The 57671-nt window shown below is 35.5% G+C and carries 46 protein-coding genes (1 of these 46 running past the window's edge); 23 read left to right on the top strand and 23 right to left on the bottom strand.

What is annotated here, in order from left to right:
- Positions 1-483, bottom strand: partial view of a nucleoid-associated protein gene (locus ACODR7_RS09510; RefSeq protein ID WP_488838805.1) — the start only. Its footprint begins 531 nt before the window's first position; the window shows 483 of its 1014 coding nt (coding positions 1-483); its start codon is at positions 481-483; its stop codon lies beyond the left edge, outside the window.
- A gap of 412 nt (positions 484-895) precedes the next feature.
- Between ACODR7_RS09510 and ACODR7_RS09505 the strand changes: the two genes are divergently transcribed.
- The 5 genes from ACODR7_RS09505 (at position 896) to ACODR7_RS09485 (ending at position 2822) form a co-directional block, all read left to right on the top strand.
- Positions 896-1060 carry a hypothetical protein gene (locus ACODR7_RS09505; RefSeq protein ID WP_488838804.1) on the top strand — a complete coding sequence of 55 codons (165 nt, stop codon included), beginning with the start codon at positions 896-898 and terminating at the stop codon, positions 1058-1060.
- A gap of 11 nt (positions 1061-1071) precedes the next feature.
- Positions 1072-1428, top strand: a complete 357-nt coding sequence (locus tag ACODR7_RS09500) for a DUF7674 family protein (RefSeq protein WP_488838803.1) — start codon at positions 1072-1074, stop codon at positions 1426-1428.
- Between the two features lie 82 nt (positions 1429-1510).
- On the top strand, positions 1511-1642 hold the full coding sequence (locus ACODR7_RS09495; RefSeq protein ID WP_262484568.1) for a hypothetical protein: 132 nt from the start codon (positions 1511-1513) through the stop codon (positions 1640-1642).
- A gap of 51 nt (positions 1643-1693) precedes the next feature.
- The gene (locus ACODR7_RS09490; RefSeq protein WP_076596531.1) at positions 1694-2089 is read left to right on the top strand and encodes a DUF7674 family protein; all 396 of its coding nucleotides are present in this window, start codon (positions 1694-1696) and stop codon (positions 2087-2089) included.
- A gap of 133 nt (positions 2090-2222) precedes the next feature.
- Positions 2223-2822 (top strand): hypothetical protein, encoded by a 600-nt coding sequence (locus ACODR7_RS09485; protein ID WP_488838802.1) that lies wholly within the window; start codon positions 2223-2225, stop codon positions 2820-2822.
- A gap of 81 nt (positions 2823-2903) precedes the next feature.
- On the opposite strand, the gene ACODR7_RS09480 is transcribed toward ACODR7_RS09485, so the two are convergent.
- Positions 2904-3416, bottom strand: coding sequence for a thioredoxin family protein (locus ACODR7_RS09480; protein ID WP_488838801.1), 513 nt, complete (start codon positions 3414-3416; stop codon positions 2904-2906).
- 297 nt (positions 3417-3713) lie between these two features.
- Here ACODR7_RS09480 and ACODR7_RS09475 point away from each other — a divergent pair, with 297 nt between their 5' ends.
- From ACODR7_RS09475 to ACODR7_RS09465, 3 genes are all read left to right on the top strand, one after another.
- Positions 3714-4505, top strand: a complete 792-nt coding sequence (locus ACODR7_RS09475) for a helix-turn-helix domain-containing protein (RefSeq protein WP_488838800.1) — start codon at positions 3714-3716, stop codon at positions 4503-4505.
- Between the two features lie 512 nt (positions 4506-5017).
- A complete protein-coding gene (locus ACODR7_RS09470) occupies positions 5018-5437 on the top strand; it encodes a DoxX family membrane protein (RefSeq protein WP_488838799.1) in 420 nt (139 codons plus the stop codon).
- Positions 5438-5456: 19 nt separating this feature from the next.
- A complete protein-coding gene (locus ACODR7_RS09465; RefSeq protein ID WP_488838798.1) occupies positions 5457-5810 on the top strand; it encodes a cupin domain-containing protein in 354 nt (117 codons plus the stop codon).
- A 73-nt stretch (positions 5811-5883) separates the two neighbouring features.
- On the opposite strand, the gene ACODR7_RS09460 is transcribed toward ACODR7_RS09465, so the two are convergent.
- From ACODR7_RS09460 to ACODR7_RS09440, 5 genes are all read right to left on the bottom strand, one after another.
- On the bottom strand, positions 5884-6993 hold the full coding sequence (locus ACODR7_RS09460) for a heparan-alpha-glucosaminide N-acetyltransferase domain-containing protein (protein ID WP_488838797.1): 1110 nt from the start codon (positions 6991-6993) through the stop codon (positions 5884-5886).
- Between the two features lie 360 nt (positions 6994-7353).
- The gene (locus tag ACODR7_RS09455; RefSeq protein WP_488838796.1) at positions 7354-8301 is read right to left on the bottom strand and encodes a BPSS1187 family protein; all 948 of its coding nucleotides are present in this window, start codon (positions 8299-8301) and stop codon (positions 7354-7356) included.
- Between the two features lie 46 nt (positions 8302-8347).
- A complete protein-coding gene (locus ACODR7_RS09450) occupies positions 8348-9055 on the bottom strand; it encodes an aspartate/glutamate racemase family protein (protein WP_488838795.1) in 708 nt (235 codons plus the stop codon).
- Between the two features lie 350 nt (positions 9056-9405).
- On the bottom strand, positions 9406-11130 hold the full coding sequence (locus ACODR7_RS09445; RefSeq protein WP_488838794.1) for a hypothetical protein: 1725 nt from the start codon (positions 11128-11130) through the stop codon (positions 9406-9408).
- Positions 11131-11980: 850 nt separating this feature from the next.
- Entirely contained in the window at positions 11981-13399 is a 1419-nt protein-coding gene (locus tag ACODR7_RS09440; RefSeq protein WP_488838793.1) for a hypothetical protein, read from the bottom strand.
- Positions 13400-14486: 1087 nt separating this feature from the next.
- On the opposite strand from ACODR7_RS09440, the gene ACODR7_RS09435 reads away from it, so the two are divergent.
- The 3 genes from ACODR7_RS09435 to ACODR7_RS09425 all read left to right on the top strand — a co-directional run bounded on the left by ACODR7_RS09435 (position 14487) and on the right by ACODR7_RS09425 (position 21860).
- Entirely contained in the window at positions 14487-16433 is a 1947-nt protein-coding gene (locus ACODR7_RS09435) for a hypothetical protein (protein ID WP_488838792.1), read from the top strand.
- Between the two features lie 612 nt (positions 16434-17045).
- Positions 17046-18590 carry a hypothetical protein gene (locus ACODR7_RS09430; protein ID WP_488838791.1) on the top strand — a complete coding sequence of 515 codons (1545 nt, stop codon included), beginning with the start codon at positions 17046-17048 and terminating at the stop codon, positions 18588-18590.
- 1017 nt (positions 18591-19607) lie between these two features.
- Complete coding sequence (locus tag ACODR7_RS09425) at positions 19608-21860, top strand: beta strand repeat-containing protein (protein WP_488838790.1); 2253 nt, start codon at positions 19608-19610, stop codon at positions 21858-21860.
- A gap of 377 nt (positions 21861-22237) precedes the next feature.
- On the opposite strand, the gene ACODR7_RS09420 is transcribed toward ACODR7_RS09425, so the two are convergent.
- The 12 genes from ACODR7_RS09420 to dnaK all read right to left on the bottom strand — a co-directional run bounded on the left by ACODR7_RS09420 (position 22238) and on the right by dnaK (position 37126).
- A complete protein-coding gene (locus ACODR7_RS09420; protein WP_488838789.1) occupies positions 22238-23524 on the bottom strand; it encodes a helix-turn-helix transcriptional regulator in 1287 nt (428 codons plus the stop codon).
- 767 nt (positions 23525-24291) lie between these two features.
- The gene (locus ACODR7_RS09415) at positions 24292-25293 is read right to left on the bottom strand and encodes a BPSS1187 family protein (RefSeq protein WP_488838788.1); all 1002 of its coding nucleotides are present in this window, start codon (positions 25291-25293) and stop codon (positions 24292-24294) included.
- A 451-nt stretch (positions 25294-25744) separates the two neighbouring features.
- The gene (locus ACODR7_RS09410) at positions 25745-26530 is read right to left on the bottom strand and encodes a hypothetical protein (protein WP_488838787.1); all 786 of its coding nucleotides are present in this window, start codon (positions 26528-26530) and stop codon (positions 25745-25747) included.
- A 3-nt stretch (positions 26531-26533) separates the two neighbouring features.
- Positions 26534-27316, bottom strand: coding sequence for a hypothetical protein (locus tag ACODR7_RS09405; RefSeq protein ID WP_488838786.1), 783 nt, complete (start codon positions 27314-27316; stop codon positions 26534-26536).
- 15 nt (positions 27317-27331) lie between these two features.
- Positions 27332-28126, bottom strand: coding sequence for a hypothetical protein (locus ACODR7_RS09400; protein ID WP_488838785.1), 795 nt, complete (start codon positions 28124-28126; stop codon positions 27332-27334).
- A 129-nt stretch (positions 28127-28255) separates the two neighbouring features.
- Positions 28256-29686, bottom strand: a complete 1431-nt coding sequence (locus tag ACODR7_RS09395; protein WP_488838784.1) for a hypothetical protein — start codon at positions 29684-29686, stop codon at positions 28256-28258.
- A 945-nt stretch (positions 29687-30631) separates the two neighbouring features.
- The gene (locus tag ACODR7_RS09390) at positions 30632-30952 is read right to left on the bottom strand and encodes a helix-turn-helix domain-containing protein (protein ID WP_488838783.1); all 321 of its coding nucleotides are present in this window, start codon (positions 30950-30952) and stop codon (positions 30632-30634) included.
- Positions 30953-30998: 46 nt separating this feature from the next.
- The gene (locus tag ACODR7_RS09385) at positions 30999-31442 is read right to left on the bottom strand and encodes a transposase (protein WP_488838782.1); all 444 of its coding nucleotides are present in this window, start codon (positions 31440-31442) and stop codon (positions 30999-31001) included.
- A gap of 156 nt (positions 31443-31598) precedes the next feature.
- The gene (locus ACODR7_RS09380; protein WP_488838781.1) at positions 31599-32330 is read right to left on the bottom strand and encodes a hypothetical protein; all 732 of its coding nucleotides are present in this window, start codon (positions 32328-32330) and stop codon (positions 31599-31601) included.
- Between the two features lie 16 nt (positions 32331-32346).
- Positions 32347-33099: a hypothetical protein gene (locus tag ACODR7_RS09375; RefSeq protein WP_488838780.1), complete on the bottom strand. Its 753-nt coding sequence runs from the start codon at positions 33097-33099 to the stop codon at positions 32347-32349.
- Between the two features lie 11 nt (positions 33100-33110).
- Entirely contained in the window at positions 33111-33833 is a 723-nt protein-coding gene (locus tag ACODR7_RS09370; RefSeq protein WP_488838779.1) for a hypothetical protein, read from the bottom strand.
- Between the two features lie 1394 nt (positions 33834-35227).
- Positions 35228-37126: a molecular chaperone DnaK gene (gene dnaK, locus ACODR7_RS09365; protein ID WP_110367173.1), complete on the bottom strand. Its 1899-nt coding sequence runs from the start codon at positions 37124-37126 to the stop codon at positions 35228-35230.
- Between the two features lie 461 nt (positions 37127-37587).
- Here dnaK and ppk1 point away from each other — a divergent pair, with 461 nt between their 5' ends.
- The 7 genes from ppk1 (at position 37588) to ACODR7_RS09330 (ending at position 46240) form a co-directional block, all read left to right on the top strand.
- Complete coding sequence (gene ppk1 / locus ACODR7_RS09360; protein WP_488838778.1) at positions 37588-39660, top strand: polyphosphate kinase 1; 2073 nt, start codon at positions 37588-37590, stop codon at positions 39658-39660.
- Entirely contained in the window at positions 39657-40541 is an 885-nt protein-coding gene (locus ACODR7_RS09355) for a Ppx/GppA phosphatase family protein (RefSeq protein WP_488838777.1), read from the top strand. Before ppk1 ends, ACODR7_RS09355 begins: the two co-directional genes overlap by 4 nt.
- 315 nt (positions 40542-40856) lie before the next feature.
- Positions 40857-41501 (top strand): NAD-dependent epimerase/dehydratase family protein, encoded by a 645-nt coding sequence (locus ACODR7_RS09350; RefSeq protein WP_488838776.1) that lies wholly within the window; start codon positions 40857-40859, stop codon positions 41499-41501.
- 4 nt (positions 41502-41505) lie between these two features.
- Positions 41506-41655 (top strand): hypothetical protein, encoded by a 150-nt coding sequence (locus ACODR7_RS09345; protein ID WP_168802047.1) that lies wholly within the window; start codon positions 41506-41508, stop codon positions 41653-41655.
- Between the two features lie 140 nt (positions 41656-41795).
- The gene (locus ACODR7_RS09340; RefSeq protein ID WP_488838775.1) at positions 41796-44834 is read left to right on the top strand and encodes a choice-of-anchor I family protein; all 3039 of its coding nucleotides are present in this window, start codon (positions 41796-41798) and stop codon (positions 44832-44834) included.
- Positions 44835-44934: 100 nt separating this feature from the next.
- Positions 44935-45777 (top strand): SIR2 family NAD-dependent protein deacylase, encoded by an 843-nt coding sequence (locus ACODR7_RS09335; protein ID WP_488838774.1) that lies wholly within the window; start codon positions 44935-44937, stop codon positions 45775-45777.
- Between the two features lie 70 nt (positions 45778-45847).
- Entirely contained in the window at positions 45848-46240 is a 393-nt protein-coding gene (locus ACODR7_RS09330) for a DUF3060 domain-containing protein (protein ID WP_488838773.1), read from the top strand.
- Positions 46241-46390: 150 nt separating this feature from the next.
- Here the strand turns inward: ACODR7_RS09330 and ACODR7_RS09325 are convergent, their stop codons facing one another.
- Together ACODR7_RS09325 and ACODR7_RS09320 are read right to left on the bottom strand one after the other, a co-directional pair.
- Positions 46391-46639, bottom strand: a complete 249-nt coding sequence (locus tag ACODR7_RS09325; protein ID WP_002977212.1) for a NifU family protein — start codon at positions 46637-46639, stop codon at positions 46391-46393.
- A 47-nt stretch (positions 46640-46686) separates the two neighbouring features.
- On the bottom strand, positions 46687-47793 hold the full coding sequence (locus ACODR7_RS09320) for an Mrp/NBP35 family ATP-binding protein (protein ID WP_062674106.1): 1107 nt from the start codon (positions 47791-47793) through the stop codon (positions 46687-46689).
- 150 nt (positions 47794-47943) lie between these two features.
- On the opposite strand from ACODR7_RS09320, the gene ACODR7_RS09315 reads away from it, so the two are divergent.
- Together ACODR7_RS09315 and ACODR7_RS09310 are read left to right on the top strand one after the other, a co-directional pair.
- Complete coding sequence (locus tag ACODR7_RS09315) at positions 47944-48399, top strand: hypothetical protein (protein WP_488838772.1); 456 nt, start codon at positions 47944-47946, stop codon at positions 48397-48399.
- Between the two features lie 117 nt (positions 48400-48516).
- The gene (locus ACODR7_RS09310) at positions 48517-51318 is read left to right on the top strand and encodes a GH92 family glycosyl hydrolase (protein ID WP_488838771.1); all 2802 of its coding nucleotides are present in this window, start codon (positions 48517-48519) and stop codon (positions 51316-51318) included.
- A gap of 193 nt (positions 51319-51511) precedes the next feature.
- Here ACODR7_RS09310 and ACODR7_RS09305 read toward each other — a convergent pair whose 3' ends face one another.
- Together ACODR7_RS09305 and ACODR7_RS09300 are read right to left on the bottom strand one after the other, a co-directional pair.
- The gene (locus tag ACODR7_RS09305; RefSeq protein WP_488838770.1) at positions 51512-52237 is read right to left on the bottom strand and encodes a phytanoyl-CoA dioxygenase family protein; all 726 of its coding nucleotides are present in this window, start codon (positions 52235-52237) and stop codon (positions 51512-51514) included.
- Between the two features lie 6 nt (positions 52238-52243).
- Entirely contained in the window at positions 52244-53494 is a 1251-nt protein-coding gene (locus ACODR7_RS09300; RefSeq protein WP_110367164.1) for a dicarboxylate/amino acid:cation symporter, read from the bottom strand.
- 220 nt (positions 53495-53714) lie between these two features.
- On the opposite strand from ACODR7_RS09300, the gene ACODR7_RS09295 reads away from it, so the two are divergent.
- The 3 genes from ACODR7_RS09295 to ACODR7_RS09285 all read left to right on the top strand — a co-directional run bounded on the left by ACODR7_RS09295 (position 53715) and on the right by ACODR7_RS09285 (position 57494).
- A complete protein-coding gene (locus ACODR7_RS09295) occupies positions 53715-54203 on the top strand; it encodes a BON domain-containing protein (RefSeq protein WP_047434427.1) in 489 nt (162 codons plus the stop codon).
- Positions 54204-54209: 6 nt separating this feature from the next.
- Positions 54210-54629, top strand: a complete 420-nt coding sequence (locus ACODR7_RS09290; protein ID WP_076596553.1) for an SH3 domain-containing protein — start codon at positions 54210-54212, stop codon at positions 54627-54629.
- A 96-nt stretch (positions 54630-54725) separates the two neighbouring features.
- The gene (locus tag ACODR7_RS09285; RefSeq protein ID WP_488838769.1) at positions 54726-57494 is read left to right on the top strand and encodes an outer membrane beta-barrel protein; all 2769 of its coding nucleotides are present in this window, start codon (positions 54726-54728) and stop codon (positions 57492-57494) included.
- The last annotated feature ends 177 nt before the right edge of the window (positions 57495-57671 follow it).

The raw sequence follows: 57671 nt of genomic DNA, 5'->3' as shown, positions 1-57671 counted from the left end.
GTAGATCAAAGCCGCTTTATCAATTTTAGATAACCCGATTCCCTGGTCTTTTTCAATATCAAATGTTTCTTCTGCCGGATTTATTTTCAGGAAAGATTCTCTCTTCTCTGTTTTAAAGATCCCGATTTTATCCACCCTGTCAGGACGGTCACTTTCATCTTCAAAAAGAACGATAAAAAGTTCTCCACTCTGAACTCTTGGGTTTTCTGCCGCTTCAAAAAGGTGTTTTGCAATATTCTCAGATTCCCAGATAAACTTGGATTTATCCTCAAAAATCTCAGATACCGCACTGTAAACCGGATTATTCACCAGGTAAGTATCACTGTAAAAATGAAAAGTTTCTTCCGATTTAAAAGAACCTAAAAAGTAGTCTTCAAGCATTTCTGCCATTCCTTCTTCCAGCTTCAATTCCTCCTGGGAAAGTGTCAGCGAATCTCCGTTGATCTTATTTCCGACTCTGTGTACTATTATTTTTGAAAACATTTTTCTGAATATTTGGACTGCAAAGATATTCATTCTAATTCTTTCTGCGAAACTTAAAAAATGTCATTTTGTACTACATTATTGTTACCACCCTCTGTCATTCTGAATGAAATGAAATGTAGTGAAGAATCTCATAGAATTGAATTTCAATAAGATTCTTCCTTCGTCAGAATGACAAAAAACCAAATTATTTGATCTTTGAGGGAAAGGAATTCTCAGTCGTTCATTTGTGGTGACAGATAACATAAGTTTTTGTCTTTCATTTCCAAATTGATAAAACCCTTATCATTTTGACATGCTTTTTTGTTTTAAAAACTCAGCAACAAAATCATAATAATTTAAATATCAACAATTTAAACAAGGTATATTTCTAACGGAATACCATTGGCATCATGATTTGAAAACATAGAAAATGGACTTAAAGACTTTAAACAGAATCGACAAGCTCAGAAGATTAAAAAGCAGAGGCCCGGCAACTCCAAAATGGCTGAAACCTTATCATATGCTCTTTTTCGCTTTTTTAACCATTTTTATTTTTGGTGCCTTCATCAAAATGCTCGAACACTATCACCATTAACATATAATACGATGAACTATTTACAAGCCGTAAAGGAAATCACCGATGTGGTTCCCGACTTTGAAAAGGAAATAAAAGAAATTAAAATTCAAAACTCATACAGCATCATACGGACTTTCACGGAACGTATTAAAAATATGATCCGCCAGAATGACAGAAATCTGCTGTTCAGAAGTTTACAGAAAATGGACAAAATATACACGGACGGAGATACAATATTAAAAAATGCTATTGAGACCACTTTTATCTATTCTCTGGACAATTGTACCGCTTTCTGTAGTGAAGAATACAGAAAAGTGATTTTTAGTCATATTTCTGACAACCTTCATAAGGTGTATTCAAGACAAATTTACAGCCACGGCATATAAAGGTTTTGTTACATTTTTCATCCGTTTCATTACAAAGTGTTTAAATTAAACAAAAACCAAAATAACTCACAATCAATAGATTATGAAAAATAAAATAAGACGAATTTCAGATTGGAAAACCTGGAAAACCACTACTAACAGACATAATACAGAGATATTGCTTACTCACATCGCCGTGATCGTAGGAGTATTTATTTTTGCAGCCTGTCTTTAAATTTTGGTATACATTTAGCTGCATTATAAAGTGTTTGAAAAATTCTTAATTATGATGAAAGTACAAATGCAAACTATTAATCAAAAAATAGCTGTTGAATACTTAAAATTTTTCTATCCGCCACTTCGCCATGAGATCACCCAGTTGTCTGTACAGGACAATTTTGCAGGAATCATGCAGGCTACCGTGAATTATCTGAAGCACCTGCTGCAGGAATCAAAGATCAATATCATTGCCCATCACATCAAACTGATGGACTGGATCTACAGAAACGGGAATTCTTATGTAAGAACCATGATTGAAAACCTGTTTGTAAGATCTTTCGAAAGCTTCAAAAAACATGCAAAGATCCAACATTGGAAACTTCTTTACCAATATATGCCTGTCAGCTTCCAGATCATTTATAATGAACAGCAGAAGCAGGATCAGATGTATTTTGGGAAATAAATTAAGCTAAAGGGCGAAAAGGTAAGTGTTTATTTACCTTTTCACCTTTTTATTTTTATCTTTGCTACATTATAATTTCCACTCTATTCCGTTTCACTAATAGGCGTGAAACCTCTTTTTATAAAAATATACCATGAAATACTCTTTTTATGCCCTGATGATGGCATTGTCATTGATATCGTGTGAAAACAACGATAATATAATTGATGATCCGAGACCTGTTGATAAAGAGGTTTACTCATTTCAATTTAAAAGCTATACTGTAAAAAATATAGTGCTGTACAAAGGATCAAACGGAGAAAAGTCTACACCGGATGAATCTTATCTCAACAATTACTGGAGTCTGTACCAGGAACCTGCCTGGGGAAAAATAACCCTTGATCTTAAAAACAAAACGATAAAATTATTATCAGAAACCTCAACTACAGATTTCACCTACAATTTTACCATCGTCAACGACTCCGTATTAATTAAAGAAAATAACAATAATAAACCATCTTATATTGGTGATTTCAATAAAAACACCTCCTCGTTCACTTTAAAAAGAACATACAGATACGTTAAAAAAGTACCCCGAAATGACCATGACGCACTATTGATTACTAAAAGCGCTCATTTTGGGACTACCCAATACGAAAATATTTTTGTCAATATATTTTCCAATCCTTCTGAAATGATAAAAGCAGGTGATCAGGTTTTATGGACCAATATTGAATATACGTATAAAGAATGATTGTCATGTATGATGATTCAAAAAACAAATCCCCGGAACTTAATATTTCCGGGGATTTGTTTTATAATAAATGAAAAGTTTTTATTTTTTCACAAATACTTTCTCTATGGTCAGCGATTCTTCAGTACTCAGTTTTGAGGCTTTCCCCAGTTTGGCAATAAAAGTATTTACTTCTTCTGGTGTGGCTGGTGATCCCAGATTTTCTCCTTTAGCATCAAAAGAGTCTGCCAACACTTCTCCCTTTGGGTTTAGAATTACCCAGAAAGGAAGTCCTGCATTTCCACCTTTATATTTATTCATAAGGTCTTGTCCACCAGGATTTTCAAGACTTTTCTTATCTTCTCTTTCCTGAACGTCTACATAGGCTGTGACAAATCTTTTATTAAAAATGGGCTTGGTTTCTGGAAGATCCATATTCTTTTCCATCATTTTACACCATTTGCACCAGGAAGCATGGAAAACAAGCAAAACATTTTTATTTCCAGCTTTAGCTTCTTTAAAAGCCTTATTTAATACAACATCTGCTTTTTCCTGTGCTGTGCCCAACTGAAACAATAACAGGGTTACAACGATAATAATTTTTGAGTATTTCATTCTGATTTTTTTGTTTAAAACTTAAACGAATTTAGATATTTTTTCTATCAATATAACTTCATATTTTATTAATTTATTGACCTATCCCTTTTTAGTTATAATAGCTTCGACAGGCTCAGCCTGACAACGCTCAAAAATTTCGGTTGGTATTCCACTTGTCACCCTGAGCTTGTAGAAGGGCTCTCAATAAGAAAACCTTTTTTAATCATTAATCCCGAGTATTAATTAAACGGATAAGTCAATTAATTTATTTAAACATTTTGTAATTTAGTCAGCCCTAAGTTCCAATTTCCCCAAATGATTGAAATAAGAAAGTACTCTAACCAGACAGGATATCCTGAACCAAGACGGATCATCAGATACACTTTATTATGGTGTCAACATGGAAATGCAGAAATTCTGATTGACGAAAATATTTTTATGATGAAAACCGGTCAGGTTGTAACCATTACTTCAGGACAGTTCCATCAGTTAAAATCTGTTGAAGGAGAACTTACAGCCCTGGAATTTACGCTGGATTTTTTCTGTAAAAGTGACAGTGATATTGAACTTATCTTCCACAATGGCCTCTTTTGTCATTTTGGGATGAATGAAATGATCACTGTACAACATCCTGAATTTTTCTCTGAAACATTGAATACTATTGAAAATGAAATTCAGGAACAACCTTATCAATATTTGATCTCTACACATTCTCTGGTTGAACTGCTCCTGGTAGAAATCAACCGCAGTAAAGTTGCCCATGGTGATGAGATCTGGAAACCCGATGCTTTATTTTTAAAGTTTCTTGAAAGCGTACGAAATAATTTTAAAAATAATTATCAGGTCTCTTATTTTGCTGATCTTCTCGGAACTACTGAAACCAAACTGAATGAGATTTCAAAACTTCATACCAACAAAACGGCTCAGAATGTCATCTACAGCTTGACCATTTCCGAAGCGAAAAGACTTTTACTGTATGAAAAACTTACCGTAAAAGAAATTGCTTACCAGCTTGGATTCAATGATCCTTTCTATTTCTCGAACTTCTTTAAAAAACATACCTCACACTCTCCCAAAGAGTATCAGAAGACGGTAAAGGAAATTTAAAAGAAGTCAGGATGGATATCGGTACAAAGTTGGGGGCAGGTAAAAAATGTAATAATCTGTTGATGAAGCAATATGGCTATCCTGTTGCTTAGAAAGAATCAATGAAATTGATTCCACCTTTGCCTCCTTAAAAATATAATATCAACTTCTTAAAACTTTGCGTCTGAATTAATTCCGAATCAGTCTTAAAAGTTGGAGAAATTTGTAATGCTGGATTTTATAATACGCAAAGATTTATTTTCAATTCCGTTTTATCTTAAGTGAGCAAAGAAGTGAATCGATATTCTATCGATTCTGATGAAGGATGTGTTTAAATTTATAGCTAAATGTCAATATACTGAATTCTCTACAGCATTTGAGGCTAGTCCAGGATTGTTTTATACATATCACTTCCAGCTTCTGTTTCCCTCTTCCTTAATTAAATATTACATGCTTTTCCCGGAATTGTCTATTCTTTAGGCGACGGTTTTCGCTGAACTTTGTACTGTAATTAAAACCTAAAAATTATACGTATGAAAACGCAACAGGATACCGCCGTTTTTTTATTAAGAATTGCTCTGGCTGTCGGATTTTTGTCTGCAGTAGCCAGCAGACTGAATCTTTGGGGAGTTCAATCTTCCGGCTGGAAAAAATTTGTAGAGTATACTGCTGAAACCAATTCATTCTTGCCACAATCGTGGGCGCCTGTGACTGCAATAATTTCAACAGCAGCTGAACTTTCAATTGGTATTATGCTTCTTCTGGGATATCGGATAAAGAAGACATCCTTTTGTGCTTCTTTTCTTACTTTATTGTTTGCGGTTGCTATGAGTATTTCTTACGGAATTAAAGAACCGCTTGACTATTCAGTCTTTGCATTCAGTGCAGGAGCTTTTCTCCTGAGTACTTTTTCCCGTTCCCCATGGAGTTTAGACCAATTTTTACATCCATAACAATTAAAATTTATATATTATGAACACCAACATCCACGATTACATCGTAAAAACAGAACAGAAAGAATGGCAGCCTTTAATTGAAAAAGGGATTCATTATGAAGGTATTTTTGTAAAATCTTTAAAATTTGATCCTGAAAAAAACCGTTCTACCAGTATTCTTTTAAAATTTGAACCGGAAGCCAGCTATCCTTATCACAATCATCCTGCCGGTGAAGAATTATTTATCCTGAAAGGTGATGCAACTATTGCAGGAACTCATCTTGAGAAAGGAGATTATTTGTATACTCCACCCAATTTTAAACATTCTGTAAAATCAGAACAGGGCTGTACCATTCTTTTTGTAATACCGGAGGAAGTAGACATTCTTTAGGTAGATTACAAAACTCAACCACAGTAAACTTTTACCGTGGTTTTATAATTTTTGAAAAGATAAGATTGAATTATTATTTCAAAACCCTTTTATCACCTGATATTAACCTGAAGTCTATTAGGGTCTTTTTCTTTCTTATAAGATCCACCAAAGTCTGCATTGAAAAAGTGAGAATAATATATAATAAGATAAGTACGGATACATATCCAATTTCATGTTGTCTGTATCCGAAGACACCTTTTCCCCATGAAATCAGTATCCATTGGATCATGTACATTGAAGTTAAATTTTTACTGCAGTATTTTAGGATCCGCATAAAGCTGTTTTCTTTAACATTGACCGTAATAGTATTAATCAGCCATAAAAGCAGTAAAGTCCAGCCTGCAAAATAAACAACGCCTCCGGGACCCATATGATAAAAACCATTGTAATGATAATCGCTATATAGAAAAACCAACGGTGCTCCTACCAAGATGAACAATAATCCCACATAGAGCATATTTTTAAATAGCTGATGGATATCGTAGTTCAGTTCCCGAAACCATTTCCCGAAGAACATTCCGATGATGATAAAAGCCATCCATGGAAAAACAGGGAAATAAACATAGGCAGGATAATCAGTATTGAAAAGTAAATCCAGGATATAATTGATCACAGGATAATCCAGATTAATTCCGCTTACCTCTCTGGATATTAATGCAACAAATAAACCTATAGCCAACATGATATACTTATTTTTCACATACTCTCTGATAAATCCGATGAACAATAAAGATATCCCCGCAAGCTGTAAAATATCTCCCAGCTGTACCAGATATACATACTGCTGTTCTATAGGCGCATGCCATCCGTATTTTTGAATAAAATTATCGGGAGCAAAATTAAAAATCACAGGGATCATAAACTTCATAAAGTTCATAAAAAGACCAGCAAACACCAGTAAAGCACCACGTTTTAAAGCACTTATAAGGCTTTGATGGCTGGAAGTCATGAAGGTGATTCCCATACAGATCAGAAAAATAGAAGTTCCCCTTCCGAGAAAAACAATAAAACTGCCGATAGCTGTTTCATATTGTGATTTTACATTCGCATACACCAATAAGGTATGTATAATGATCATTCCGATAACACTCATACCTTTTATCACATCAAGAGTAAGGATTCTTTTGCTTTGTTGTTCCATAGTTTTTAGTAAGTGTGGATTAAATGGATAAAATTGTATTCATTAATAATATTTTTATTTATTCTAAATAAAATCAAATATACAAATTAAATACACTTCTCATAATTCATGACTCAATTTTCATAAAATACTACTATTTAAATCTTTATTAGCAGTAAAGAAGAATCAGGACACATATTATCTCACTCCAGGTGTGTAATTTTCCATAAATGATACGAAAACGAAACAAATAATACTCAATCCCTTAAACAAAAAACTCTTCAGTCCGGAAGAGTTTCATTATAATGATAATAAATCAGGCAGTTCTGATCATCAAATTTGTATGCACAATTAAAAAGCTATCAGAAACAACCTTAAAATTTACAGTCCCGAACCAAGCATTTTTATCCAGATAGGTTGATATACCGGATTTTTAATTCCTTCCCCATGATATGGATTAGAATTAGTTTGATTCACTATTCGGGTAATAGGTTGATCTAAAGCAAAAACATTATCTGCAGGAATGTGCAGTTCTTTACAAATTTCAGCTAACTCTGTAGCGGCATATTCTTTCACATGGTAAGTTGCAAAAACATTTTGAGGGGGTGTTACGAATTGTTGGGAGTACCAGCCTGCGATCTTTTTCGCTTTGGAATCACTGTAATCCCAGCCTCCCGAAAAGCTGATGATTCTTGCTACAGATTCATGCTGAGCAATAAATTCTGCCATTCCTCCACCCTGGGATTGGCCCGCTATTGTTATTTTGCTCCAAACGGGCTTACCTGTGCTCTGGTTCAGATATTGAGACCATACACCTTCTTTATCATTTTTCGACAGATACTGTAAAAGTTTTGTCAGACGGGGTATGATGGCATCTTGATACTGATCCGGAATAGGCAAGAATATATTATCACCATAAATACGTTTTCTACGGAATTCTGCCGCACAGTCAATATTTTTATCCAAATAATCTTCTTTACAAACTTGCGAAACTCCAGGTGAACTCATAAAAGAGAGTGCTATAATCCTATATCCCTGATCCAATGCTGTTTTAAAAAAACTTTGAGGAACATGATCAGTCGATCCGCCGGTTCCGGTAAGCCACAGTAACACCTTATTATTTTTAATGGCTTTGTCATAAAGTATAATATGTACACTGTCCCATTTTTTTACCGAGGGATCAGCTTCACTGGGTTTCACTTTGAGTGTTTTATATCCGGAAAAATCAATAGCAGAAGTTCCCTTTTGCGCTGTCAGATTTGCAGACAAACTTACCATAAACAAAAAAACAAACACCTTTATGATGTATAATGAGGTCTTTTTTTCCATTAGTAATTAAAATTAAATTAAACAATTAAAACTCTATAAATAAGCATTAAAAATTAAATCCAAGAATAAAATCCACTCCCATTTGAGCGTGCAATAATGTAGTATTGAACACCGGTATTTTCAAATCATTCTGTCCTACAATAAGCGGGAATTCTGTACAGCCCAATATAATGCCTTCAGCTCCCATTGCTTCAAGGATTGCAATTTGATCCAGAATATATTTTTTGGTTTCAGGCTTAAAAATACCAAGTGACAGTTCTTTCTGTATAATCCTGTGAAGCTTTTTTCTGTCTTCCTTTTTATCAGGCACAATCATATCAATGTCATATTTCTCTTTTAGGATTTCCTCAATAAATGGCTCCTCCATGGTAAATATTGTCCCAATAAGCCCAACCTTACGGAGTCCTTTCTTTTTAATCCCAGCGCCTATCGCATCTCCGATATGCAGTATGGGAATCATGCTATGCGGCTGTACATCATGATACACTTTATGGGGTGTATTTGCACAAAACATTGCGGCAGATGCTCCGGCTTTATACAACTGATCACAAGCTTCAATCAGCATTTTTGCAATTACATCCCAATGATCCGACTTTTGTAACTGATGCATACAATACTGATCAAGATTTACTAATACAAGAGGAGGATTTGTATTATTACTAAAATGATCGTTTATTGTTTGGTTCAGGTGGACATAATATTCCAGCGTTGAATGCCAGGAAAGACCTCCAATAAGACCTAATTTTCGTAACATAGGATGCTGCATATTTTGATGATTTTCTATAGAATTTGTATTGTAATCAAACATAAATCAATTGAAGTATTTTTTATTTTTATCTTAAGAATATTCCATATAATCTTTTAAATTATTCGTTCATAATACCAATTACCTGAAAAATAACTACGGTATTTATTGCAGATTCTATTCTTAATGAATAAAATAAGCTATACCCAAAAGTACAGCTTATTTTTTTTACATCCTGAAAATGCCCTCATATTAAAAATCCATATTGCAGATTTTCAACAATAAGAAATCCTTATTTCTTTCTATTTTCCTAAATTAAAGATCTGACATTTCTATGTTTTATTGATAAGATATACTACTTATTTTCCTAAGTACACAAACATATTTACACTTAAGCTTTGCGGCTGTATATTGATGGACTGCTGTGCTACACCACCGTTTACACTATTAGTGGTAAATGTATGGTTGTGCGCATCTTGAGCCAGTACATTAGTATTACGATTGTCCTGCTGTCTCCAGCCAGTGCCTATTTTTCCTGCTAAAAATGTACGTGATTGTACGTTGTCTGATGGTACACCATTATTATAGATTATATCATACCTTATACTCGGAGCCGTTGAGCTCGTTGCTCCTGACAACTGGAAATCAGGCAATTGATTTCTTGAGATTTTGCGGCTGTTACTGCTGTTTACACTTCCCAGTCTGGCATTATCCTGCACTAAGTAGGAGTTGGTAGCATTAGGAATATATGATGAAAAGCCTAAAGAATTTGCCGCAGCTCTTTGGTTAGCGGTCAGATTACCTACCGGTCTTCCATCTAGTTTTACCCATCCGTTATGATCAGAATTTGAAAAACTGGGTTTAACATCGCCAATATTTTGTGGGACAGCTCCAGCAGTTCCTCCATCAGTAGATCTCCAGTAAGAGTTACTGAAAATATATTCCAGTGCTTTGCCATTGGGAACGGTAACGCCATCCAGTGTAGCTCCAAATCCTCCTGTGGTATTATTATAAACTATAAGTCTCTGACCGGCATTGGGAGCTGCCGGAGCCGTAATGGTTACTGTTCCTGTAGCAGTACCGGTAAGCTGTACCTGGCTTACGTTAGGCGGAACCGTAGCATTATTACCAGAAACAGTTAGTACAGTTTCACGGTTGGTAATTGCCCCGTTCACATCCAGTGAAGTACCAGGAGAAGTGTTAATACCTACTTTTCCTCCAGAGGTAACAGTTACTCTTGCTATATTATCAGTAGTAAGGTTTAGATTGTTCGGAGTAGTGGTTCCTATATAACCTACCCCTCCTCCAATATAGGTTTTCAGATTAACTGTACCGTTGGTATGATTCAAACCGAAGCTATTATCAGGAGTGCTTATGGTAAGTTTGGTATCTGGTGTTGTGGTACCGACCCCTAGACGGCCATTGGCTGCATCCACTGATAAGGTACTTCCATCTACAGAAAAAGCATTGGTTTGTGTCCCTGTGAATGCTAACGTATTGGCTCCCTGTGTAACGGTACGATTTCCTGTCAGTGTACCATCTGCGTTATAAATATTCACAGGAGAAGTTGTAGCCGAACCACCATCAGTAGACCTCCAGAATGAGTTACTGAAAACGAATTCCAGTGCCTTGCCATTAGGAATAATAACGCCATCCAGTGTAGCCCCAAATCCACCTGTGGTGTTATTATAAACAATAAGACGCTGGCCAGGGTTAGGAGCAGCAAATGCAGAAATAGCAACCGTTGCCGTAGCAGCCCCGGTAAGCCGTACCAAACTCACATTGGCAGGAACAGAAACTGTATTAGCAGCAACAGTTAAAGCCGTTTCACGGTTGGTAATTGCACCATTCACGTCTAAAGCTGTACCTGGAGAAATTGTACCAATTCCGACATTTCCATTGGGAGACATCATCAGATCATCTTTAGCCTGAGCAGCAGTAGGTACTCCGGTTGTTGGGTTATTTTTTAGCCCATCAACACTAAATATCCCTTGAGGATTACCTGTATTAATCCCCACTTGTGATCTGACCGCCAGTGAAAACATAACAAATGTGCCTGTTAACAATAATTTTTTTTTCATCATTTTTGTATTAATTAATTTAAATAAATTAGTTAGGTATTAAAAAATCATTTATGTTGTGTATAGTGTCATAGAATTAACACAGTGCAATATTAGAACACTTTGAAACAAAATTCAAATTCCAGCCCTACATCATCCATACATCACGATACAACATTCATGCATTATATCTTAAATATTCAAAAACTCATATAAAAAACATTCCTTATTCACATATATTTAAAATAACCTACTATCTTATAATAAAAATTACAATGAATTGTTTATTGATTCCTTTTGCATCGATAGTTAATAATATCAAAAAAACAGTTATTTATTTTTTCAAAATCTTAGAAATAAGGAACACTAACCTCCTAAATAATAAATGACAAAATTAATGGGTTAATGTGGCTGAAATAAATGCAGAAAGCAAAGTTCCGAAATGATACTGTGCATCTATTCCCTTTCAAAAAAGAAGCATTTTGATTAATTAAGAGAATTATTCTCAATCTGCTTAATAGTAATCCTTATGAAAAAGCTAAACCACTCTATTCTTTTTATCATAAATACATTAAAAATTCTAAACCTTATACCGTAATACAATCAGAAAAGAAAAGTATTAAGTTCCTTGATGATAATTCAGATGGGAAAACGATGTGATTATAGATCGACAGCATCATAATTCCTGGACAAAAAAGAAAACAATATATATCATCCCCTTAATCAAACAAGAGATACATTATGACGTTATAAAAAACGCATGTTCTTAAAGATTACAGGCAACTCATTTCTTAGACGTTAAATCAATAAATATAAAATGAAAATCCAAAATATAATACAAGAATGAATAGCTTCGTTGTGCTAATCAAAATTTCTATAGCTCAGATATAGATCTGAAAAAACGATACAGATCAGTCTCGGCTTCCAGATTTAGCTTTTTTCGTATTCTATACTTTTTTGTCTGTACAGATCTGTGTTCCATAGAGATATACTGAGCAATTTCCTTTGACGAAAAACCCAGCCATATCATGGCGCAAAAAGATAAATCAGATTTAGAAAGATTAGAATTTATTTTTAATAACTCATTACATAATTCCGGATATGCTTCCTGAAATTTAGGAAAAAAATCAGTTTTCTTCTCTTTGGCAAGCTGGATGATACTTTCATAATTTTCATTGAGCTTTCTTTTCAGATCTTTCGTTTCTTTTTCTATTTCAGAAATTATTTTTTCGCTTTCCATGAGCTTCTTTCTCTTCTTTCTTATGCGTAAATAAAGGTAAATGGCAACTAAAATAATCAACAGTATTGAAATACAACTATACCATAAAGTGGCATTATTTTGATTTTTAAGTTGAACCATTTCATTTTCCCTGTCTTTATTCAATCTGTTAATGGAAAGATCTATGGCTTGGTTTTGATTGGCATCCAAGCTGTCTTGCAATGAGATCGATTTGTTCAGATATTCATTTTCTTTATCAAAATTGCCTTCTTTTTTATAAAGTGTAGACAATTCCTTATAATTATCAAGAATAATTGACGGCCTATTGACCTGTTTTGCAAGCTCTGTTGACCTCTTAACTGCATCAATGGCCTGGCTATTTTTTCCCTGACTTTGCAGAAATGTTCCATAATTTTGTAAAACAACAGCTCTCTGATATTTATTATGATTGAAATACTTGGTGTCTAAAATTTCAAAAGCCTTTTTAAAGTAATATTGAGCAGAATCAGGCCTTACCTCATATAAAGTATAATGCCTTGCAATATTGGATAAATCGAGAGGATTCACATCTATTTTTAATGATTTATGAAGATAAATCATTGCAGAATCCGGTTGATTAACTGAGTACATATACACAGATCTAGTCGAGTAGACATAACGTAAAAATAGACGACAGTCACGATTATTTTTTTTTAACTTCAAACCGTAATTCATAGCTTTTGAATTGTATTCCAAAGCCAACTTGCTCACATTCATCTTATTATAAACCTGTGCGTACTCTTCGTTTACTTTACCAATAAGAAAATCATTCTTGCTTTTCTTAGATATATCTTCAGCTTTGTTCAGGTATTCTAATCCTTTCTTTAAATCACCACCAAATATATATCGGTTGGCAATATTGGCATATCCCATTGCCTCTCCTTCCCGGTAGCCAATCCGGACTGCTTCTTTTATGATTCCTTTATTCCAACGGATAAGATCATCATCAGAAATTCTCGTTCGGAGTACTTCGTTGGTTTTTATCAATAAAGAATCAATATCTCTTTTCGTGTATTGCTGTGAAAATAACTTCATACAACACATTAATAAAGAAAATAAAATTATTTTTTCTATTTTTTTTAAAAAAAACATAATAACTAGTAATTAATTAAAATAACAAAATATTAACAAAATTCCAATAACATTATCATGACAAACGTATGAGATTAGCATATTCCAAATAGGCAAACTATAAGCATTAAAAGACGGCAAATTAGTCCCTTACCTATTTTATTATTCCGCAAAACATAATTATTCCTTTTTGAACATTACTTTTTACCTATTCTCCTTGACAATTATTATAAGCTTTGAAACTGCATATTACTTTTTTACAAAATCCGGAATCATGTAAGAGCTTTTCACAAAATAATTATGTGCAGTTTTATAAGGCAGTACTGAAGTAGGATTATTTGTATCAGCCCGGAAAGAATAGATAAAATAATTATAAGTAAATAAAATGCTTTTCTCATATAAGTGAAATGTTTGTGTATTTTTCAGTAAGGTTAAGAAAAATGCAGAAAAAGCACATGATAACATAATACATCAAACATACAACATCAAGTGTTAACGCGATAAAAAGAGGGATTCTTAGTTACCAATTTTTTGTCAATGTTTTGAGTTTTACTTAAACACAGGAAACTTAGCTGTGAAAATTTTAAAAACGTTACATATTTCAACAGGATTTTATTGCATAATATTACAGCAAGCTTACTGAATCACAATAACACATCAAACAACGAATAGATCCGCCAATACCAGAATAGTTCAAGATGATCTTTATAATCACTTTACATTTTAGTCTTTTCAAGTGAATTTTTAGAAATACAATAAAGCCATAAAGAACATACAGCACACCAATAATAAATCACATCAATATGGATTATTTTATTAATAATTCCGCCATATATCAATTTTCTTTTTTTAACAAGCTACGCCCACATGATGTACATCCAATGCGGGCATATTGTACTCATGTTGTACATAAAAACCAAATTACATGCTCCACCAGGTGCTATTTTTGCCAGCTAATTCAAAATGAAATAATGCATAAGCAAATAAGGGCATTCAACTTCAATAATAGAACTCTCAAAACAAAAAAATTAATTTAAATTAATTATATATTATGAAAAAAAAATTATTATTAGCAAGTGTACTCACTACTTTTTCATTGGTTGCAAAATCACAAGTGGGGATTAACACTTCAACCCCTACCGCAACTCTTGAAGTAGCAGCTAAAAACAGCACAGGTACAGGTTCTGCAGTGGAAGGCCTACTCATTCCAAGAGTAGACAGACAAAAAGCTCAGAGTATGACCGGAGTTCCCTCATCAACATTGATCTATGTAAATAATGTAAGTACAGGAACACAAACCGGAACAGCTTTAAATATTGATACTGCAGGATATTATTATTACAATGGAACAGCTTGGGTAAAGCTGCATAATCCGGCAAATACTGTAACAGGCAATATTTATAACACAGACGGAACTCTTACAGGAAACCGTACCGTCACACAAGGAGCTAATAGATTGGCCTTTACAGGGACACAGACTAATGCATTTTCTGTAAACGGGAAAAACCTTTCTGTGGATGCCGCGAATAGCAGGGTAGGAATTGGTACCACAGCCCCTTCTTCTTCCCTGTCCGTTCAAAATAATGCAGGAGCAACAACCAATACCATTTCTGCGGGAATTGAGAATTGTGGTGCTCCTTGTGCACAAGGAGTCTCAAGAAATATTACTTTGTATAATTTAAATGGTACCGGCGGGCAGTTTGCTGAACTGGGTTTTATTCCATCAACATCTGAAACAGGACTTTCCGGGGCCAGCATTACAGGTATTGACCGCGATGCTGCCAACAGTTATGCCGGCTTACAGTTTTCCACCAGAAACGCTACAGACTTTGCACCAAGACTGACTATTAAATCCTCTGGAAACATTGGTATCGGTACAACGAATCCTACCAATAAACTTCAAATTGAATCCGGTACAAGCGGAGCTTTAAAGATTGTAGACGGAACACAAGGTACAGATAAGGTTTTAACATCTGATGCCAATGGAGTGGCAACATGGAAAGTTTTACCGGCTGCACCTGCATCTTCCAACATTTATAACACGGATGGCACTCTGACAGGAAACCGTACTGTTACACAGGGAGCCAGCACCCTTGCCTTTACAGGAACACAAACCAATGCATTTTCTGTAGATGGAAGTACCTTATCAGTGGATGCTGCCAATGACCGTGTAGGTCTCGGCACCACTACTCCTGATACCAAACTTACTGTCAGTACCCCTGATAATAGTTTTGGTTTAAATCATACCAATGGAACGATCAATCTGAAAACATATATTGGTGGAGGATCGGGTTACATAGGGACCACTACTTCAAATGATCTGAATCTGATGACAAATAATAGTGCAAAAGTGGTAATTACTCCTTCCGGGAATGTAGGGGTAGGGACAGGCATACCGGACAGCTCTGCTTTACTGGACATAAGCTCCAGCAATAAAGGTCTTCTGTTACCTAGAGTATCTCTGTCCTCCAGATCGGATGCCAGCACTGTTCCCGCACCAGCAAAAGGACTTCTGGTTTATAACAATAATACAGCCATGTCACCTCAGGGAGAAGGAATTTACTATAACGGAGGAACAAGTTCAGCACCTGACTGGGGGAAAATAGGACCTGTTTCAAAAATGTATTTCAAATATTATGCATTCTCAAATCCTAATGGAGATTTTGTATCCAATTTTGATACCAAAATACCAGTAAATAAATATACAGCTATTGTTGTAGGGTTTGATACAAGTAATCATGCATTTGCAACCGCAGGATTTAAAAATAACTCTACCAGTTTTGATTTTCAGGTACCGGATATTTATACTTTCCAGCAAAATGGCACCTGGAGAATATATGCTGATGCTCCCAATGCAACGTCTAATGGTGTTACTAATTTTTCCTGGGGGGTCAGGTTGTTAATTATCTCCAATGAACAAATGTCACTACTTTCAGATTCTTTTTACGATCTTGGAGGCGGCAGTACCGGAGCTGCGACAGCTTCACCTGTTCCATAGTAGTAAAGAATAAGAGAAATCTGTCTACCGGAATATATCCCAAACAAAAAATCCTCTTCAATAAGTATTTTGAAGAGGTTTTTTTATTATCTAAAAAAATTTGAATATGAATTCTAACAACACAGTTTTTTAACATTTAAATAGAAAAGGTATAACAGATTAATTATTTCACATAAAAAGGATAAAAAAAATACTAGAATCATGCATATATGATGTACATTCAATATACATATGATGCATGTTTGCTGTATGTGTGAAATATACTACAATCTGGAATAAGCGTTATTTTTGCTTTAATAAAATCTAAATCAGGAAAGTAATAACAAATTCATTTATATTCAGTTTCAGATAATAGGTTCAGTCTTTTTCAATATAATTTCCGGCCTTATCAATTTTCTTAAGCTTAAAAAATTTCATTCAATTCATAGGATTATGTACAATGAAATCAATTACACCAAAAATTCATTTTACAAATATCAAATATTACAAATTAAAACTATAGCCTATTACTCAATATTAAATATAAAACATAAGGATGCTATGCAGTTATTACAGAGCCTTTGATCGATAAAAGAAGATCTTAGTTTAATTTAAATTCAAATACCATATATTATGAAAAGAAATTTATTATTAGCAGGCTTGCTTACCACCTTTTCTCTGGTGGTAAAATCACAAGTGGGAATTAATACAGCTAGTCCTCAGGGAGTATTCAATGTTGACGGGTTAAAAAATAATCCAGCAACAGGAGTGCCTACGGCCGCTCAGGCTAAAGATGATCTGGTAATGACGTCTAATGGCAACATGGGACTGGGTCTTACCGCTCCAGGTACCACATTGGATGTGAACGGAGCCATTACGAACCGTGAAACCGCTTTACCCGTTGCTGGCAATACAGTTTCAGTTCCTGCTAATGTGAGTTTGGTACGGCTTACCGGCACTGCTACAGGAACAGTAACCATTACGGCTCCGGCAGCACCGAATGCCGGTCAGAGACTGATAATTTATAATAACACTACAGGAGGATTTGGGGCTACGCTGGATGGCGTTACTGTTCCTAACGGCAAAGCGTTGGAGTTTGTTTTCAGTAATTCATTCTGGAGGTCTACCGATGGAGGCTCAGCTGGAGCTTCTCCCACTAATATCTATACAGCAGACGGTACTCTTGGGGAAAACAGGATAGTTACTACCGCAGGAAATTCACTGGCTTTTACAAACGGAGCCAATAATGTGACTATTGGAACGACTGGGACTGAAGGTATTGTAACAGCAAAAGGTTCTTCAAGAGGATCATTTCTTGCCAATGGAGGCACCGCAACTTTATCGATGTATGCAAATGATAATGGAAAAGCAATAGTCAGTGCTTATGGAAATAGTACCAGCTTGGATATGGGATCTAGCACAGCAATTCCTGTTAATGTTTTTACCAATAACACCCAAAGAATGACCGTTGATTCTGGGGGAAATGTGGGTATAGGAACATCAACTCCACAGGAGGATCTACATGTAAATGGTACTGTTCAGATTACCAACGAATTAAATGTAGGAGGCACAGCCTCCACTGCGGGAAATCCTGGTACTGCAGGCCAGGTTCTTAAATCCAATGGTCCCGGAGTTGCCCCTTCATGGCAGACTCTGGCCGGTGTTCCGAACGCCACAGGAACTATAATTGCTGTAAACGGCCAGTTTATAGTAGCTCAGGAAATATCCGTACAAATGGCCAATGACTTTATTATAGCTGGTGATCCTACTGCCACGTCCGCCGTATCTGTGGGAAGTTTAACCAATGAAATTATAGACAACGAAAACCTATATACGGGTACACTTACCGGCAATTCTTTTAAAGTATCAGCTGATGGGATCTATCTGGTTACAATGAATGTACAATTATGGGTAGATAACAACACGGGTGGAACAACTCCAGTAATAGGGATATGGGATAACGGAACCAACCGTTGGGTTGCCCGGGTTAATGACTATTATTCAGCAGCAGCAAAACAACTACAAACTTATACCTTAATTACTTCGATTCCGATGTTTGCTTCAACTACCTATTCATTCAGAGGTGCAAATACTGAAAACACAATATGGAGAGCTCAAAGTCTGGGAACTACAGGTCAGGGTCCTGTCACACAAGTTTCTGTGAAAAGGCTAAGGTAAGAATTACGAAACTGATTCACAGATGGTGAAAACATTTGAGAACGAATTCAAATCTTACAATTCTCAGAAAAACATTTTGTTAAAAAAACAGACCGGAAAGCAACTCAAAATTGCTGTTCCGTCTGTTTTATAACTCATTAAAGAAAGAGCATTCTGCCCTCTATAAATACTTTGATCACAGACAATAAGGATGCTGTATTTCAATTCTTTAAAAAAAAGAATAAGTTATTATTATCTTAAAATACTACCAGACAAAGTATTTTTTATTTTAATTTCACTTATTTACGGTTTAATTTATTAACATCACTCCCCTTTAGCACTTATTTTATTAACAAATTACTACTTTATGTACTACTAATTATAATCTTGGGGCAGCAGCAGCGTCACCTGTTCCATTGCAGTAAAGAATAGAATAAATCTGTCTACCGGAATATATTTCAAAAAAAAAAATTCTCTTCAATAAGCATTTTGAAGAGAATTTTTTATTGTCTAAAAAAAGAAAATGAATATGAATTCTAACAACACAGTTTTTTAAGATTAAAATATAAAACATAAAAAGACATAATAGATTAAATATATCACGCAAAAAGGATAAAAAAAACAAAAAAAATACAAGATAATATAAATTGATGTATATAAGATGTATGTATAATACGCACATGATGTACGTTTGTTGTATGTGTAAAAAATACTACAATCTACAATAAGCCTTAGCTTTGTTTTATAAAATTTAAATCAGAAAAATAATAATAAATTCATTTATTCAGGTTCAGATATGTTTTTACTATAATTTCTAACCTCAATAATTTTTATAAAGCTTAAGAAATTTCATTTGCAGGATTATATAACAATTAAATCAATTATACCGAACATTTGTTTACAAACATCACATATTACAGATTAAAACTATTAGCCTATTACTCAATATTAAATATAAAACATAAGGATGCTCTGTAGCGATTATAGAGCTGTTGATAAAAGAAGATCTTAGTCTAATTTAAACTCAATTACCATACTATGAAAAAAAATTTATTACTAGCAGGCTTGCTTACCACCTTTTCTCTGGTGGCTAAATCACAGGTGGGGATTAATACAACCAATCCTCAGGGAGTATTTAACATTGATGGGTTAAAAAATAACCCAACAACCGGAGTACCTACAGCCGCTCAGGCTAAGGATGACCTTGTGACAACTTCTAATGGTAATCTGGGACTGGGTCTTACCACTCCGGGTACCACATTGGATGTAAACGGAGCTATTACCAACCGTGAAACCGCTTTAGCCGTTGCGGGTAATGCGGTTACTGTTCCTGCTAATGTGAGTTTGGTACGGCTTACCGGGGCTGCTACAGGAACAGTGGCCATTTCTGCATTTGCTGCTCCTAACCCCGGCCAGCGCCTTATTGTCTATAACAATACTACAGGTGGATTTGATGCTACGCTAGACGGCGTTACTATTCCTAATGGCAAAGCGCTGGAATTTGTTTTCAGTAATTCATTCTGGAGATCTACCGATGGAGGCTCAGCTGGAGCCACTCCGGTTAATATTTATACCGCAGACGGTACACTTGCAGGAAACAGAGTGGTTACAACCGCCGGAAATTCCCTTTCTTTTGCCAATGGATCCAATAGCGTGTCCGTTGGAACAACGGGTACTGAAGGTATTGTGAGAACAAACGGCTCTTCAAGAGGATCGCTTTTGGCAACCGGAGGAGGCAACAGTTTAACAGTGTATGCGGATGATAACGGAAAAACAGTGATGATGACCTCCGGTAATAACACAGGGATGGACATAGGCACATTCTCGGCAGATCCTTTAAATATTTATACCAATAGCGCGCAAAGAGTTACTGTAACCAGTACTGGAAATACAGGAATCAATACAACTTCTCCCGGAACAACTCTTGATGTGAATGGAGCTATTACCAACCGTGAAACGGCTTTAGCCGTTGCTGCTAATGCGGTTACTGTTCCGGCCAATGTGAGCCAGGTACGGCTTACCGGAGCTGCTACAGCAAATGTAGCTATTACAGCACCTGCTGCTCCCAACCCCGGCCAGCGACTTATTGTATATAACAATACTACAGGTGGATTTGGGGCAACACTGGACGGCGTAACTGTTCCTAATGGCAAAGCACTGGAATTTGTTTTCAGTAATTCATTCTGGAGATCTACTGATGGAGGTACCGTTGGAGCTACTCCGGTTAATATTTATACCGCAGACGGTACTCTTGCGGGAAACAGAGTGGTTACAACTGCCGGAAATTCCCTTTCTTTTACCAATGGATCCAACAGCGTATCTGTTGGAACAACTGGTACTGAAGGTATTGTAAGAGCAACCGGCTCTTCAAGAGGATCATTTGTAGCCACCGGGGGCAGCGCTGCTCTAAGTATGTATGTAGATAATAGTGGAAAAGCATTTGTTACAACAACAGGCAATGGTACCGGTATGGACATAGGTGCAGCCACAGCAGATCCTGTTAATATCATCACTAATAACACACAAAGAGTTATTATAACCAGTACCGGAAGTATAGGAGTAAATACTCCCACTCCCAATGCTTCTGCTATACTGGATCTCAATGGGATTAACAGGGGATTTCTGCTGCCGAAGGTATTATTAACATCAACAACAGATGCCGCTACTGTTCCCACTCCTGCGAACGGACTTTTGGTTTATAATAACAATTCATCAATGGCCCCTTATGGAATGGGAATTTATTACAATTCAGGAACATCTGCAGCTCCAAGATGGAGTAAACTAGCCCCTCAGACAAGTGATTATCAGCTTTTAGGAACTATTACCGATGCTGCAACAGCTCCGGTAGATCAGTCTGCAACAGGAGGCGTTGTAGACAATGTAAATCTTGGATTAAGTACCACGGTATCAGTCCCTGCAAACTCTACTGCCAAAATATTAGTGTCGTACAATGTTCCAATGGGTACCTTTCCTTTAAACACTAGTAATACAGTTGTTAATGGATATTTTGGCATCCGCTTTCTTAAAGACGGCGTAGAAGCACCGGAAGGTTCCCGAAAATCTTCTGTTCCTTTTTCGAATTCCGGTTCGCATATGGTGAGTGTATCAGGAAATTTCTCTGATACAGTTGTTAACAACGGATCAACACCTCTTAATGTAACATACACTCTTAATGGCTATGTGGAAACTACCGCATCTACTACCAGATTTAATATGTGGGCTTCATCAGGGGATAACTTCAACTGGGGAAAAGGTTCAATGTCAGCTACCGTTTTCACTAAAGATAACTAGTAATAGCAGTAGTTACATATAAATTATAAAAAGGTCTCTGAGGTAAGCTTCAGAGATCTTTTATTTTATAGATTCAATAAAGATAGTATTTTAACTTTACTGACTTATCCCTTTATTAATACCCGAGATTAATGATTAACAAAGATTTTCTTATTGATAGCTCTTCGACAGGCTCAGGGTGACCACTCAAATACCAAACGAAATTTTTAAGCTTTGTCAGGCTGAGCCTGTCGAAGCTATTATGACTAAAAAGGTAGGCAATAAATTTATATAAGAAGTAGTTGGGTTTTATTTTTTGGGGATAAACTACTTTTATCATATCCCCTTTAAAAGGACAAAAAGTAAATACAATATGATTTAAAACAGATATAATTTCATTAATGATCTACCAGAGACTTAAGGAATTGATAAAGATCTACATCTGATCCGAGGTTAAGTTTTTTTCTCAATCTGCTTTTCTTTATTTGTACAGATCTGTGCTGCATAAAAGTAAACTCAGCAATGTCTTTAGAAGAGAATCCTAACCAGATTAAAGCACAGAAAGCAAGATTATCTTTAGTTAAATCCGGATTGATTGCTAACAGTTTTTGAGAAACATTCGGATACACTTCATGAAACTTTTCCAAAAAGCTAATATCATTATTTTTAGCCAATTGAATTAAATCTTCATGCACTCCTGAAATTCTTCTCTCCAATACTTTAGTTTCATCTTCTTTTCTGGAAATTATTTCCTTGTTTTCTAATATCACCTTCTTTTTTTTATTATTCTGATAATATAAATAGACCAGTAATACTAAACTCAAAGAAACTACAAGGCTGCTATAAATAAATATTGTTTTTTTGAAAGATTTATTTTCTTCTATTTTTTCTCTTTCTATTGTTTTTATAGACAGCTCTAATCCCTTGGTCTGTGTGTTTTCCAAGCTGTCTTTTAATTTTATATAATACTCCAGATATTCTTTTTCCTTTTCTAAATTTCCGGCATTTTTATAGCATGATATTAAAAGCTTATATATATTTTTAGTATGCTCAACAGTTTTTAATTTTTTATTGTACTGAAGAGCCTGATTTAAATATACTATTGCCTTTTCATAGTTTTTTTCCTTAAAAAAATATTGTGCATAATAGTAATAAAATACAGATATCTGATAGCTGTTAGGTTCATGTTTGTTTGTATTTATTATATCCATTCCCTGATCCAGATAAATTTTAGCTGAATTTTGACTGGGTTGATATTCGATATAATGATTCGCAATTTGAGAGGTTGCACTTAAGCTTTCATATAATAAAGATGATTGCTTTAAATAATAGAGCGCTGAATCCAGATCTTTTTTCTCATAAAGATGGTTTGCCCGTAAAGTATAAACGTAAGATAAAAACTTTTCCTTTCTATCCTTATCCTCAATTTTATTTCCATAATACCCTGCCTTCGAATTATACTTCAGACCTGTATCGTACAGTTTCATGATATAATAAGCCTGTGAATATTCCTGATAGAGCTTAGCAATTGTAAAAAAATCAATCTCACTTTTGTTTTTATGTAATATACTCTCTGCTATATTTAGATTTTTTATACTTTCTTCTGCATTTCCTAAATTCCAGCTTTGATTTGCAATATTAATATGAGCCCAAATTATTCCTCTCGCATAATTTTCTTTTTTCATTTTTTCTAACATCTCCTTATTCCAAAGAATAATTTTTTCTCTTGGGATATTATTTTTGCCCATTTCTTTAGGTTTGTTCAAGAGAATCGAATCGTACTCTTTATATTTTAGATTTTGGGAAAATAACAAAACAGATGAGAAAAAAAACCCAACAACAGTTAAATGTTGAAATATATATTTAAAGTATTTCATTAAATGCTAAAATAAAAATTTTTTATAAAAAATCACCAAATCAATTAAATATGAAACAAATTCAACATATCATAATATTTTTATCAACCATATTGATTTAAATTTACAACTTTTCAATCTTGTTCCGAATATTATTTTATTAAATTCATTGAAGTTGAGAAATCTGTGAAGCAGATAAGGAGTAGAAGTTGTAACAAAAAATGAAAAGTCTGTGTATAAAAAACCGCTTTAAACGTTCGTTTAAAGCGGTTTTTTATTATTTGTTAGTATTGGTAATCAATAATTATTTTACTTCTTCGAAAATAATTTCCATTGTAAATCAGTTAATTAAAATTTTATGGTACAAATATGATACAAATAATGACCGAATTTAAAGTAATGTCAATATTGGTATCTAATCTGGAATTCAGTAATTGAAATTAGATAAAAAACATGCGAAGATCAATATAAAATATATAAAAACCTTATAAAGTAGAATTTTATTATTCCGCCAAGAAAAAAGCACAACCAAATGAATTTAAATACCTATATTTTATGTCATAAGTATAAATAATCATAGGCAACTAAGCCTTAGATCATCGTCCCGAACCAAGCATTTTTATCCAAGAGGCTTTATAAACAGGGTTACTAAGCGATTCTACATGGTATGGATTATTATTGTTTATATTTGTACTGGAAACATTTTGATTTCCTACAAATAGATTAACACTTGGGATATGCATTGCCTGGTATTTTGCAGCTAACTCTTGAGATGCAATTTCCTTTACATGGTAAGCAGCATAGATATTTGAAAGCGGTGTAACAAATTGTTGAGAATACCATCCAGCTATTTGCCTTGTTCTTGAATTTCTGTAATCCCATCCTCCAGAAAAGCTAATAACCCTTGCAACTGATGCATTTTTGCCTATAAATTCGGCCATGCCTCCACCCTGTGACTGCCCACCTACAGCAATCTTGCTCCATGCAGGCTTTCCAGTACTTTGATTTAGATATTGTGACCATTGCCCCCCTGGATCATTTATTGACAAATACTTAAAAAGCTTTATCAGGCGTGGTATAATAGCATCCTGATATTGATCTGGAATGTCTGGAAAGGAAATATCACCGTAGATCCGTTGTCGACGAAATTTAGCTGCACAATTAATATCAACATCTAACTTTGGCCCTACGCATATTTGGGATACACCTGGATCAGTAATAAAAGAAAGCGCTACAATCCTGTATCCTTGATTTAATGCTGTTTTAAAAAACTCAGTAGGAACATTCTTGGTCGTTCCACCAGTGCCGGTAAGCCATAACAATACTTTATTGTTTTTAATCGCACCGTTGTAATACACGATATGGTCATGATCCCACTGATATACAGACGGATCAGCTTGACTGGGTTTTACATGTACTTCCTTATAGCCAGGAAACCTTACAGAAAGATTACTTATTTTTTGTCCTTCTTTATTCATGTAAGAATTAATCTGATTCTCTTCAAACATGTCCATATGTTTTACATTCAAATCATCGGCTTGATTTGAGCAACTGGAAAGGGTAATAACCATTAGACCAAATAAAATTTTTTTTTTCATATTATTTTCTTTTTGTAGTACAAATGAAGTAATAAAACTGAACTTTTTTTAAAAAAAAGGCCCTCAATAGAGCCTCTAATAATTAGGAAATTGACATCCAGCTAATTACAAAGCAGCCCTATAACTACACATCGATATAAATCTCTATAATGAGACAAATTAAATAGACTAATCCGCTTCATGAGGTTTTAACCGCCCCTCCTATTTTAATTGAAAATTCTGAAAGCCCTCCCCTTCTTATTCATAATAATAGGCTGGCATTATTCTAAATCTAACTTGAAAATGGCAAATCATCAACACATAAAATCTTTAACCGGATTTGAGTTTTATCTGAATACTTTTACAGTATTTTTTAAAAAAAAACTTATTGTAAAATTAATTACAATAAGTTTTTCTGTACTTTATTGGAATAGTCATTTTAATAAATGATAAACCATGAATGTCAATATATTTATTGTCCTAAATAAATAAAAACATTCAGATTAAGGTGTTTAGGATTAATAGCTAAAGGTGCCCCTGCTCCACCGGTACTAACTGTAAAAGTATGAGTATGTAGTCCTGTGCTACTTGTCGTGTAGGTTCCTGAGGTATCATCAGCGTTAATATTGCCAGTACCTCCAGCATTTACAGAGGTATTTCCCCTATCCGTATATGTATGAACGTGACTCCCCGCTGATAGAGCTGTTCCATTAAAGGTAATCGCCGGCAGATTAGATTGTACAATTGTAACTGCGGAATTACCTCCTGCTGTTCCCAAAACTTCGGTTCCCGTTTTTGCCTTAAAATATCTATCAGTAGCATCCGGAATTGTTGTAGTAAAGCCCAGAGATGCAGCATTTGTCTGAGCGGCAACAGGTAAAGAGGAAACCGCTCTTCCATTCACTAAATACCAGCCGTTATGGTCGCTTATTAAAACACTGTGTTTTATATGTCCAAAAGGTACATCCTCTGTAGATAAACGAAACCATTGTGTTCCATTGTTTATATATAGTCCTTCATTTACAAATGCATTATTTACAATATTATAAACAATCATTCCTTTAACATGTTGAGAAAGTGGAGAAGCATTGGCTATATTGACTAGAGATACGCGAGGTGGGAGCAAACCTTTATTATTTGTATACATTTCTAACAATGCATTTTGATCCGGATTAGCAGTATTGATTCCTACTTGTCCGTTTATAGTATTACAAGTAATTATAAGTAAAACTATTATAATGGTTAAATTTTTCATCATTTCTTAATTTCCTAAATAAATAAAAACATTAGTCACCAAATAACCAGGAGTTATATTTAAAGGCTGTGAAGTTCCTCCTGAACTGAATGAAACAGTATGAGCATGAACTCCGTCAGCAGTAGTGTTAAATGTACTCGAAGTATTATCTGCTACAGGATTATTGGCACCACTTCCACTATTTACAGAAGCCCCTGTTCCTCTGTCTGTATAAGTATGGGTATGGGCACCATCCGTAGTTGTGCTACCTGTAAAATTAACATTTGGAAGATTGGCCTGCGTAAGAGTTATGGTAGCATTTCCTGTTAAAGAACCCAAAGTTTCCGATAAATCTTTTGTTTTAATAATTCTATCATCTACATTGGGAAGATTGGTAGTAAATCCAAGATTCACAGCTCTGGCTTGAACATTTGCGGGGAGTGAAGTAATTGCTCTCCCATCCAATAAATACCACCCATTTCTATCGGCAGCGGCAAAACTATTTGAAATTGTACCATAAGGATAATCGTGAGAAACGGCAGACCAGCTGGTTCCATTATTCTCATATAAACCTTCAGAAACGTTGTTAGAATTGGCAATATTGTACGTGATAATTCCCTTTACATGAGCTGACAAAGGCATAGAAGATGAAGTATCTGTAAGGCTGTTTCTCATTAGCAGTATACCTTTATTGGCAGAGGCAACTTCTAAAATAGAATTAGAACTAGGACTGCTAGTACCTATACCTACTTGTCCACAAACGGTAATTGATGCGAGAGCTGAGAGTATGTAAAATATTTTCTTTTTCATAATGTATCTTTTTACCTAAAATCCTAAATAAATGAAAGCGTTTGCGTTCAAGCTTTTTGGTTCATTATTAATGCTAGTATTTGATCCTCCAGAATTTACCTGTACGGTATGAGAGTGGCTACCTGCTGAACCAGTGCTTTGATTAAATAACTGGGCAGTATTTGCAAGCTGAACCCCTCCGCTTCCATGATTCCACGGTGCGTCACCTCTATCGGTATACTGATGACTGTGTACTCCATTACTAGAAGTTGTGCCAGTATAGATAATATTGGGTAAGTTTTGCTGTAAAACAGTAATAGTTTGTGTACCACCTATACTTAATAAAGCAGAGGATCCTTTTTGCTTCAAATATCTATCTGTTGCATCAGGAAGTGAAGCTACCAACCCAATTTTAGCGGCATTCGCCTGTGCTTCTATGGACAATACTGTTAAATTTCTTCCATCTAATAGGTACCATCCCTGATGGTCCGTTGTTGCAAAGCTGTAATATACATCACCAATATTTGGTTGGTTGGTGAACAGTCTATTCCATTTTGTCCCGTCATTTGAATAAATACCTTCCACGACATCATTTATTGCAACTGTATTATATACAACCATCCCTTTTTCGTGAGTTGAAAGTGGAGAAGGAAGCGAAGTACTCGTAAGAGATATTCGTGGTAATAGCAGTCCTTTTGATGTAGAAGATAATTCTAATGCAGAATTTAAGTTCGGAGTGGCTATACCAATACCAACTTGAGATTTGTAGGTATGAGCCGATGATAATAAAATAGCAGACAATGCCATTTTAATTAAATAATTATTTTTCATTAAAGTGCTTTTTTAGCGTTACAAATATACATTTTTTTGGATCTATTTTAAAGTTTAACCTAAAATCATAAAGTTATGATTAAAAAAAGAGGAGTTATTTTTTTTTATCCTGACAATCAAAAAAAACTACTAAGAATCAATAAAACTACGCATCCATATAGCAAGATCCTGATCAGGAGATAAATTCAGTTTTTTCCGAAGATTATACCTTTTATTTTCAATAGTCTTAACCGCTTTGAACGTATACTCTGCAATTTCCTTTGTTGAAAAACCGAGATAGATATAAGCACAATAGGTAAGTTCAGAAACTTTCATATTAGTATTAATCTCTAGTATTTTACCTAGAAAATCAGGATATACTTCCTGAAAGCGGGCCCAAAATTGAGGATCATTATCTTTTGCCATTTGTAAAACCTCAGCAAACGATTCGTTAACTTTTTTCTGAAGATCCTTGTTATGTCTTTTTTTCAAAAGAAGTTTGACTGCCGTCTGCTTTTTTATGGTATTTGCTTTTTTACAAGCAAGAAGTATTAAAGACAAAGCACTTAATGCAGTAAAGATAATGATATAGTAGAGGATTTCCCTATTCTCTTTTTCACTTTCTACCTGGTCATCCAAAAACTTTGTTATGTGAAAATTCAGGATATTTCGCTCAGCTAGAATAAGACTATCTTTCAGCTGTGAATATTTTAATAGATATTCATTTTCTCTCTCCTTGTAATCAAGATGCCTGTAGGCATCTGCCATTAATTTGTAGGATTCCAGGTTTCTTTTTTTTAGTCCTATTTTCTCGGTTATTTTAAGAGATGCGTCAAGATATACCACCGCTTCTTTATATTCTTTTTTCGCAATAGATAATTCCCCAAATGCCCGCAATACATTGGCCTTTCCTTCAATAGGAACTTTTTTTGTAATAAGTAAATTATTTGCTTTACGAACGTAGTACTCTGCAGAATCTATTCTTCCCTTTTTTAAATATCTTTTAGCTATCGTGATAAACAGCATTGGCTTTGGAGACCTCATGCATTTTCTTTCATAAACATATACAGAATCCATCATATTTAAATGACTAAACAAAGAGAACTTCCAGTCATAGATATCATACATTCTTTTTTCCCTTATCTTTTGGTCTTTAATTTTACGACCGACCTGTATAGACACATCAAAAGATTGAATAGCCTGCCTGTAAAGACCTAATGAATGATAAATAATTCCGTAATAAAAAGAAAGACGTGAATTCAATTCATTATCTTCAAAATTCTGTAGTTTTTTTTCTGCTATTTCAAGAAAACGAAAACTATTTTCTCTATCATTTGCCGCCCACAAGGCAATAGCCAAATTAAGATATGCTGCTATTTCACCCTTATTGTAATTAAGTTCTTTCGCTCTTTTGATTAGCTTTAGCTCCTGTGCGATAATCCCTTTGTAGTTCCCAACACTGTTCATTCTTTTGTATCCATAGACTTGTATACTGTCTATTTGAAAAATCGTATAATTCTGTGCTTTAGCAAGTGAAACAGATAAGAGACAGGCTAATAACAGCGTACTTTTAAAATTCATTTTTTTCACTTTTTTATTCTATCATTCTCTTTATTTTTAATATTTTAAAAGACTCAGCTTTATTCTCAAAGATTTTTACCATAATGTGCTGTCCCATATTTTCACCAGTAGTAACATACATACTAATTCATCATATATCAGGATGTGTCGCAATGATTCATACGATAGCTGCTGCAGAATTAAAATCAATCCTATAGCTACTTTGCTTACCTCCTGAGAAACCGATAAACTTTGAATCTGCTTCATAGAAACCTGCTGTGCTAATCCATTTTCAGTAATGAAACCTCGGTAGATCTTCCTGCAAACTGTAATTCGGAATAGCTATTTCCCAAAGATCCGCCCATTTCAAAGTAACTGTTTCACTTTGGGTAACTCTCTGTGCAATCTTGAAGGGATATTGCGTAACCTGCCAAAAGTATAGGATCTATTAGGAACAAGCAGACCTAAACTTGGATTGGTAAGCCCCATCTTTAATTTTTTATTGTTATTCGTTTTTTAGCTCATAATGACAGTCGGTTTATTTGACTTCTCCAGTATATCACAATTAATTGCTGCCGTGTCATCTCATATCACATAGTTGTAGGTCGATTCTGGGATCTATAATGCGATGTTAGTATTCGTGTGTTCCGTTTAAAATAAAGAAAATATTATTAAAACGGCTCCGACGATTTCCGGAAGCAGTCATGCCGTGTAATTGCATAGCGTATTGATATAGAGAGATAACATGATTGACCAATGCCAGTACAAAGCTGCCTGAAACACTTCCGATACTGACTTGATTAGAAGAGATTCGAATGCTTCGTTTTACAATGACTGAATTGTTGTTGTAGACGATATTGGTATACAATAAACATTTCCGTATTATCAATAATATTGGCTATTTAACAAATTGTCAACTTGGTTTAAATTCCGCAACAAACTAATTTTATCCTGATCTCCAATTCGTTATATATCCAGTTTCCATCTTGCTATCGTATTGCGGCTTAATTTAAAATGCTTTGCCAGCTGTGTATTATTTAGTTTATGCTTTGTCTGATAATCCAGAATACAACATATGGTCTCGTAGTCATATGATTTCAATTTTTGGTTGAAATTGAAGGATTTCTTATCATTGTCATTAAACAAGAGATTATTAAGGCAAATAATATCCATAACGCTGAGTCTCTCTTTATTTAAAGTATACTGACAAACACCTGCCTTTTCGGGATATTTTTTAGAGATCATATCGCTGTATATTTTTTTGTAGTTCGGCTGTCCCTTTTTCATAAAATATTTTCTATATTTCTTTCATTATTTCCTGAAAACTACACATCTATGTATTTGCATATTTCTTTAGCCACTTGTATAAAGTCGTCTTAGGGATATTATAGTCATTGATAATGTCACGCTTTGTCTTTTCACCCGTTCTTATTAGTTCCAGAATAAATTCTATCAGTTCAACGGTGTATATATTTTTTCTAAACTCAGGAAGACCGGGCGATTTGATATTTTGGTTAGATGACTGAACTTCCACAGCTTTAACAGGTGGAGAATACAGAATAAGATGTTGTGAATAAATTCTGAAAAAATCAAATTTCAATAACTTGCTCCACCTTAAAACAATATCAATCGGCAAATCTTTTTGCAAAAACATAGCTTCCATCTCAGACTCATTACACTGAAGAAAATTACAAATACGATGCGGCTCCATTTCCAGTTCATTGACTCTTTGTTTAATTAATAGTCCAATATTAATATCTTTAAAATGAGTATTCATTCCCTTATTTTTTTATGTTCTTACTATAATGTTTTATTTTTTGATTCAGAAATTGGATTAAAACAATACTATACCCAATCAATTTCCAGCCGTATAGTATTGTTTTGATAAGTATTGATTTTTTAAATCACATGAATGTTGCAGAATATCTGATTGCTATTGACCTAGATATACAAAAACATTGGCAGTAATATAGGCAGGCTCTACTGAAAATGCCTGACCGGAACCCCCAGTGCTGCCACTTGCTGTATGACTATGATTCCATATATTTGTAGAGGTAATAGAACTTGTAGAGGCAAGGGTAAAAAAGAAATTTGTTGACCCTATTTGTGTACCCGTTCTGGCTGCCGAATTACCAGGTGAAGCAAGATAGTTATCATTGACGGTATGGTTATGATCTCCCGAACTTCCAGTGACACCACTTACAACAGTATAACCAGGCATATTAGATTGTGTTAAAGTATACGTATTATTCCCATTAACAGTTCCTATCGTCTCAGCAGTATCTTTAATGTATCTGTTTCTGGAATCATATAATACAGACACAAAACCCAGTGATACAGCGTTGTTTCTGGCCACTGTAGAACTAATTGAAGCCGTAGTCCTTCCGTCTAATAGATACCAGCCAGCATGATCTGCTTTTTGCATTCCGTATTTTATCTCTCCTAAAGCCGGAAGTAGCTTCACACCATCAGCTTTGTAAATATTGCCGTTATTATCCAAGGTAAGTACGCTTGATCCGGACATTGTATTCACCTGCCGTACCCGCATATTACCATTTACGTCTAATGTTTTTGTAGGCAATACTGTATTGATTCCAACTTGCGCAAAGGCATAGGAAAAAAAAGATCCTAACACCAAAGTATATAATTTTATTGTCGTTGTCATGTTCATAGGGTATTTATTATTCACCGAGATAGATAAAAGTATTGGTCGTTACATATTGAGGTACAATATTCAGCGCAGTAGCAGAACCTCCTGCGTTTGCAATAGAAAATGTATGGCTATGATCCCCTGATGTAGAGGTAGTTGAACTTTCCGTATGCTCAATCCTGTTGTTACCACCACTCGGGTCATTCAAATTACCCATGCTTACGAGCGTTGTTCCTGAAAATGTACTCGTTGAATTATACAGATCCGGGGTCATCTGGTGATTATGGGAGGCATTATCAGAAGTCGTATTTCCGGTATAATTATAATTGGGAAGATTCGCCTGAACTAATGCAATACTGTTATTGCCTCCCAACTGGGCTATCTGGCTTGCTGTTGATGAAGCTTTCAGAAACCGCCCTGCTGCATCAGGTAGATTACTTGCAAAACCTAAACTGATCGCCCGGCTTTGTGTGTTAACCGGTAAAGATGTCACCGCTCTGCCATTGAGCAAGTACCAACCCTGATGATCAGCTGCCTGAAATCCTGTTTTTATGTCGCCAAACACATAACCTATTGGCATAGTACCTGTTAGTTTACCTACATTACCCTGGCTGTCAGAAGTCACAATCTGATCACTAACACTTCCTTCCTGAACATTTCTGATTCTCAAATCTCCGTTAATGTCAAGAGTTTTAGTGGGCGTATTAGTATTAATACCAACCTGAGCGCCTACATAATAAATCGAGAATATATGCAGAAGAATATAAATGATATTTTTTTTCATAGTTTTATTTTTTAAGATCCTAAGTATACAAATGCATTTAACACCAAATATGCAGGCGTTAAATTAAATGCCTGATTTCCGCCGTTACTGTTCAACGTGACATTAGTATGGGTATGACTGCCGCTATTTGTTAACGTTCGAACGTCTGTTTGTGTTCCATAAGGAGCTCCAGGATTACCGACACGAAATGCCCGACCAGTTCCAGGTGATCCGCTATTTTCTATTTGTGCTATACTGTGCGTATGTGCACCATTAGTACTAGTCGTTCCGTTTATGACAAAATTGGGCAGATTATTCCTTGTGAGGCTAATACTAGAAGCTCCGCCTACTGCTCCTAATTGTTCTGAACCGCTTTTAGTTCTCTCTAATCTATTGAGAAAATTCGGAATATTGGTAACAAACCCCAAGGCAGAAGAGCTGGCCTGTGCTGCTGCAGGTAATGAGGCAATACTTCTTCCGTTAAGTAAATACCACCCTCCATTATCACTGGTATCTCGGCTGTATTTAATATCTCCAACTATATCTTTTCTTATGTTTACGGAACTTATTTTTAGCAAAAATCCGTTACTGTCTACAGCGAGTAGCTGTGAGGTATCAGGAGCAGCAGGCAAAGTGCGAATTCTGGCATCGCCATTAACATCCAGCACCGCAGTAGGACTATTGGTGTTGATTCCCACCTGGCCTAGACAAAACCCTGAAATAATCAAGGGAATTAATAAAGTAATTTTTTTCATTTCTGTTAGTATTTAAATTGTTCATATTATCTAGCATATAACAAATTGTAGTTTTTAGAAACAATACTACATTCCGGGGCAGGGTCATGCAGTATTGTTTAAGATGTGTTTTTAGAATCTGAATATTGTAATCATTTAATTTAACTTTAGCTAATATACAAATAAAAAATATCAAATAATCAACATAATTAAAATATTATTAAATAAAATTATATTTTTTAACTATTTTTAACTTAAATTAATCATATTTTAGTGAGTTATATTAATATATTCACATTTTATAGATTTATTTATTAAGCTATAAGTATTTTAAACTTATAATTATAGTTAAGATAAATCTTTAACAAGAGATGTAAGCAATACTCTTTAATTTTTAAACCGTTTATTATCATTTACGATTTTTTTCATCATCATGGATTCATTAATTATAATTTTATTAAAATTCATGAAAATATTTAGTCATATTATAAAAAGACTAAAAAAACTATCAGATTATGTATTTATTTTTAATTGAGAATATATAGCAAGTTATAATAAAACTAAACAACACTGTGTTAAATAAGATTTGTTGTTCAATACGAGATATCGTATTTTAGTTTTTTTACAAGCTATTCATGGACTGCATAGAAGGCTGGAAATACATAGTACATTTATCCTATTGAAATTTTTTATCATTTTTTTAATAATGCGTTTTTTATTAGATCATGGAATCGAAGAAAAGGTTTACCTTATTACAATCAAATTTAGAAAGCAAATAAAATAAAAAAGCTAAAAATCACAAAAAAAAGAAACCCTCAACAAGCCCTCTAAATAAAAACAGACATTGATTAACAGAGGATTATAAAGATATCATACGCAATATATTCAATTATGAGTCTACACTTCTATTTCCGGAAGTGCGATCAGTAATTTCTTAACCTTGAAGCATCAATGCATCAGCATAAGAGATAAAGTCAGCAATTTTAAAATGGTATTCAGCTGTAGTATTTTCTAAAAGATGATTACAATAATCTATTTCCATTTGAAAGAGACAACACTAATAAAATAAGCTGTTTATCATTATTTTAGTATATTAGGATTCATTTCTTCCATAAGCCAGCGTTAACAGTGCTTTAAAAACTGAAAAATAAGCAGATGCCGTTTATCCTGAAATTCAGTTTTTCTTTTCATGCGGCTTGGGAGCAGACAACAAGATTGTTTTAAAACATTCTCCTATTTTATAGTGAATCCTAATTAAGATATAATAAGATGTACATTATCTCCAATTAAGAAGCAGTATATGTATGGTAAAAACAGTAATAAAAATTGAACTGAAAAGTGTAAACATGAAAAAACCGCTTTAAACTTTCGTTTAAAGCGGTTTTTAATTATTTGTTAGTATTGGTAATCAATAATTATTTTACTTCTTCGAAGTCTGCATCCTGTACATCTTCAGCTCCAGCGTTTCCACCAGGGTTCTGAGCGCCTGCACCTGCATCAGCACCTGGCTGTTGACCAGCTGCATATAATTCTTCAGAAGCTGCCATCCATGCTGCGTCTAATGCTTCAGTTTTAGCTTTTACATCATCAGCATTTTTAGCTTCGAAAGCTGTTTTTAATTCTGTATGAGCTGCTTCAATAGCTGCTTTTTTGTCAGCAGAAAGCTTTTCGCCGAATTCTTTCAATTGTTTTTCAGTCTGGAAGATCAATCCGTCAGCTTTGTTGAATATTTCAACTTCTTCTTTTCTCTTAGCATCTGCAGCAGAGTTTTCCTGAGCTTCTTTCTTCATTCTTTCGATTTCTTCGTCAGAAAGCCCTGAAGAAGCCTGGATTTTAATAGACTGCTCTTTACCAGTTCCTTTATCTTTAGCAGATACGCTTAGGATACCGTTAGCATCAATATCGAAAGTTACTTCAATTTGAGGAACTCCTCTTGGTGCCGGTGGAATATCCTGAAGATCGAATCTACCGATTTCCTTATTATCGTTGAACATTGGTCTTTCCCCCTGTCCTACTCTGATGCTTACAGCCGGCTGGTTGTCAGAAGCTGTAGAGAATACTTCAGATTTTTTAGTTGGGATCGTAGTATTCGCTTCAATTAATTTTGTGAATACAGAACCCATTGTTTCGATACCTAAAGAAAGTGGAGTAACGTCAAGTAATAATACGTCTTTTACATCACCTGTCAATACACCTCCCTGGATTGCTGCACCAATAGCTACAACTTCATCCGGGTTTACTCCTTTAGATGGTTTTTTACCGAAGAATTTTTCTACTTCTTCCTGGATAATCGGGATTCTTGTAGAACCACCTACCAGGATCACTTCGTCGATATCAGAAGTGGATAAACCAGCATCTTTTAATGCTTTAGCAACAGGCTCCATAGATCTTCTTACAAGATCTGCAGATAATTGCTCGAATTTAGCTTTTGTTAAAGTCTTCACCAAGTGTTTAGGACCTGTAGCAGTAGCGGTGATATAAGGTAGGTTAATCTCAGTCTGAGGAGAAGAAGATAACTCAATTTTTGCTTTTTCAGCTGCTTCTTTTAATCTTTGAAGAGCAATGGCATCAGCTTTTAAATCTACACCTTCTTCAGCTTTGAACTCATCAGCCATCCAGTTGATGATCACATCATCAAAGTCATCACCTCCTAAGTGGGTATCACCGTTTGTAGATAATACTTCGAATACACCGTCTCCTAAATCAAGGATTGAGATATCGAAAGTACCACCTCCAAGGTCATATACTGCAATTTTCTGATCTTTATGGTTTTTATCAAGACCGTACGCTAATGCTGCAGCTGTAGGCTCGTTGATAATTCTTTCCACTTTAAGACCTGCAATTTCACCAGCTTCTTTAGTAGCTTGTCTCTGTGCATCGTTGAAGTATGCAGGAACAGTAATTACCGCTCTTGTTACTTCCTGTCCAAGATAATCTTCGGCAGTTTTCTTCATTTTCTGAAGAGTCATTGCGGAAATTTCCTGTGGAGTATATTCTCTATCGTCGATTTTTACTTTTACAGTATCGTTTGGCCCGGCAACTACTTTATAAGGTACTCTTGTGATTTCAGAAGCATCATCTTTAAAGTGTGTTCCGATAAATCTTTTGATAGAGTAAACAGTTTTTGTTGGATTCGTTACAGCCTGTCTTTTTGCAGGATCACCTACTTTTCTTTCTCCGTCTTCCGTAAAAGCTACGATAGAAGGAGTAGTTCTTTTACCTTCTGCGTTAGGAATTACAACAGGGTCTTTACCCTCCATTACAGCAACACAAGAGTTGGTTGTTCCTAAGTCAATTCCAATTATTTTACTCATAATATTTTATATTTTTTCTATTTTTAATTTTATTTACACTCTCAATTTCTCAATATCTGTACCATTTGAAAAATTATGACAAAATGACACAATAAAAATAAAAACCCCGATAAAATGGGGTTTCGTATGATTCAATATGGAAATTTTTTCCTGCAAAAATTTATCAGAATGCCACCAATAGGACTTCTAGTGCTTTTAATTGTTATTTGAGATTTTTTCTTATAGTTTTCTATATAGACACCATAAACTGTCATGGCTCATCAGATATATTCTATCATTTTCTCCATAAGAAGAAGACTTCATCAATATCAATCGTACAAAAACACACTGATTATCAATATAATTACCATCAATCCCACAGGTTAATTCACCAATCTTCAAAAATTAATCAAAGTTTAACCTAAGAAATAGAGGAAGAATCTTAGCGAATTATTATTTTTGATAAAACATACACATTTAGAATGTCAATACACTTTAATCCCCGAGATATTACATGGCTTGCCTTTAATGAAAGAGTTTTGCAGGAAGCCATGGATGAAAAAGTTCCCTTACATTTAAGAATACGTTTCCTCGGAATTTTCTCCAACAATTTAGATGAATTTTTCAGAGTACGTGTTGCCGGATTAAAGCGTGCCATGGATTTCAAGGAAAAAGTAATTGCTGAATCGTTCTATCAGCCGCCCAGCAAAATCCTTCAGCGAATCAATGAAGTCGTAATGAGACAACAGCTGAATTTCGATAAAACCTGGAAAAAGATCCAGACCGAAATGGCTGATCATAAAGTTTCCATTAAAAATTCCAAAAATCTGACTGCCAAACAAAAAGAATTTGTCAGAGAATATTTCGATGAAGTAGTAGAAGCCAATGTGATTCCGATTCTTCTTCACGAAAATACCCCTATGCCCTATCTGAGAGACAAAAGTCTTTATCTGGGAGTAGCCATGAGAAAAAAAGACTGGCAGTATTCCAGTAATTATGCAATTATTGAAATTCCATCCCGTTTTGTAGGAAGATTCGTATTGCTGCCAACGGAAGATCCTGAAGAAAAAAATGTAATGCTGTTGGAAGATGTGATTACTTTCAATCTTCCCCATATATTCTCTTATTTCGGGTATGATGAATTTGCGGCCAATGCATTTAAAGTGACAAAAGATGCCGAGCTGGATCTGGATAATGATATCAGAACCAACTTCGCAGAAAAAATAGAAAAAGGACTTAAAAACAGAAGAAAAGGGAAACCTACCCGTTTTGTTTTTGATAAAGATATGGATAAAGCTCTCCTGGAACTCCTTATCAGAAAACTGAACCTGACTAAGAAAGACAGTATCATTCCCGGAGGAAAAATTCATAATTTCAAACATTTCATGGATTTTCCTGATGTTTTTGAAAAGTATGAAAGACCTGTAGAAAGAACTTCTTTTACTCATCAGGCTTTTGAACATGGGGAAAGGGTAACAGATGTTATTTTAAAAGAAGATGTACTCCTTACTTTTCCTTACCACAAGTACAATCCGGTGATTGATCTTCTTCGTGAAGCTGCTATGGATCCGGATGTAAAATCAATACAGATTACAGCATACCGTCTGGCAAGCAGTTCAAAAATCATCAATGCGCTGATCTACGCAGCCAGAAATGGTAAAGAAGTAACGGTAATGCTGGAACTTCAGGCAAGATTTGATGAAGAATCCAATCTGAAATGGAAAGATATGCTGGAACCTGAAGGGATTACCGTTCTTGTTGGCATTCCTAATAAAAAAGTACATGCCAAACTTTGTGTCATCAAAAAGAGAGCACACAATAAAACCATACAGTACGGCTTTGTAAGTACCGGGAACTTCAACGAAAAAACAGCCAGAATATATGGTGATCATTTGTTGTTAACAGCTGACCGCGGCATCATGGCGGATATCAATAAAGTCTTCAATGTATTGAAAAAACCGAAAGATGACTTTATTCCTATTTTGAAAACTTGTAAAAATTTATTAGTTTGCCCTCAGTTTATGCGTGAAAAGATTGTTCACCATATCGATAAGGAAATTGAAGAAGCCAAAGCAGGCCGAAGAGCAGAAATCATCGTTAAAGTAAATTCAATGAGTGACCGTGCTCTGATTGAAAAAATATATGAAGCTGCTAAGGCCGGAGTGGTGACCAGAATGATTGTAAGAGGTATCTATTGTGCCGTAAACCAAAAGGAATTCAAAGAAAAAATAAAAGCCATCAGTATTGTAGACGAATATCTGGAACATGCCAGAGTAATGTATTTTTACAATAAAGGGTCCGAAGATATGTACATTTCTTCAGCAGACTGGATGACAAGAAACCTTGATTACAGAATTGAAGCAGCGGCTAAAATTACTGACAAGAACCTTAAGAAGGAGTTAAAAGAGATTCTTGACATCCAGCTTAAAGATAACGTAAAAGCAAGGATTTTAGACAAAAAACTGAGCAATGAATACGTAAGAAATGATAAACACGAATGCCGATCACAAATAGAAACCTATAAATATTTAAAAGCTAAAACAAGCAAGAAATGAAGATAGCAGCGATAGACATAGGGAGTAATGCAGCCCGCCTTCTCATCAATGAAGTAAAGATCAATAACAGAAAGCCTGAGTTCATCAAGCTAAACCTTCTCAGAATTCCTCTGAGACTGGGAATGGATGTTTTCACCATAGGAAAGATAGGTCCCGAAAGAGAAAAAATGGTCATTGATTCCATGAAAATCTTCAGTGATCTGATGAAAATATATAAAGTAGACCATTACAGAGCATGTGCTACCAGCGCTATGCGTGATGCTGCCAACGGTAATGAAATTATCAATCTGGTGAAAGATACCTCGGGAATCAATATTGAAATTATTTCTGGTGATGAAGAAGCCACACTGATCTACGAAAATCATGTTGCAGAAGGTCTTGACAAAGAATTTGCCTATTTATACATTGACGTGGGCGGAGGTTCTACAGAATTGACCTTCTACGAAAATGGTAAAATGGTTTATGAAAAATCTTTCAACATCGGAACGATCCGCCTTCTCAACAATCTGGTTACAATGGACAACTGGAATGAAATGAAGGATGAGATCAAGAAAAATATTGTCAGTAAAAAACCAATTGTTGCCATCGGGTCAGGAGGAAACATCAACAAAGTATTCTCTATGAGTAAAACCAAAGACGGAAAACCTATGTCTTTGTCTCACCTGAAAAAGGTTTACAAAGAATTCAATGAACTTTCCGTAGAAGAAAGAATGACTAACTACAATCTTAGAGAAGACCGTGCAGACGTACTGGTACACGCACTGGGAATTTTCAACAATGTGATGTCATGGTCTGATATTAACAGAATTTTTGTTCCTAAAATCTCTGTAGCAGACGGATTGATCCATAATATTTACAGTCAGCTGCAGCATAAAAAATAATCATAAGCAATACTATTGAAAGCCAGCCGTTTTGTGCTGGCTTTTATTTTGGCATTCATTTCCCGCAATGTCATTGCGAGGAGCGAAGCGACGAAGCAATCTATACAGTCTCTTCTTTTATTAAGTTTTGGCTAAAGCCAAATGGGAAGATTTGCCATTTTTAAAGATGGGCTAAAGCCCACCCCTATTGAATTTTAACACCAAATCTTTTATCTTTTATCTTTTATCTTTTATCTTTTATCTTAATAAAATTTTTCTGAATTTTTAAAGTAAAACTCCATCCCTATCCGTCATTCCTATATCAATAGCAGAGCAATGAACCCAATCAAAATAATTCTTACAGGCGCTACCGGAATGGTAGGTGAAGGTATTTTAATGGAATGTCTTGAAAATCCAGATGTTTCTGAAATCCTGAGTGTAAGCAGAAAACCCTCTGGAAAAACACATCCGAAGCTGAAAGAATACCTTGTCTCCGACTTCTTGTCAATAGATCTTCATGATGAAAAACTGAAAGGGTATGATGCCTGTTTTTTCTGTGCAGGAATCAGCAGTATAGGTATGAATGAAGAAGACTACACCAAAATTACTTACGATACAACCCTTCATTTTGCAAAAGCTGTTTTGAACCAAAATCCTGAAATGGTGTTCAACTATGTTTCCGGGGCAAGCACAGACAGTACAGAGAGTGGAAAACTGATGTGGGCACGCGTAAAAGGCAAAACGGAGAATGATTTGAAAAGAATGAATTTCAGAGGCGCGTATAATTTCCGTCCCGGATTTATGAAACCTGTTGAGGGTCAAACCAATGTAAAATGGTTTTTTAAACCTTTTATTTGGATTTTCCCTGTATTTTTTCAGTCAAAATCATTAACTTTACAGGAGGTGGGTAGAGCAATGATCAATGTGACACAAAAAGGATACCCTACATCTACTTTAGAAATTAGAGATATAAAAATTTAGCGCTATGAGAGGCATGTTAAAAAGAATTGTTCTGGTTATTTTTGTACTGTTGCTTGTGACTGCTGTTTCAGGATATTTTTATATGCAGAAACATCCTTTGGAAGGAAATAAATCAGGAAGGATTTTAAACTTTTCCGGAAAATCAGGAAAATAATTTCATTCTAAAATGTCTCATTCGAATATCATTTTATCTTTATCGGAAATAAACCTATTTTTTAAACATTTCTTAAAATTCCATTAAAATAATTGCGAAACATAAAGTTCATTTTTGTATTCATCTAATTGAAACAAAAAATGATCAACAACTACCTATTAAAAGGGTCTGTAATTGCCACATTCTTCTTTCAGAGCAGTCTTTTCGGGCAGACACTGATTCATTACTGGAATTTTAACAATAATACTTCTGCGGCTACTGTTACCACACCCACTTCTACTATGATGAATGGTTCTCTTGCAGCTTTAGCAGGAGGTACAAGTATAATCGATTTTACCGGCGGTACCGGACAGAATTTCAGCCTGCAAAATTTAAATGCCAGAAATGGTGATGGTTCAGGTACCCACTTAAGATTCAATAATCCGATTGGAGGAGCTTTACAATTTAATCTTCCTACAACAGGTTACAATAATGTCATTATTAAGTTCACGACCAGAAGATCCGGTCAGGGAGCAGGAACACAGACATGGTCTTATTCCACAGACGGAACTACTTTTATGCAGTTTCAGACGGTGAATCCTCAGGATGCCGATCCACAATTGGTTACATTGGATTTTTCCACTATACAGGAAGCCAACAACAACCCTAACTTTAAATTAAAGGTAGAATTTTCCGCAACGGGAGGCGGAACAGGAGGAAACAATCGTTTTGACAACTTTACGGTGGACGCCACTCCTGCAGGAAATGTTGATACTACTCCACCAGCAGTCTCTTACCTGCCTGCCCATAATACCAATAATGCTTCAACGACTGTAAATCCAACACTATCTTTCAATGAAAATGTAAGATTAACTGATAATTCTGCACTCAACAATTCCAATGCACAAAACCTTATTGAATTCCGTCTTGGAAATGCTACAGGTACACAAGTTCCGTTCACTACAACTTTCAGTAACAATACCATCACTGTAATCCCAACTTCCGGACTTGTGCCAGGGCAAACTTACTATTTAGCTCTTACACCTAATATGGTAGAAGATTTTAGTGATAATGGAATTACGGCTGTTACTTCAAGTACTTTTACCACTGCCGGAACAACAATTTCTTTGGAAAAGAATTTCGTCAAAGTCAATGAAAATACCGGAAATCTTGCATTAAAAATTAATATCAACAATCCTTCGACCTCTTCGGTAAACCTTGTTGTAAAACCAACACCTTTCAGTACCGCTGACAGCAATGATTTTACACTAGCCAATCAGACAATTAACATCACTCCGTCTACAACGAGTTATACCGTTAATATCCCGATTATTGATGACACAGTGTCAGAACAGCAGGCCGAATATTTTGTTGTGAGTCTTGAAAATCCTGTTGGAGCAACTATTTCAGGAGACAATTCTGCAACCGTTTATATTGTAGACAATGATAAACCTGCTCCGGTTCCTTCCCATCAGATTCAGCTGAATTATCTCCTAAGTTTTGATCCTTCAGGGAATAATAACAGTTCTACGGAAATTGTAGTTCATGATCCGGCAACACAGCGCTTATTCACAATCAGCTCCATTACGGATGTTTTTGATATTATCGATTTCAGTAATCCGGAAATACCTTCAGTGATAAAAACAGTGAATATGGCTCCTTATGGAGGTATTACAAGTATCGCCGTGAAAAACGGAATCATTGCAGCTGCATCTCCTAATGCGGATCCTCAGCAAAATGGGTCTGTGGTCTTTTTTGACATCAATGGAAACTTTATTAAACAGGTAACTGTAGGAACTTTACCGGATATGGTGACATTCTCCCCTGACGGAACAAAAGTGGTTACCGCCAATGAAGGAGAACCTAATGATGCCTATACGATAGATCCTGAAGGCACCATTAGTATCATTGACATTTCCGGAGGTATTGGAAATCTTACCCAAAGCAATGTAACGACTCTTAATTTCAATAGTTTTGATTCTCAGCTTACATCTTTAATGGCTGGCGGATTAAGAAAAGTAAGAACGAATAATACACTTTCTCAGGATCTGGAACCGGAATATGTAACCATTAGTGCCGACAGTCAGAAAGCATGGGTTACCCTTCAGGAAAACAATGCGATTGCTGAGATTAATCTGGCAACCAAAACGATCACAGGAATCTGGGGATTGGGTAAAAAAGACATGAGCATTCCTGGAAACGGATTGGATGCTTCAGACAATAATGGTGAGGTGTTAATTGCCAACTGGCCGGTAAAAGCATATTATGTCCCGGATGCAGTACAAAATTATAAGGTAGGAAACACCAACTATATTGTAACCGCTAATGAAGGTGATGAAAAAGATCTTTCAGGATTCAGCGAGAGAACGACTGTGGGAGCTAATAATTATACTTTAGACCCTGTACTTTTCCCTAATTCAAGCATCTTAAAAGCATCTTATAATCTTGGAAGATTCAGGGTTTCCTCTGCAACAGGAAATACAGACGGAGATACAGAATTTGAAGAAATCGCAGCTTTAGGAGCTCGTTCATTCTCCATTTTCAATGCAGATACCAGGCAGATTGTTTATGATAGTGGTGATCAGTTTGAAAGATATATTGCCATGAAGCATCCATTAATTTTCAATGCGGATAATGAATCCAATGCTGTCAAAAACCGAAGCCGTGCTAAAGGTCCTGAACCGGAAGGAGTGGCATTAGGAAATATCAACGGTCATACTTATGCTTTTATTACATTAGAAAGAACAGGAGGTGTTATGGTCTATAATATTACAGATCCTAATAATCCTATTTTTACAGATTATAAGCATTCGCGTTCTACCTCAGCATACGGAGGAGATAATGGTCCAGAAGGAATCATTTACATCGCTCCTGAAAATACGACTACTCATAAAGGCTGTGTGATTATCGCCAATGAAATCAGCGGAACTTTATCCATGTATGAAGTGGCCACGCCTGCAACACTTGGAACTGGTGAAATAAAAGCTGAACAGGCGACCTTCAATGTATTTCCAAACCCTGTCAACAAAGGAAATACACTTTATTTCAACAGAAAACAGGATTATGAATTGTACGATATGTCAGGAAAATTAATCGGAAAGGAAAAGAATGCTCTAACCATAAGCACTTCCAATCTTTCTACCGGAGTTTATCTTGTAAAAACTTCGGAAGGACAGATCAAGAGAGTCATCGTAAAGTAAATATATATTATAACATGCCATTCTATTGTAAAGCTTCGGATTTTCCGGAGCTTTTTAATTTACGAATAAAAATGATTAATTTTAAACTTTTATAACCTCAATGAAAACACAATTAGAAAATATTATACAACAAGTCTGGCAAAAAGAAAAACGAAATCTTTTTACTTTTCTTACCGGTGCAGGAATCTCATCTGACAGCGGAATTCCTACCTATCGAGGAATAGATGGAATCTGGGTAAAAGGAACCCAATTTCACAAACCTGAAGAATTCGGGACTTTACATTATTTCAAACAACATCCGGAAGAAGTTTTGCAATATTCTCTTTTCAGAAAGAAAATGTTTGAAAATGCTTTTCCCAACGAAAGTCATTTTGAACTGGTAGATATTGAGGCTCAACTTCAGGACAGATTTCATTTGATTACCCAGAATATTGACAATCTTCATCGTCGTTCAGGAAGCCAAAGAATCTATGAAATTCATGGAAATAACCGGGAGATCAAATGTTCAAACGGATGTAAAGAGATCCTTAATTTACCTGTAGAAATAAATGGAAAAGACCTGGATGAAGATCTTACCGCGAAAGATAAGGAACTTTTAACCTGTCCTCATTGTGGACATTGGATGCGTCCGAATATTTTATGGTTTGATGAGTATTATGACGAAAAAACGAATAAAAAATTCAGTGCACTTAAAATTGCCAAAAACAGTGGCGTTCTTTTTATTGTTGGTACTTCCGGAGCAACGAGCCTTCCTATTGCCCTTGCCGAAACCGCTCTTAAATATGGAGCTTTTATCGTAGACATTAATACGGAAGACAATAACTTCACAGAACTGATCAAAAATAAAAAAAATACATTAATCATCCGGGAAAAATCAACCGAAGTCTTAAAGACTATTAAAGAAATTATAAAAAAACAAAATCGTAAATCTTATTTACAATGATTTAACTTTTGAAATGCCTTCACAAAGCATTTTATATCTATATTTATCCTGAACAAAAAACCAATTCACAATGAAAAATATTAAAACCGCAGGAATTCTTTGTTTCCTGCTGCTGGGAACAGCTACTGCTTTTTCACAGTCCAGAAAAGTAGAATCTACAAAAGGGGTAGAAAAAACAGAAAGCGATAAGGTTGTACATGTAGAAGGTGTGGGCCACAAGCTCAATTACACTCTCAATGGAGGCGTTGTTGAGGTAGAAGGTGGCGACAACACATTAACAGTGAAAGGAAGTGCTAAAAAAATTACGGTTTCAGGCACAGGTAATAAAGTATACATCGATAAAGTGGATAAAGTTTCCATGGAAGGCGGCGGCAATATGGTCTACTACCGAACTTCCGGAACAAAATCAGGAAAGCCTGATGTTTCTATAGAAGGGGTAGGAAACAAAGTTATAAAACAATAAAAACATTTTTTTTTGGAGTCTGAAAAATTTCATCATAAACCTGACGGGTTTTTAAAACCCGTCAGGTTTGGTAAGCTTAATGGACTCAATATGCAAATAAAAAGACAGGCTTTAAAAAAGCCTGTCTCATAAAAATATCTCAGATATATTTTACTCTACGTTGATTACCTTTTCGATTTCCGGAGCATGTTGCTTGATTGTATTTTCAACACCCAGTTTTAAGGTTGAAAAATTCAATGAACACCCGGAACAGTTACCTAAAAGTTTCACAAACACCTGATTATCTTTCACATCAATAAGCTCAATATCACCTCCGTCTTTATTCAAAAACGGTCTGATGCTTTCCAGAGCTTCCATTACTCTTGTTACGGTATCTTCGTGTGTTATGTTTGTTTCCATATTTTTTCAGTTCAATTCGGTTTTTTCAAATTTTATTGAAATTATTATTATTTTGCTTTTGGTGAGCATCCTGCCATTGTGGAAATCTTCACGGCTTCAGTAGGAGGAAGATTTTTATTTCTTTCCACTAAACTTTCTACCATTTTTCTGGCAGTTTCTGTGTAGATATCTGCAATTTTAGATCCTTCCTGAAGCGCTGCCGGTCTTCCGACGTCTCCTGCTTCTCTGATGCTCTGGATCAATGGAATCTCTCCCAATACCGGAATTCCAAGATCTTCCGCTAAATATTGTGCTCCCTGATTTCCAAAGATATAATATTTATTGTCAGGAAGTTCTTCCGGTGTAAAATACGCCATGTTTTCGATCAAACCAAGAACCGGAATGTTAATACTTTCCATCTGGAACATGGCAATTCCTTTTCTTACGTCTGCCAATGCAACATGCTGAGGTGTACTTACAATAACTGCTCCTGTTACCGGCACTTCCTGGATAATTGACAAGTGAATATCCCCTGTTCCCGGAGGAAGGTCAATTAATAAGAAATCCAGTTCTCCCCAGGCAGCATCTCTGATCATCTGGTTTAAAGCTTTTGATGCCATTGGCCCTCTCCATACTACAGCCTGATTGGCTCCTGAGAAGTATCCTATTGAAAGCATTTTAACCCCATAATTCTCGATAGGCTTCATCAGATTCTTACCATTCACTTCTACAGAAATTGGTTTTTGCCCTTCTGTATCAAACATGGTAGGCACTGAAGGACCATAGATATCGGCATCCAATAATCCTACTTTAAAGCCCATTTTAGCAAGCGTTACTGCCATATTTGCAGAAACGGTAGATTTCCCTACTCCTCCTTTACCGGAAGCAATAGCGATAATATTTTGAATTCCCGGAATTTGTTTTCCTTTGATCTGACTTTGCTGAATTTCACTAGGCTCCGGAGAAACGATTTTAAGTTTTAAATGAATGTCTTCTCCAAACTCACTGGCAAAAGCCTGTTTCATGGCAGCCTCCAGTTTTTTCTTTTCGTGCATGGCAGGCGAATGGGCAGTCATGTCGATATAAACATCGTTACCCATAATCTGAAGATTATTCACCAAATCGTCTACTTCTATTTCTTTAAGGAATTCCTGAACCTTTTCTTTCGTCAACATATAAATATAAATTGTTTACAAATTTACGGATTTTTTCGGTAATTTAGAATCAATAAAATCTATAATATCAGGTGATAAATCAGATCGTTAAAAATTTCTTATTCTGTTTTTTTATTCTGATATCACAACCAATCCCAGAAAGCAATTGATATGAAAACGACTTCCTATCCTTCCAAATACGCACAACCAAAAGGAATCTTTACCGTTGGAAAGACAAAATTCAAATGGTATGACCTTGCCAGTGATCCTTCAGAAGTTTCCCAGCAGGACATTGATAATGCACAATTGTGTATTGAAAATGCTGAAGAAAATTTTAAAAACATCGATGATCTGGGATTCGTCATCATGCATCGCTGTGGAGAAAATTATCTCCTGTTAGTCTGCACATGGCGAAGTGAAAATGAATTGTGGGAAAGTGTGTATTATGATGGTTCCGGAAAATTTGAAGTATGGGAACGAAACAAAACCCATCTTCCGACTTACTGTGTCTGGGAAATGGGCATTGTATATCATGAATCTCAGTCCTGGAAAAAATATCTGGGCTCCGAAAGAGAAGACAAAGATAAAGAGACGTATCTCAATCATTTTTTTGAAGGAGAAGTGTAATTTTAATTGGCTCTGTCTTCTTATGAATTAGATCGTTTTTAACAGGACAAGCTGTAATTATCTTTTATTGCATCACTTTTGCTGTTTTTCAATATCTTCGTCTGATAAAATCAGAACATGAAAAAAGGCCTTATTGCATTTTCTCTATTTATTACCCAAATTATTTCTGCACAGAATTACTCCCAATATGCTAATCCGTTTATCGGAACCGGAGGCCATGGCCATACTTTTCCGGGTGCGATTGTTCCTTTCGGAATGGTGCAGCTTTCTCCAGATACAAGAATAGACGGCAGCTGGGACGGATGCAGCGGATATCATTATTCGGATTCTGTGATCTATGGTTTTTCTCATACCCATCTGAACGGGACAGGAGTTTCAGATTACGGTGATATTATGCTAATGCCCACCATGGGAAATCCAAGCCTCAGCAGCAAAGATTATTCGTCAAAATTTTCGCATAAAAACGAAAAAGCGACAGCGGGATTTTATGCTGTCAAGTTAGATAAGAACAATATTGATGTTCGTCTTACAACAACAAAAAGAGTCGGTTATCATGAATATACCTTTAACAATGCAGGAAATGCCAATATCATTTTAGACCTCAACCATAGAGATAAGCTTCTGGAGGGTGAAGTAAAGATTATTGATGATAAAACGATTGAGATTTTCAGAAGAAGCGAAGCATGGGCCACCAACCAGTATATTTATGCCAGAATTGAGTTTTCAAAACCTATGAAAATTTCAAAAAAAGAGGCTAACGGAAAACAGGAAGACAATCTTTTTACTGGCACAAAGCTTGCTCTGGCATTTTCAGCCACCGTTAAAAAAGGAGAAAAAATCAATGTCAAAGTCTCTGTTTCTCCTACAGGCTATGAAGGTGCAGAAAAGAATATGCTGGCAGAAGGACAATCGAAAGATTTCGATGCTGTAAAAAAACAGGCACAATCTGACTGGGACAAAGAACTTTCAAAAATTGAGGTAAAATCTGATGATAAAAACAAATTAGCTGTTTTTTACACTGCTCTTTATCACGTTTTCACACAACCCAACATCAATATGGATGTTGATGGAAAATACCGAGGCAGGGATAACAAGCTTTATACCGCCAATGGTTTTGATTATTACACCGTATTTTCGCTTTGGGATACCTTCAGAGGTGCTCATCCGCTGATGACTTTAATCGAGAGAAAAAGAACTGCTGATTTTATCAATACCTTCATCAAACAATACGAACAGGGAGGAAAACTTCCGGTATGGGAGCTGGCTTCCAATGAAACGGAATGTATGATTGGCTATCACTCTGTTTCTGTGATTGCAGATGCTATGGCGAAAGGAATTCAGGGGTTTGATTATGAAAAAGCGTTTCAGGCTGCCAAAGGGTCGGCAATGCAGGATATTTTTGGATTGAATGCTTATAAACAGAATAATTACATCAGCATAGATGATGAGCATGAAAGTGTTTCCAAAACCGTAGAATATGCTTATGATGACTGGTGTATTGCTCAGATGGCAAAAATTTTAGCCAAGAAAGAAGAGTATCAGTATTTCATGCAACGTTCTCAGAACTGGAAAAACCTGTACAATCCAAAAACAGGTTTTATGCAGCCAAGAAAAAACGGAAACTGGTATGAACCTTTTGATCCGAGAGAAGTCAACAACAATTATACGGAAGGGAATTCGTGGCATTATTCTTATTCTGTACAGCAGGATATTCCCGGGCTTATTGCAGCTCATGGAGGGAAAGAAAAGTTCGAACAGTTCATTGATGCCATATTTACTGCTCCTGATAAAACAACAGGTAGAGAACAGGTAGACATTACAGGATTAATGGGACAGTATGCCCAGGGAAATGAACCAAGCCATCATATTGCCTATCTGTACAATTTTGTAGATAAGCCTGAAAAAACAGATGCCAAAATTAAATACATTCTTGATCATTTTTATAAAAATACACCTGACGGCCTCATCGGAAATGAAGACTGCGGCCAGATGAGCGCCTGGTATGTTTTAAGCTCCATGGGAATTTATTCTGTAACCCCGGGATTACCGGAATGGGAAACCACAACGCCCTATTTTGACGAAATTAAAATTCATCTTGAAGACGGCACTACAAGAACGGTTACAAAAACTACAGGCAGAGCTGAACTCAAAAAATTAGGATTCGAAAATATAAAACCTGCTAAAGATTTTAAATATGCTGAACAAACCGCTTCACCAGTAATTGCTGCAGACAGAATTTTTGATTTTTCTACCAAAGTTGAAATTACTCCATTGAACCCAAATGACAAGATATATTATATGACAATGGATGACAGTGACAGCAATAAAAGAAAGACGTTCTCTACTTATAAAGGACCATTCTCCATCACTAAAACCACTCAGGTAATGGCTTACGCTGAAAGAAACGGCGAAAAAAGTTCTGTAACCACAGCTCATTTCAACAGAAGACCTAATTATTGGGATATTAATATCCTGTCAAAAGTAACTCCACAGTACAGCGCTACCGGAAACCTTGCTCTTATCGACGGAATCAGAGGAGATATTAACTGGAGAAAGGGTGAATGGCATGGTTATCAGGGCCAAAATTTTGAAGCTATTATTGATCTTAAATCCCCTCAGAACATAAAATCATTATCTTCCACTTACCTTCAGGACAGCAGAGCCTGGATTCTGATTCCTAAAAAAGTAGAATATTATGCCTCCATGAACGGAAAAGATTTTGTCCTTCTGAAAACCGTCGACAACGATGTTGATCCTAAGGACGAAAAAGTACAGGTCAAAAACTTTTCTACAGAAATTCTTCCTACCGAAGCCCGATACGTTAAAGTAAAAGCGTACTATTTCGGAAAACTTCCGGAATGGCACCAGGGAGCAGGTGGTGATGCTTATATTTTTATTGATGAGATTGGTATAAAGTAAGGAAGATGGAAGAGTGAAGATGGAAGTTTCTATTTGACAAATTACTTCCTAAAGTCCATTTGTAAGAGAATTTGATTTTCAAAAATTTAATAAATAGATTAATATTAGTACTTAGTCTTTCAGAAACCTCCTTCTTCCAGCATCCATCTTCCGGCAATAAAAATCGCCCTTCGAAAACTCGAAGGGCGATTTTTTATCCATTCATTCTTTCAGACCATTGCAGGACTTCCGGAAGTTCGATATCAGAAAATTCGATGTGGATGACTCTTCTTTTCTTTCCGTTGGTGGTTCGGTTGGAACCGTGAAGCGTTAAAGGTTTCATCAGCATAATTCCACCTTTTTCTACGTTGCAGATTTCTTCCGTTTCTACGGACCAGTCAATGGTTTCAGGTCTGTAAATACCTTTTGCATGAGATTTTGGAACTACTTTCAGCGCTCCGTTATTTTCATCGGTATCATCCAGATGAATTCTGATGGTGTAGATATTTTCCAGAATATTCAGTGGAGGCTGTACCGCGAACTGATTTTGTTTGGTAGTCCACGGTCCGAAATTTTCCAATTCCAGCTTTTTATCTACAGAAATTGTCAGATCCTGATGATAGGCCACATACCAGTTGGAAGTTTCGGGCTTATCAAAATAAATACTTTTGACCACAAAATATTTCTCTCCGAAAATTTCCTTGATTATTTTCTGAATATTTCCATTAAAAATGAGGTCTTTGATTTCCGGAACTTCTTTTAAAAACTGTCTTATGGCGAAAAGATCTTCAGACTTTCTAAAGTTTTCTTTGGAAGTGTCTATATTGTGCAGAACATGGTTGATGTCTCCTAACTCTTTCTGCGAAAACACATTATTGATAACAGCAAAGCCATATTCTTCAATATGGCTTTTATGATTTTCTAAGTTTTTTAAACTCATTGATATTTAAATTTTGTCTAATGGTTCTGTTAATTGTCCTTCCCATTTTGAAACGGCTGTAGTTGCCAGTGTATTTCCTAATACGTTGGTCATACTTCTACCCATATCACAGAAATGGTCAATTGGCAAAATTAAAGCAATACCTTCCGGCGGAATCCCGAACATTGAACAGGTTGCCACGATAATCACCAGAGAAGCTCTCGGAACTCCTGCAATTCCTTTTGAAGTGAGCATCAATACCAAAAGCATGGTGATCTGCTGTCCAAGAGTCATTTCAATTCCATAAATCTGGGCAATAAAGATTGAAGCAAATGTCATATACATCATACTTCCATCCAGATTGAACGAATATCCTAAAGGTAATATAAAAGATACCACTCTGCTGTTACATCCAAATTTTTCAAGTTCTTCAACTAATTTCGGAAATACTGCTTCCGAGCTCGTGGTAGAGAAAGCAATCAATAATGGCTCTTTAATTCTTTTTAAAAGGTCAAAAAGACGGTTTCCTAAGATAAAATATCCTACCAATAAAAGCACCAGCCAAAGAACAGCTATAGCAAAGAAGAAGTCTCTTAAATAAATAGCATATACTTTAAAGATTTCAAAACCATTGGTGGCCACTACGGCTGCAATAGCTCCCAATACTCCAAGCGGCGCAAACCACATGATGTATCCTACCATTTTAAGAATAGCATGAGCAATAATATCAAAAAGTTTTACAACAGGTTTAGCATATTCTTCTCCTAAATTAGCCAGTGCAACACCGAACATTACCGCAAATACAACAATCTGCAATACTTCATTGGTAGCAAAAGCTTCAAATAAACTTTTAGGAATCATGTGCTTTACGAAGTCTTCCATGGAAAAACTTTTGCTGCTTTTAAGAAGCTCATCAGCAGAAGCAACATCCTGAATTGGCAATTTTGTAACATGCCCAGGTTCAAGCCAATTAACAAGGATCAACCCAATGAAAAGGGAAATCAGAGAAGCTGAAATAAACCAAAGCATGGCTTTTGTACCTACTCTTCCGATCATTTTGATATCACTCATTTTGGCAATCCCCACTACTAATGTTGTAAAAACCAATGGAGCAATAATCATCTGTACCAATCTGATAAAAACTGTTCCCAACAGTTTTATATTTTTAGAAAATGGTTCTGCACTATCCGGATAGCTTACATGTACAATACCTCCAATTCCTACACCCAGAAGAAGTGCTATGATAATTGCTATAAAAAGTTTATTCTGTCCTTTCATATATATAGTTCAATTTGCGCAAATATAATGGTTTTTCAATTGGCAGAAGATTTTCTTCTACAGAGATGATTTTTCCATTAAGTTTTTAATCTCAAAAAATTAATTCCCTGGTTTAGAAAATATTGTAAAAAAATTAAGAAACATTTATTGAATTTTTATTCTTTTGGTACAAATTTTATTATTACATTTGAGTGTATAACAACATTAATAAATATACAATATGAAAAAAACTATTGCAATGGCTGCATTAGCTGTAGCTGTATCTTTCGGTGCTATTTCTTGTAAAAAGAAAGTTTCTGATGCCGACCTTCAGACTCAGGCTACAACTATAGTAACTTCTAATCCCAATGCTTCTGTGGAAGTAAAAGAAGGTGTAGCTCACTTAAGCGGTACTTTTGCAGATCAACAGTCGAAAGATGCGATGATTGCAAAACTAAAAGCAATTAGCGGAGTAAAAGACGTAATGGATATGTCTACTATAGCAGCTGCCCCTGCTCCTGCCCCAGTGGAAACTACGTCTGCTGTAGATCCTGCTGTTCAGAAAAAAGTTCAGGATGCAGTGAAAGATTTCCCTTCTGTAAAAGTAGAAGTTGTAAACGGACAGCTTACTCTTACAGGAAATGTTTCCGGCTTACAGGCTAGAAAAATCAAAGAATCCGTAGATGCTTTGAAAATCGGAAAGTATAACAACAACCTAATCGTAAAATAATTTAAGATGAGCGAATTACAAGATAAATATTCAAGCGTAGTTTCAGCGGCACAGTCTGCAGGGATTTCCAATCTTCAGGTTCAGGAGCAGGACGGAATTCTTTACGTTTCCGGAAATGCTTCCAACACTGCGGCTAAAGATGCAGTATGGAATGCTTTAGGAGCTATTGATTCTACTTATTCTGCATCAGATATCAATATTGACGTACAGGTTGCAGGTCTTGCTTCAGGTGCTTCTTTAACAGTGGCTACTGAAGAGTCTAATCTTAACATCAGACAGGAACCTTCTACTGAAGCTGCCGTTGTAGGTAAAGCTGCCAAAGGTTCTTCTGTGACTCTTATTGAGCAAACTTCTGATGACTGGTGGAAAGTGAAAAATGCTGACGGCCAGGAAGGATATGCTTACTCAAGATATTTAAGAGCATAATTTTTATTAAAAAATAATAAATTTTCACAAAAAAAGCATAGAAACATCCCAACTTTGGGATGTTTTTATATTTTTACGGCTCTGAAAAAAAAACTAATGAAGAAAACTCTGTTGCTATTGACTTTGATGTTCACAGTCATTATTCTGCACGCCCAAAAACTACACATTGACGGAAAAATATCAGATTCTGAAAAGAAAGTGATAGAAAATGCCACCGTCTATCTTTTGAAAGAAAAAGATTCATCCATTATCAATTATACGGCAACCAATAGGGAAGGGAAATTCTCGCTGAAGATTGATGATATGAAAGAACCTTCCATTCTTAAAATTGATGCTGATAAATTAACTTCCTATTCAAAAAAATTTGAGAAAATAGATCAGTCATTATCTCTTGGAGATATTCAGCTTGAGAAACAAGGTATTGTGAATACAATTGATGAAGTAAAAATCACCGTTTCTCCGGTAAAAATCAAAAAAGATACTATTGAATTCAATGCTTCAGCGATCAAAGTACGCCCTGACAGTAAAATTGAGGAACTTCTGAAGCAGATCCCCGGTGTGGAAATCAGCAATGAGGGAAAGATTACCGTGAATGGCAAAGAAGTAGACCAGATCATGATCAATGGAAAGCCTTTCTTTGATAAAGACGGTAAAATTGCCCTTCAGAATTTACCCGCAGATATCATCAAGAATATTCAGTTTACCACAACCAAAACAAAGGAGGAAGAACTCAGCGGAAAAGCAGCCAAATCTCAGAATACCACCATCAACTTTAATATTGATGAGAAGAAAAATAAAGGTTTACTGACAAGACTTACGGTCGGTTATGGATCAGATAAGCGGTATGAAGCAAGCGGACTTGCGAGTTATTTTAAAGGGGATACGAAAATAAGTCTATTGGCTTCTTCCAATAACATCAATTCTCAGGGATTTTCCAGAGATGAGGTTTTTGACAGCATGGGAAATGGCCGGAATGCCTGGATGATGCAGGGAGGATCTGTCTCAACGGTAGGAAATGTGACTTACTATAACCAGGGAGGTGGTACGAAAGGAATTCAAAGGTCTACAACAATTGGGTTAAATTACAGTGACAAGCTGGGAAAAGATGCCGATCTGGATTCCTTCAGCCTGATGCATTCCGATTCCAATACAGAAACAAGATCTAAAGTTTCAAGATCTACCCTTCTCCCTACTTATACGCTTCAGACCAATTCTGAAAGTAATGGAGAAAATGAATCCAAACAATACAGCTTTGATACTTCGGCTAAAATCAAGCTGGATTCCATGACAAGTATCTATCTTTCTCCAAGATTTACGAAAAACAGCAGTTTTAATTTTAATAATTCACGTTCATCTACTTTAAATAATGGCAAACTTGTGAATGAAAGTAATGCTTATTCAACTAATGATTCGGAAAGCAATTCATTCAATCCATACATCTATTTTTCTAAAAAATTTAAGAAAAAAGGCCGTTCGGTTTCAGCCAATATGAACAGCTCCATATCAGAATCCAGAAGGGATAACCTGAACCAGTCCCAAAACACTTTCTACCAACCTAGTGGAACAACAACAGACAACAGGGATCAATTAGCCAAAAATAAAAATCAGAACAGCAGTTTCAATTTCAGTGCAGGATATACGGAACCTGTTTCCGATTCTTCCAGTGTAAGTTTTGAAGTAAAATACGAAACAAGATCTTCCAGAGATTTGAGAAATGTAAATGATTTTGATACTACAACCGGAGATTACACCAAATTTAATCAGCTTTTATCCAACAATATGAAGCAAAAAATTAATCAGATCTCTCCTGAGTTCACTTATCAACTCAGCAAAAAGAAACTGAATTTCTGGGCTTCCATGAACCTTGATATTTCAGATATGAAAGTAAATTCTATCTATAACGGACAGCAATATGATCTGCAGAAAAATTTTGTACTGCCCCAATATAATATCAATCTTTACTACCAGCTGACTGAAGGAAAAACCCTAAGCTTTTACAACTATTCCAACTTCACCATTCCGACAGCAGAACAACTGACTCCTTATAAAGATGAATCCAATCCTTTAATTACCTATCAGGGAAATCCGAATTTGAAAAATACCTGGACCAACAATCTTTATCTGTATTTCAATAATTATAATAAAGTAAAAGATCTCAGCTACTATTTCAACGTTGGTTTTACATACAGAAATAATGACATCATCAATTTTTCTACCTATGATAATGCAGGAAAACAGGTGATCACTTACGACAACGTAAGCGGAAATAAAAGCATCAATGCCGGCGGAGGTTTCAGTAAAGTATTGAAATGGAAGAATAATAAACTTATTATCAATCCAAGATTCAATATGAACTATACTTATAATAACGGTTTTATTGATGGACAATCTTTCACCAGCAATTCTTATAATCTAAACCCAGGTCTTAATCTTACCTATGAAATTAAAGATAAAATGACGATTAAGCCCTCTTACAGACTTGGATACAATTTTTCAAATTATACCAATTACAATATAACGAATGTAAATACAGCCAATCAATCCTTAAAACTGGAACTGACGAATTATATGCTGCAGGGCAGATTTGTATTTGGAAATGATTTTGAATACAATACCAACTCCAATATTGCTCCGGGCTTCAAAAGGGATTTCTACTTCTGGAATACCAGCCTTGGATATTCATTCTATAAAAAACAGTTTACGGCAAAGGTAAAAATCTACGATGTCTTGAATCAAAATCAAAGCGTGAGAAGAACCATTACCGATTCTTATTTTGAAGACCGTGAAGACCTCATCCTGAAAAGATACATCATGTTCTCCATCAGCATGAAACTGAATAAGTTTGCAGGAAAAAAGATGCAGTAAAGCGACACTATACTTTTATATATATTTTTGATAATGGCCGGATCTTTCCGGCTATTTCTATGAATAAACAAAATTGAACCCTGAATACAATCACCACTGAAGATGTAAAATTCCCCTCCTCCGGACTATCGTGTGGACACAATTATTTCTAGTTTTATACATTTATTGTTATTTAGT

This window comes from Chryseobacterium sp. FG46 (assembly GCF_057809135.1).
Note: the sequence above shows the minus strand (reverse complement) of the source record. Positions and strands in the feature narration are given on the sequence as shown.

What these genes read in the sequence shown, in the direction of transcription:
- ACODR7_RS09505 (WP_488838804.1), top strand. Translation starts at nt 896, where the DNA reads ATGGACTTAAAGACTTTAAACAGAATCGACAAGCTCAGAAGATTAAAA.
- ACODR7_RS09500 (WP_488838803.1), top strand. Translation starts at nt 1,072, where the DNA reads ATGAACTATTTACAAGCCGTAAAGGAAATCACCGATGTGGTTCCCGAC.
- ACODR7_RS09495 (WP_262484568.1), top strand. Translation starts at nt 1,511, where the DNA reads ATGAAAAATAAAATAAGACGAATTTCAGATTGGAAAACCTGGAAAACC.
- ACODR7_RS09490 (WP_076596531.1), top strand. Translation starts at nt 1,694, where the DNA reads ATGATGAAAGTACAAATGCAAACTATTAATCAAAAAATAGCTGTTGAA.
- ACODR7_RS09485 (WP_488838802.1), top strand. Translation starts at nt 2,223, where the DNA reads ATGAAATACTCTTTTTATGCCCTGATGATGGCATTGTCATTGATATCG.
- ACODR7_RS09480 (WP_488838801.1), bottom strand. Translation starts at nt 3,416, where the DNA reads ATGAAATACTCAAAAATTATTATCGTTGTAACCCTGTTATTGTTTCAG.
- ACODR7_RS09475 (WP_488838800.1), top strand. Translation starts at nt 3,714, where the DNA reads ATGATTGAAATAAGAAAGTACTCTAACCAGACAGGATATCCTGAACCA.
- ACODR7_RS09470 (WP_488838799.1), top strand. Translation starts at nt 5,018, where the DNA reads ATGAAAACGCAACAGGATACCGCCGTTTTTTTATTAAGAATTGCTCTG.
- ACODR7_RS09465 (WP_488838798.1), top strand. Translation starts at nt 5,457, where the DNA reads ATGAACACCAACATCCACGATTACATCGTAAAAACAGAACAGAAAGAA.
- ACODR7_RS09460 (WP_488838797.1), bottom strand. Translation starts at nt 6,993, where the DNA reads ATGGAACAACAAAGCAAAAGAATCCTTACTCTTGATGTGATAAAAGGT.
- ACODR7_RS09455 (WP_488838796.1), bottom strand. Translation starts at nt 8,301, where the DNA reads ATGGAAAAAAAGACCTCATTATACATCATAAAGGTGTTTGTTTTTTTG.
- ACODR7_RS09450 (WP_488838795.1), bottom strand. Translation starts at nt 9,055, where the DNA reads ATGTTACGAAAATTAGGTCTTATTGGAGGTCTTTCCTGGCATTCAACG.
- ACODR7_RS09445 (WP_488838794.1), bottom strand. Translation starts at nt 11,130, where the DNA reads ATGATGAAAAAAAAATTATTGTTAACAGGCACATTTGTTATGTTTTCA.
- ACODR7_RS09440 (WP_488838793.1), bottom strand. Translation starts at nt 13,399, where the DNA reads ATGAAGTTATTTTCACAGCAATACACGAAAAGAGATATTGATTCTTTA.
- ACODR7_RS09435 (WP_488838792.1), top strand. Translation starts at nt 14,487, where the DNA reads ATGAAAAAAAAATTATTATTAGCAAGTGTACTCACTACTTTTTCATTG.
- ACODR7_RS09430 (WP_488838791.1), top strand. Translation starts at nt 17,046, where the DNA reads ATGAAAAGAAATTTATTATTAGCAGGCTTGCTTACCACCTTTTCTCTG.
- ACODR7_RS09425 (WP_488838790.1), top strand. Translation starts at nt 19,608, where the DNA reads ATGAAAAAAAATTTATTACTAGCAGGCTTGCTTACCACCTTTTCTCTG.
- ACODR7_RS09420 (WP_488838789.1), bottom strand. Translation starts at nt 23,524, where the DNA reads ATGAAAAAAGAAAATTATGCGAGAGGAATAATTTGGGCTCATATTAAT.
- ACODR7_RS09415 (WP_488838788.1), bottom strand. Translation starts at nt 25,293, where the DNA reads ATGAAAAAAAAAATTTTATTTGGTCTAATGGTTATTACCCTTTCCAGT.
- ACODR7_RS09410 (WP_488838787.1), bottom strand. Translation starts at nt 26,530, where the DNA reads ATGATGAAAAATTTAACCATTATAATAGTTTTACTTATAATTACTTGT.
- ACODR7_RS09405 (WP_488838786.1), bottom strand. Translation starts at nt 27,316, where the DNA reads ATGAAAAAGAAAATATTTTACATACTCTCAGCTCTCGCATCAATTACC.
- ACODR7_RS09400 (WP_488838785.1), bottom strand. Translation starts at nt 28,126, where the DNA reads ATGAAAAATAATTATTTAATTAAAATGGCATTGTCTGCTATTTTATTA.
- ACODR7_RS09395 (WP_488838784.1), bottom strand. Translation starts at nt 29,686, where the DNA reads ATGAATTTTAAAAGTACGCTGTTATTAGCCTGTCTCTTATCTGTTTCA.
- ACODR7_RS09390 (WP_488838783.1), bottom strand. Translation starts at nt 30,952, where the DNA reads ATGAAAAAGGGACAGCCGAACTACAAAAAAATATACAGCGATATGATC.
- ACODR7_RS09385 (WP_488838782.1), bottom strand. Translation starts at nt 31,442, where the DNA reads ATGAATACTCATTTTAAAGATATTAATATTGGACTATTAATTAAACAA.
- ACODR7_RS09380 (WP_488838781.1), bottom strand. Translation starts at nt 32,330, where the DNA reads ATGACAACGACAATAAAATTATATACTTTGGTGTTAGGATCTTTTTTT.
- ACODR7_RS09375 (WP_488838780.1), bottom strand. Translation starts at nt 33,099, where the DNA reads ATGAAAAAAAATATCATTTATATTCTTCTGCATATATTCTCGATTTAT.
- ACODR7_RS09370 (WP_488838779.1), bottom strand. Translation starts at nt 33,833, where the DNA reads ATGAAAAAAATTACTTTATTAATTCCCTTGATTATTTCAGGGTTTTGT.
- dnaK (WP_110367173.1), bottom strand. Translation starts at nt 37,126, where the DNA reads ATGAGTAAAATAATTGGAATTGACTTAGGAACAACCAACTCTTGTGTT.
- ppk1 (WP_488838778.1), top strand. Translation starts at nt 37,588, where the DNA reads ATGTCAATACACTTTAATCCCCGAGATATTACATGGCTTGCCTTTAAT.
- ACODR7_RS09355 (WP_488838777.1), top strand. Translation starts at nt 39,657, where the DNA reads ATGAAGATAGCAGCGATAGACATAGGGAGTAATGCAGCCCGCCTTCTC.
- ACODR7_RS09350 (WP_488838776.1), top strand. Translation starts at nt 40,857, where the DNA reads ATGAACCCAATCAAAATAATTCTTACAGGCGCTACCGGAATGGTAGGT.
- ACODR7_RS09345 (WP_168802047.1), top strand. Translation starts at nt 41,506, where the DNA reads ATGAGAGGCATGTTAAAAAGAATTGTTCTGGTTATTTTTGTACTGTTG.
- ACODR7_RS09340 (WP_488838775.1), top strand. Translation starts at nt 41,796, where the DNA reads ATGATCAACAACTACCTATTAAAAGGGTCTGTAATTGCCACATTCTTC.
- ACODR7_RS09335 (WP_488838774.1), top strand. Translation starts at nt 44,935, where the DNA reads ATGAAAACACAATTAGAAAATATTATACAACAAGTCTGGCAAAAAGAA.
- ACODR7_RS09330 (WP_488838773.1), top strand. Translation starts at nt 45,848, where the DNA reads ATGAAAAATATTAAAACCGCAGGAATTCTTTGTTTCCTGCTGCTGGGA.
- ACODR7_RS09325 (WP_002977212.1), bottom strand. Translation starts at nt 46,639, where the DNA reads ATGGAAACAAACATAACACACGAAGATACCGTAACAAGAGTAATGGAA.
- ACODR7_RS09320 (WP_062674106.1), bottom strand. Translation starts at nt 47,793, where the DNA reads ATGTTGACGAAAGAAAAGGTTCAGGAATTCCTTAAAGAAATAGAAGTA.
- ACODR7_RS09315 (WP_488838772.1), top strand. Translation starts at nt 47,944, where the DNA reads ATGAAAACGACTTCCTATCCTTCCAAATACGCACAACCAAAAGGAATC.
- ACODR7_RS09310 (WP_488838771.1), top strand. Translation starts at nt 48,517, where the DNA reads ATGAAAAAAGGCCTTATTGCATTTTCTCTATTTATTACCCAAATTATT.
- ACODR7_RS09305 (WP_488838770.1), bottom strand. Translation starts at nt 52,237, where the DNA reads ATGAGTTTAAAAAACTTAGAAAATCATAAAAGCCATATTGAAGAATAT.
- ACODR7_RS09300 (WP_110367164.1), bottom strand. Translation starts at nt 53,494, where the DNA reads ATGAAAGGACAGAATAAACTTTTTATAGCAATTATCATAGCACTTCTT.
- ACODR7_RS09295 (WP_047434427.1), top strand. Translation starts at nt 53,715, where the DNA reads ATGAAAAAAACTATTGCAATGGCTGCATTAGCTGTAGCTGTATCTTTC.
- ACODR7_RS09290 (WP_076596553.1), top strand. Translation starts at nt 54,210, where the DNA reads ATGAGCGAATTACAAGATAAATATTCAAGCGTAGTTTCAGCGGCACAG.
- ACODR7_RS09285 (WP_488838769.1), top strand. Translation starts at nt 54,726, where the DNA reads ATGAAGAAAACTCTGTTGCTATTGACTTTGATGTTCACAGTCATTATT.